The sequence below is a fragment of the Streptomyces sp. 8K308 genome (assembly GCF_004348315.1).
Taxonomy (GTDB): domain Bacteria; phylum Actinomycetota; class Actinomycetes; order Streptomycetales; family Streptomycetaceae; genus Streptomyces.
This window is the reverse complement of record NZ_SMKC01000004.1, coordinates 1-55,250: the sequence shown is the minus strand read 5'-3', so window position 1 is coordinate 55,250 and position 55,250 is coordinate 1. Positions and strand designations below refer to the sequence as shown.

The window sequence follows — 55,250 nt, the reverse complement described above, 5'->3', positions numbered from 1 at the left end:
TGGAGCGCCGCGCCCACGAACTGCTGTCGAGCCTGGCCATCCGGGTCCCCATCCTGCGCACCCCTGTCGCCTCCCTCTCCCAGGGGCAGCGGCAGGCGGTGGCTATCTGCCGGGCGCTGCTCGGCGAGCCCGAGGTCGTCGTGTTCGACGAGCCGACCGCGGCGCTCGGCGTCGAGCAGACCACCCACGCGCTCGACCTCATCGACCAGATGCGCGAGCGCGGCCTCGGGGTGCTGATCATCAGCCACAACCTCGCCGACGTCAAAGCCGTCGCCGACCAGGTCGCGGTGCTGCGCCTGGGCCGCAACAACGGCTTCTTCGACGTGAACACCACCTCGCAGGAGCAGATCATCTCCTCCATCACCGGAGCCACCGACAACGCGCCGACGCGGCCGGGGCGGGCATGGCCGTGAACCGGGAGAACGCCCCGCCCCAGCACGACCCCCGCCGGATCGTCCGCGGTCCGGGTCTCCGGGGGTACGTCGACGAGTTCCGGTGCCGGGCGCGCGGCGGTGAACTCGGCTCGCTCCCGGTGGTCGCCGGGCTCATCGTCATCTGGGTGGTCTTCGAGAGCCTGGACTCCGCCTTCCTCTCGCCCCGCAACCTCTCCAACCTCGGCGTGGACACGGTCGGCATCGGCATGATCACCGTCGGCATCGTCTTCGTCCTGCTGGTCGGCGACATCGACCTGTCGGTCGGCTCGGTCAGCGGCCTGGCCGCCGCGGTGTTCGCCGTGCTGAACGTGAACCACGGCCTGGCCGAGTGGCTCGCGCTCCTGCTCGCGGTGCTCTGCGGCGTGGGCGCCGGTGCGGTGCACGGCGTCTTCGTCGCCCGGATGGGCGCACCCGCGTTCGTGGTCACGCTGGCCGGGCTGCTGGGCTGGAACGGCCTGATGCTCCTCGTCCTGGGCACCAGCGGCACGATCAACCTCAACGACGAGGGCCTGGTCGCCACCCTCACCAGCTACTACTTCACGCATGCCGTGGCCGCCTACGGGATCGCCGCGCTCGGCGTGTCCGGGTACTTCCTGCTCTCCTGGCTGGAGCGCCGCCGCCGCACCAGCGCTGGCGTGCCGGCCCGGCCGCGCGGCGAGATCGTGGCGCGCACGGGCCTCCTGGCGGCGGTGGCGTTCACGACCGCCGCCGTGCTCAGCGCGTTCCAGGGGCTGCCGCTCGCCGTGCTGATCTTCCTGGCTGTCCTCCTCGGCCTGGACTTCCTGCTGCGCAGGACCGCCTACGGCCGCCGGGTCTTCGCCCTCGGCGGCGGCGTCGAGGCGGCCCGACGGGCGGGCGTCAACGTGGTCCGGCTGCGGATCACGGTGTTCGCCCTGTCCGGGACCATGGCGGCGGTCGGCGGGATCTTCCTGGCCTCGCGGATCACCTCGGCCAGCCACGCGTCCGGCTCCGGCGACCTGCTGATGAACGTCATCGCGGCGGCCGTCATCGGCGGCACCAGCCTGTTCGGCGGACGGGGCTCCATCTGGTCCGCGCTGCTCGGCGTCCTGGTCATCCAGTCGATCGCGTCCGGCATGGCCCTGCTGGGCATCCAGGTCGCCGTCCAGTTCATGATCACCGGCGGCGTGCTCCTGGCCGCCGTGGCCATCGACGCCCTCTCCCGCCGCCTCCAGAAGGCACACGGCCGGGCGTGAACGGAAGCCGCAGCCCGGCGAACCAACGCCGGCTGGATAGGGTCCGGCGCATGGGAAAAGCGAACGGCTTCGCGTACGACGTGCGGGCGGACGGCAGCGTGCGGGTCACGCACCGGGGGCGGGTGGCCGCGGTGCTGCGGGATGAGCGGGCGCGGGAGTTCCTGGCGGCGATCGCGGCGCCGGGCGGGGACCCGCAGCTGGTGATGGCCCGCTGGACGGGAAACTACCGACGGGGCAACGAGCGGGTGGCCCGCCAGCACCCACGCAACCGTTAGCCTGGCCGGCGGCTGAGCCGACGCTCCCACCGGCCAGGACCCCCCACGCACTCGCCGCGCGGCCCCACCGGCCGCCACGCCTCCGCGGGCCGAGCGCCCGCCCAGCGCCCGCTCATGGCTTGACCGACTGCAGCGCCTCCGTGTCGTCCGCCGTGGTCTCGGCGCCTTGTTCCGCGCCGGTGTAGCTGGCCCACAGGCGGGCGTAGCGCCCGCCGGCGGCGAGGAGATCCGCGTGCGGACCGTCCTCCACGATCCGGCCGTGGTCGAGGACGACGACGCGGTCGGCGCGAGCGGCGGTGCTGAGGCGGTGGGCCACCACCAGGGTGGTGCGGCTGCCGGCCAGGCGATCGGTGGCCTGGTTGACCAGGGACTCGGTGGCGAGGTCGAGCGCCGCGGTGGCCTCGTCGAGCAGCAGGATGTCGGGCCGCACCAGTTCGGCGCGGGCCAGGGCGATCAGCTGGCGCTGGCCGGCCGAGAGGTTGCGGCCGCGCTCGGCGACCCGGTGCCGGTAGCCGCCGGGGAGCGCGGCGATCATGGCGTGCGCCCCGACCGCCCTGGCCGCCGCCTCCACCTCGGCGTCGGTCGCCGCTGGCCGGCCGTAGGCGATGGCGTCCCGCACGGTGCCGGGGAACAGGTAGGGCTCCTGCGGCACCACGCCGAGCCTGTGCCGGTAGCCGGCGAGGTCGAGTTCGCGCAGGTCGGTGCCGTCCACCCGCACCGCGCCCGCCGTCGGGTCGTGGTAGCGCGCCACCAGCTTGACCAGGGTGGACTTGCCGGCGCCGGTCTCGCCGACGAAGGCGACGGTCTGCCCGGCCGGCACCCGCAGGGTGACGCCGGCCAGCGCCTCGTCGTCGGCGCCCCGGTAGGCGAACCGGACGTCGTCGAACTCCAGCTCGCCACGCAGCGACTCGACGCCGGTCGGCCGCTCGGGGGCCGGCGTCGAGGTGCGCTCGCGCAGGAGCTCCTGGATGCGGCCGAGCGAGACGACGGCCTGCTGGTAGCCGTCGAAGACCTGGGAGAGCTGCTGGACGGGGGCGAAGAACAGCTCGATGTAGAGGAGGTAGGCGACCAGGGCCCCGGCGGTCAGGGTGCCGTCCCCGACCCGGCCGGCGCCGACCACCAGCACCCCGGCGGTGGCCAGGCTGGCGAGCAGCTGCACGAAGGGGAAGTAGACGGAGATCAGCCACTGGCCGTGCACCCTGGCCTGCCGGTAGCCGTCGGAGCGGTCGGTGAAGCGCTCGTAGCCGTCCCGCTCGCGCCTGAAGGCCTGGACGATCCGCAGCCCGGCCACGGACTCCTGGAGGTCGGCGTTGACGCCGCTGACCCGCTCGCGCGCCAGCTCGTAGGCGCGCGAGCTGTGCCGGCGGAACACCACGGTGCCGGCGGCCAGCGGCACCAGGGTGGCCAGCACGATGAGGGCCAGCTGGACGTCGATGGCGATCAGCACGCCCATGATGCCGAAGAAGGTGAGCACGGCGACCAGCGCCTGGGTGAGCCCCGTCTGGAGGAAGGTCGTCAGGGCGTCGACATCCGTCGTCATCCTGGTCATCACCCGGCCGGCCTGCTCGCGCTCGTAGTAGTCGAGGCCGAGCCGCTGGAGCTGGGCGAAGATCTTGACGCGCAGCGAGTAGAGGGCACGCTCGCCGGTGCGGCCGACCGCGCGGATCGCGCCGTACTGGGCGGCCCACTGGCCGAGCACCACGGCGAGCGCGATGCCGGACGCGGCCCACACGGCGCCGAGCGCGGCCCGCTCCACGCCCTGGTCGATGCCGTGCCTGATCAGCACCGGAACCGCCAGGGAGGCGGCGGCGTCGGCGACCACGAGCAGCAGGGCGACCAGCAGCGGGCGGCCGAGGCCGGCGAGCAGCCGGCGCAGCCCGTACTCGGTCTCGGGGCGCGCGGCCCGCGCCTCGTCGATGTCGGGCGTGTCGGTGGCGGGCGGCAGGGCGGCGACCCGGGCCCGCAGCTCCGGGCTGCCGGCCTCCTCGTCCTGGACCTCGGTCACGTCCGGCCAGGGGTCGCCGGCCGGCTCGGCCTCGACCCCGGCAGGGTCGCGCTCGACGCCGCCGAGCTCGCCGGGGTCGGCGAGCAGGGCGCGGTAGAGCTCGCAGCGCTCGACGAGCTCCTCGTGGCTTCCGGTGTCGACGAGCCGGCCGCCGTCCAGCACGGCGATCCGGTCGGCGAGCTGGAGCGTGGACTGGCGGTGGGCGATCAGCAGGGTGGTGCGGTCCGCCATCACGGACTTCAGCGCGCTGTGGATCTCGTGCTCGACGCGGGCGTCCACGGCCGAGGTGGCGTCGTCCAGGATCAGGAGCCTGGGGTCGGTGAGGATGGCGCGGGCCAGCGCGATCCGCTGCCGCTGGCCGCCGGAGAGGGTCAGGCCCTGCTCGCCGATGACGGTGTCGTAGCCGTCGGGGAGCGCCAGGATGAAGTCCTCGGCCTGGGCGGCCCTGGCGGCGGCCCTGATCTGCCGCTCGTCGGCCTCCGGGTGCCCGTAGGCGAGGTTGGCGCGGATGGTGTCGGAGAAGAGGAAGCTGTCCTCGGGGACCAGGCCGATGGCGGTGCGCAGCGAGTCGTAGGTGAGGTGCCTGACGTCCTCGCCGCCGATCCTGACGGCGCCCTCGTCGGGGTCGTAGAAGCGCGGCAGCAGCAGGGAGACGGTGGACTTGCCGCTGCCAGAGGGGCCGACGACGGCGAGCGTCTCGCCCGGCTCGATGCGCAGGCTGAGGTCGCGCAGCACGGGCCGCTCCGGACCGTAGCCGAAGGAGACGCGGTCGAACTCGACGGTGGCCGGGGCGTCGGCCGGCAGCGTGTGCGCGTCCGGGGCCTCGGTGATCTCGGGCCGGGTGTCGATGAGTTCGATGACCCGCTCGACACCGGCCCGCGCCTGCTGGCCCATGGTCAGGATGAGGGTGAACATCCGGACCGGGCCGACGAGTTGCGCGAGGTAGGTGGAGAAGGCGACGAAGGTGCCAAGCGAGATCTGGCCCCGGGTCGCCATCCAGCCGCCGAGCGCCAGCATGGCGACCTGCCCGAGCGCGGGCACGGCCTGGAGCGCCGGGGTGTAGCGGGCGTTGAGCCGGACGGTGCGCATCCGGGCGCCGAAGAGCCGGCGGCTGACGTCGCGCAGCTTGCCGGTCTCCTGGTCCTCCTGCCCGAAGCCCTTGACGACGCGGACGCCGGTGACGGCGCCGTCGACCACGCCGGCCACCTCGGCGGCGCGCTGCTGCGCGTACCAGGTGGCGGGGAAGAGCCGGTCGCGGCTGCGGACGGTGATGAACCAGAGGGCGGGGCCGACGGCGAGTGCGACCAGGGTCAGCGGCGGCGAGAGGGTGACCATCACGAGCAGCGAGACCGCGAAGAGCATCAGGTTGCCGATGGTCATCGGCAGCATGAAGAGCAGGCCCTGGATGAGCTGGAGGTCGCTGGTGGCGCGGCCGACGACCTGCCCGGTGGACAGCTGGTCCTGGCGGCGGCCGTCGAGGCGGGTGATGGTGCGGAAGATCTCGGTCCGCAGGTCGTGCTGGACGTCGATGCCGAGCCGGCCGCCGTAGTAGCGGCGGATGAAGGTGAGCGCGTAGACGAGGACGGCGGCGGCGATCAGCAGTCCGATCTGCCCGCCGAGCCCGCCCTGGCCGCCGACCACGACGTCGTCGATGACGTTCTTGATGATCAGCGGCATCAGCGCCATCACGGCCATGCCGACCAGCGAGGCGCCCACGGAGAGCAGCAGGTTGCGGCGGTAACGCCAGCAGTAGGCGGTCAGCCGCCGTATCCATCCACCACCACGACCACCACCACGACCACCACCACTGGGCACGCCGTCTCTCCCTCGCTGTCGTATCCCAGGGAAGCCAAACGCCGGGACCTGCGGATTTCATCCCACAGCAACACTATGAACCGCTGATCGTCGGAACGGTAATCCGGTTGCGCGGGGCCGGGCGGCGTGCGTAGCGTCGCGGCCATGGGAGCGACCTTCATCCGCGGTCTGTGCGCCGTTGCGCAGACCGGCGACGAACGCCCGCCTGCGCACCGGCGCCCGGCCCTGGTCCTGGGGGACCTGTCCGGCGCCTGAGCGTCCCGCAGTAGCCAGCTCTCCCGTGCCCGATCAGGGCCGTCCGTGTGTCTCTGACCACCGGACAGGCCGTCGGCACCCTCTCGCGTCTCCCTACCGCCGCCCCGGCCTGTCCTCGCACACACGAGGACGTGAGCCTTCATGGCACGCGAGCGCATCCACCACCCCCGCGCCAGGCGGAGGGCCTTCTCACAGAACTTCCTCCACGAGCCCGGCGTGCTCGGCATGATCGTGCGGACCGCGCGGCTGCGGCCCGACGAGACGGTGCTCGAGCCGGGCGCCGGCGAGGGCACGCTGACCCGGGTGCTCGCCGGCTCGGCCGGCCGGGTCGTCGCCTACGAGATCGACCCGGCGCTCTCCCGCCGGCTCCCGGCCCGCCTCGCCCCGGCGCGGAACGTGCGCGTCGTGGCCGGCGACTTCCTGCGCGCCGCCCCGCCGCGCACCCCGTTCGCGGTGGTCGGCAACATCCCTTACTCGCGCACCACGGACATCGTGCGCTGGTGCCTCGGCGCACGGGCGCTGACCTCGGCGACGCTCGTCACCCAGCTGGAGTTCGCGCGGCGCCGCACCGGCGACTTCGGCACGTGGCCGCTGCTGACGGTCACCAGCTGGCCCGAGCACGGCTGGGAGCTCGGGCCACGGATCCGCCGCGAGCACTTCACGCCGGTGCCGCGCACCGACTCCGCGGTGCTGCGGATCACCCGCAGGACCGAGCCGCTGCTGCCCGGGCACCGGCTGCCGGCGTACCGGGCGCTGGTCGCCGAGGGCTTCACCGGCGTCGGCGGCTCGCTGCGGGCCACCCTCTCCCGGCGGCGCCGGGCGGCCCGGGTCCGTGACGCGCTGCGCGCGGCCGGGATCCCGGCCGACGCGGCGGTGGGGGTGGTCAGCCCGCCGCAGTGGCTGATGCTGTTCCAGCGGCTCGCGCCGTAGCCGCGCGGACCGCGACGGCCTGCTCCGCCGTGGCCCCGGCCCCGACGCCGGGTCCACGGCACCGCCCCGCCCGACGTCGGCTCCGCTCGGGGCGATGAGTTTCGCCCCCGCCGGTGGTCCAACCGGCGTACCGACCACGGAGTGGAGGAGGAGCCGGATGAGCCAGCTGCTGAGAGTCCAGAACTTCAACGTCTCGAGCGACGGGATCGGCGCCGGCGAGCACCAGAGCCTGGAGCGTCCGTTCGGCCGGGTAGACCGCCCCGAGCGCCTGTTCTCCTGGGGCGGGGCCACGGCGAGTTGGCCCACCCGCACGGACCCCGGGGGGAGCCGCGGTCTCGACGACTACTTCACGCGGGACTTCGCCAACAACATCGGCGCCGAGATCATGGGCCGCAACAAGTTCGGACCGCAGCGCGGCCCCTGGCAGGACCACGAGTGGCGGGGATGGTGGGGTGACGAGCCGCCGTTCCACACGCCGGTGTTCGTCATGACCCACCACCCGCGTCCCTCGTTCACGCTCTCCGACACCACGTTCCACTTCGTCTTTGGCGACCCGGCCGCGGTCCTCGACCGGGCCCGGGAGGCGGCGCGCGGCAAGGACGTCCGGCTCGGCGGCGGGGTCAGCACCATCCGGGAGTTCCTCGACGCCGACCTCGTCGACGCCATGCACGTGGCGGTCTCGCCGGTGAAGCTCGGGTCAGGGCTGCGCCTCTGGGAGTCACCGGACGAGCTGCTCGACCGGTTCCACCTCGACGTCGTGCCCAGCCCGAGCGGCGTGACGCACCACCTGTTCTGGCGCAGGTGACGCGGTGCGCGCTCAGGCCGCCGCCGTGCTCCGTTCCTCCGGTGCGCAGGCGGCGGCCACCTCGTCGAGCGAGAGGCCGAGCGCGCCGGCCAGGGCCGCGATCGTGAAGAAGGCCGGGGTCGGCGCCCGCCCCGTCTCGATCTTGCGCAGCGTCTCAGCGGAGATCCCGGCCGCCGCCGCGACCTCGGACATGCTGCGTTCGCCGCGCGCCTCACGCAGCAGGGCGCCGAGGAAGCGACCCCGCGCGCGCTCCTCGGGGGTGAGTGGAGTGCGTACCATGCCCGTGATACTAATACCGGTATAAGAATTGGCGCGGGAGGAGCATCGGCATGGTGGAGATCAAGACGGACGCGGCGCTGGAGACGATGCGCGAGTCGGGGCGGGTGACGGCCCGCGCGCTGGCCGCCGTGCGGGAGGCGGCGCGCCCCGGCGTGTCGCTGCGGGATCTCGACGAGATCGCACACGCGGTCATCCGCGACGCCGGGGCCAAGCCGGCCTTCCTCGACTACCACCCAGGCTTCGCGCCGACGCCCTACCCGGGCGTCATCTGCGCCTCCGTCAACGACGCGATCGTGCACGGCATCCCCACCGACTACCGGCTGCGCGACGGCGACCTGCTGAGCGTGGACTGCGGTGCGTACCTGGACGGTTGGGCGAGCGACTCGGCCATCAGCTTCACCATCGGGGAGGCCGACGCGGAGGACCAGCGGCTGCTCGACACCACCCGGGAGGCCCTGAACGCCGGCATCGCGGCGGCCGTCGTCGGCGCCAGGATCGGCGACATCGCCCACGCCATCGGCCGGGTCGCCAGGACCGCCGGCTACGGCATCCCCGACGGCTTCGGCGGCCACGGCATCGGCCGCCGGATGCACGAGGCGCCCGACGTCCCCAACGAGGGCCGGCCGGGCCGGGGTTACCCGCTGAAGCACGGCCTGGTGCTGGCCATCGAGCCGATGCTGCTGGCCGGCGGCCGGGACGACTACCACCCGGCGGCCGACGGCTGGACCCTCCGCACCAACGACGGCAGCCGGGCGGCCCACTTCGAGCACACGGTGGCCATCACGAACGAGGGACCGCGGATCCTGACGCTGCCCTGAATCGAGTATACGGGGCGTATACTCTCTCCATGCCCGACGTCATGATCCGCGTCCCTGACCACGTCCGCGACCGGCTGGCGGTACTCGCCGAAGCTCGCGGCACATCGATCCGCTCGCTCGTCCAGGAGTTCGCCGAGTCGACGCTCACCCCCCAGGAACGCGAGGACCGCGCCGAGAAGGCACGCGCCTACATCGCGGAGCACTTCGGCGTCCACCTCACCGCCGAAGACGACGAACGCATGCGGCGCAAGATCCAGGACGCCTTCGCAGGCGGCTCCGAGGTCACCGCGTGATCCAACACCATCTGGTCATCGATCAACCGACCCTGCTGGCGCTCGGCTCGGGCAACCGCAACGCCTCGGCCCTGATCCATCGCGCCTACCGCGATCCGAGCACCAAGCTGTGGGTCCCGGTGCTGTGCGTGCTGGAGGCGGACCGTGAGCGTCACGGCGTCGCGGCCCACGTCGGGGCGCTGGAAGTGCTGAACGCCGTCGATCTGACGTTCTCCGACATACTGGCCGTCTCCCAACTCTGCGCGTCCCCCGGCCTCACCCCGGGCATCGCCCATGCGGTCCAGGTCGCCGCGCCCTCCTTCGAACACCCGGAGGGCGCCATCGTCGCCACGCTCGCCCCTGACGCTTACCAGGGCACTGGCACACGGGTGATGGATCTGAACAAGTAGCGCTCGTTCCGGTCGAGGGCGTCCCGTCCTGTCACGCTACGGGACGCCCCTTCAGGCGTGACACGTGTCGAGGTCAAACCGTCTCCGTCTGTGAGGAACCTGAGAGCAGGGCTCGTGCTCGGGCACTCACATGGTGCGGTAGGCGTCGGTGATCCTCTGGACGGTGGTGTTTCCGGCGCGGTCGGCGACCTCGGCGCGGAAGGAGACGCTGCCGCCAGCGGCGGGGTTGGTCACGGTGATCTGTCCGTCCCTCACCAGCACCTCCCGCCAGCTCTCGCCACCGTCGTAGGAGACCTCGATCGCCAGCGACCCCAGGTTGTCCCCGGCGGCCGAGCCATGGACGGTCACTGGCACCCGCATGCGCCGCCCCGCAGGCGCCGTGCTGTCCAGAGTCAGGCACGGCGTGAATCGGACGATGGAGAACGGCAGTTGCTCGGGCTCTTCACTCGCCACGAGCGCCGAGTCGAAGGCGAACGTGGCGGAGACCTCGGTGCTCACCGGCCAGTCGCCGGTGACCGTGGTGGCCAGCTCGTAACGCGCCTCCTCCGGCGGCACTTCGAACTCGGACCAGCTCAGCGGCGCCTCCTCGGTGGCGATGACCACGCCGTCGCGGGAGAGGGTGGTCGTGCCCTCGGCGAAGGGGTTCAGGTTCCTGTTCCCGGCGCCGTCCGCGAGGAGGTCACCCAGACTGGCGGTCAACACGTTGCCGGTGCGGGAGAACTCGTCCGCCGGGCCGATGCCCGGGCCGAACACGCCGGAGTTGATGGTGAACCGGTGCGTCGCCCCCGGCTCGTATATCTGAGGGCGCGCGAACAGCTGGTACCCCTCCCCCTGGTCGTCCTCGCCGCGGACCACCCGGAGGCTGTGCTGCCATGGGACGCCGCCCGTGACATACACGGTCGCGTTCCGCGGGAGCTCGCGCGGCTCGCCGGTCAGATCGAAGGACATCGATGTTTCGACGCTCAGCGTGCCCAACAGGCCCGGGGCCGGGGTACCGTGGCCGATCCTCAGCTCGGAGACCTCGGCTCGCTCGACCTGATCGGTCAGGCCGGTGAAGAACGAGCCGGTGCGCCGGTGCGCCGCCCGGTACTCCGTGTCCGCGCCGTCCGACCAGGCCGCGCCGATCTCCGACGTCAACTGCCGGCCGGTCAGCTCCGGGCCCTGCCCCAGGGTCCGCAGGGCCGTCACTTCAGGGCGGGTGGTGAACCACCCCAGGTTGAAGTCGCCGTCTTCGCTGAGAATCGCCGCCTGGAGCATCGTCGCCTCGGCGTCCGGGTCGAAGACCCCCATGTCCAGGTCCGCCGCCTCCCGGACGTCGAAGGTCACCGTGGTGTCCTCGCGCAGCGCGAGCAGCGACTGGGTGAAGACGGTAACATCGCTCGGCTTCTCGCCGGATCCGCCGTGGTCGGCCACCACGAGGTAGTCGCCCGGCGGTACCCGAACCGCGCCGTCGGCGGTCTCGCCGGCGAGCGGATGGGTCTCGCCGGTTTCGAGGTTGAGAGCCACGGCCCACCAGTCAGTGAGGGGGGCACCGTCCGCGTCCAGTGCCTCGCCCCGGATCTCGTACAGCTCGGGCTCGCGGTCCACGGCACCGGCCGTGCGCACGGTCTGCCCGGCACCCGTTGCGGTGACGAACGCGCTGTAGGCGCCGTGGAGTTCGCCGCCGAGCGAGGTGTCGGCGGCGACGGCCACGGTGGCGGTGCCGCCGGCAGGTACCTGGACCCGCGTCGTATCGAGGGTGAACATGCTCCCGGGGGCCGGGGCACCGTCCGGCCCGATTCCGGCGACGGCGAGGTCGAGGGTGACGTCCGTGTCGCCGAGGTTGGCGTAGGTCAGCTCCTCGGTGACGGGCCCGTCGTCCTCGTGTGGCCAGGCCGCCGTGCCGAAGTCGAGCGCGCCGGATTCCGCCACGACGGTCTGCTCGATGGCCCGGGCCACGTCCAGCCGACCGCTGCCCTGCTGGAACGCCCCATACCCGTCGAGGGGTTGAGCGGCCGAGACGAGCGCGGCCCGCAGTCGCGCACCGGTCCAGTCGGGATGACGCTGGGCCAGCAGCGCCGCCGCGCCCGCCACGTGCGGCGCGGCCATCGAGGTGCCCGAGAGCGCGACATAGCCGTCGCCGACGGGCACGCCCTCCTCAGCCAGGACACTGCCAGGGGCCGCTGCCGCGCCGATGTCCACGCCCGGGGCGGTGAGATCGGGCTTGAGGGCCCCGCCGCCGGCGCGCGGACCGGTCGAGGAGGAGTCGGCCAGGGCGTCGGAGTCGTCCACCGCCCCGACGGTGAGGGCGGCGTCCGCACTGCCGGGGCTGCTCACGGTGCCGGCCTGCGGGCCGTCGTTGCCCGCGGCCACCACGAACAGCACGCCAGACTCCGCGGAGAGCCGGTTGACGGCCTCTTCCAGGGGATCGAGGCCCTCGGTGTCCGCGCCGCCCAGGCTCATGTTGACGATGTCGGCGCCCTGTCCGACCGCCCACTCCATGCCCGCGATGATCCCGGAGTCAAGTCCCGAGCCGCTGTCGTCCAGCACCTTGCCGTTGAGCAGCGTGGCCCCGGGCGCCACACCCGTGTGGGTGCCGCCGGAGTGCGCGCCGGTGCCGGCCGCGATCGACGCCACATGGGTGCCGTGGCCGTAGCGGTCCTCAGGTCCTGGCGCCTCCGAGAAGTTCGCCTCGGCGGCCACCTTGGCGCCGGCGAGGTCTGGGTGGGTGGCGTCGATGCCCGTGTCGAGGACGGCGATGGTCACGCCCGCGCCGTCGAGGCCCGTCGCCCATGCCTCGGGCGCGCCCACTTGGGGCACGCTCGTGTCCAGAGCAGCCCGCCGGAGGCTGTCCAGCGCGAGGGAGGCCACCCCCGAGGCGAGGGTGCGCGGTCCGGTCAGCGCCTGCCACGCGGCGGCGGCGTTCTCCGGGGCGAAGGTCACGGCCTCGCCGTTCACGCTGGGCAGTTCGGCCCGAACCTCGGGGCCGCCGGCCGCGAACAGCCGGGCGGGGCGCTCGCCGTCGTAGCGCACGATGGCTGGCACGCCCTCGCCGGCGAGCCGGCGGTACTCGGGCCGGCTCAGCTCCCTGACATCGAACAGCCGCTCGTCCACGGTGCCCTGGCGGATCAGGGCCAGGGCGTCGGCCGGCACGACGAACAAGCCGCCGTTCTCCTCGCGCACCGACACGGGTATGTCCGCCCGTCCCTCGGCCGGGACCAGTCGCGCGAGGTCACCGTCCGCGTCGAGCAGCACGCGGTCTCCGGTGACCAGGGTGACCCACGAGGCAGTGTGGTCCGCGGCCGGCGATGCCCCGGACCCGGCCGCCTCCGCGCCCCCCGCGGACGCGAGGGCCGCGGCCAAGGCCACGGCCAGCACGGCCCCGGCGGCCTTGCGTTTTCTCTGACGCACTCGATCTCCTTCGAAGTGGGATGGGCATGACGCTCATGCGCCGGCGATGTGTGACACTCCGGCTCAGAGCGCCTGAATCCACACCTCCCGGTCGTCCTCCAGGTAGTGCGCCAGCTCCATGCAGTCCTCGCTCACGGCCTCGTTGGGCGAATCGACGATGTGGACCGTCCAGCCCTCCAGCTGGTTCTCCGCCAGGAGCCGGGAGAGCAGGCCCTCGATCTCGGCACGCGGCAGGCACTCGCCCGAGGGGAGCCGACTCTCCAGGTCCAGCCGGAACTGTCCGAAGTCCAGCTGTTCCGGCGTCGGCCCGGCCCACGGGTCGCTCTCGTGGTCGACGCACACCTCCGGGCCACTGCCCGGCCACACATGAACGGAGTCGCCGCTCCCGTTCCAGCCCACGCAGGCGGTGAGTTCAGCGGGGACCGGCTCGTCCAGCATCCCCTCCCACGCCTCGGCGCACTGTTCGAGCGGGTCGTCGGTCACCGGGTTGAAACCGACGACGGCGTCGCCCCTGCCGTGGGCGGCCATGCAGCTGACGGTGGTCGAGTCGAAGGAGTGTCCCTCACCGTCTCCGACGATCCAGGTCGTTCCGGCAGCGGTCGCCCCGCCGATGGCCAGCGCGGCCACCACGGGAATGACGAACCTTCGCCGGAAACGGGCCCGGGGACGGAAGGGCGGCGGGTCGGGCAGGGTCCGGTGAGCGACCGGGTCCGCGCTACGAAACATCTGCTCCAGCTCCTCGTCAGACATCGGCATGGGTGTTCGCCTCGTTCCTCTGGGTGTCCAGGGCGGCACGCAGCCGCTCCCGGGCGCGGGACAGTCGGGTGGTCACGGCCGCGGCCGAGACGCCAAGGATCACGGCGATGTCGCGGTGGGGCAGGTCGTCCCAGTACGCGAGCCGCAGGACTTCCTGGTCGACGGCCGACAGGGCGGTCAACGCGAGCCCGACGCCGTGCTGGTCGTCGACGGCCGGGGGCGGGGGATGCTCCGCCACGCGGAGCATCAGCCGCGCCCAGCGCCGCTGACTCCGAGCCTGGTTCGCGAGAACGTTGCGGGCGATGCCGAACAACCACAACGCCGCCTCGTGATCGTCTTCGGGCAGGTGCCGACGTTTCCGCCACGCCACCGTGTACACCTCGGACACCACGTCCTGCGCGGCCGTCTCGCTGAGCCGACGGAGGACGTAGGCGAACACCCGGCGGTAGGTCGCCCGGTAGAGCCGGTCGAACTCATCGGCCCGAGTTTCCAATTCCATGCCCAGTAATGTCCGGCAGAGCGCGAAACCTTACAGCCTTGCCCAGTCAACCGAGCGCGTGTCGGAGGGCACGTCGAGTCGGGACTGTGCGACGGGCGCCTGACGAGCCGGCGTTCGGGCGCCGAGCCCAGGCGGCGGCCGGCCGGTCCACTCCGAGCACACGGTGGCCACCACGAACGAAGGACCGTAGATCCTGACACTGCCCTGAGCCCTCCAGTTCGCCGGCGCTCCCCCGCACCGCGCGATGACCGCTCGGGACACCGATCGGGCCGTCAGGCGTGCCGGTGGTACGCCTTGTTGACGATGCGCCAGCGGCCGTCGACGTGGACCAGCAGGAAGACGTCGGTGAAGGTGTCCGCGCCGTGGCGGAGGGTCATGGTCGCGGTCGCGACGGTGCCGTGGACGTCGACGGCGTCGACGCGGCGGGAGCGGGCCGGTTCGTCCGGGGCCGGCCGGCCGTCGAAGAGGGCGCAGTAGTCTTCCAGCGGCCATGAGACGAACGCGCCGTCCCTGACCCCCTCGACGTGGGCGGTGGGCAGGAAGGCCGCGCGGAAGTGGGTGGGGTCGCCGGTGGCGTGGCCGCGGATGTAGGCGCGCAGGGGTTCGAGCACGGCGTCGTCCACGGCGGGGACCGTGGCGGCGACGGCGATGTCGGCCTCCGGGTCCGCGCCGGTGTCGGCGAGCTCGGCCGCGCCGCGCAGGGGGCTTTCTGACGCGGCGGCCAGCAGCGCCATGTCCTTGGCGAGCGCGCCGATCGTGAACTCGGCCGTGGTCGGCTCACCGAGGAGGAACGTCCACTTGCGCGCGACGAGCCCGCCGAGCGGGCCGAGTTCGAGGACGTCGAGCACCTGTTCACGCGCCAGGCCGAGCGCGTCCGCCTGCCGCAGCGCCTCGCGGAGCGCGAGGACGGCCCCGGCGAGACCACTGTTGGCGACCAGCTTGAGCGCGGCGGCGGTGGCGGCGTCGTCGATCCGGTGCACGGTGCCGAGCGCTTCCAGGACCGGCCGGGCCAGGTCGAACGCGCTTTGGTCGGCGGCGGCGAGGATCCGCAGGGCGCCGGCCGCGACGGCCGGCACGGAGCCGAGCACCGGCGCGTGGACGTAGCTCTTGCCGAGCCGCCTGGCCAGCTCCGCCGCCTCATCGGGGGCGATGGTGCCGGTGTTCAGCACGATCGCGTCCGGACGCAGGGAACCGTGGACCCGGTCGACGACCTGCCGGCAGGCCGGGCCGTCGAACAGCGCAAGCAGGACGATGTCGGCCTTGGCCACGGCGTCGTTCGGGTCGCCGGTCGTCCGGACGGCGCCCGCCGCGCCGCGTCCGGAGCGGGTCCAACCGACGACCTCCGAGGCGCGGTCGTGGTCGGCGAGTCGGGTGGCGATCGCGGTGCCCATGCGGCCCAGGCCGAGGACGGCGATCGTGTGCGGTTCGGTCATGCGTCCCAGCCTGCGGACCGCGCCAGGCCTGCGACAAGCGCGGATCTCGCAGGTCAGCCATGCGTGCCACGCATACCCACCGCGTACGATGGCCCGCATGGAACTGACCGCGTGGCGGACGTTCGTGGTGGTGTGCCGGCTCGGCTCGCTGTCGGCGGCCGCCGCCGAGCTCGGTTACACCCAGTCCGCCGTCTCCCGGCAGGTCGCCGGTCTCGAGCGCCAGCTCGGGGTGGCGCTGGTGGAACGGCAGGTGCGCGGCGTGCGCCCGACGGCCGCCGGGGAGGTGTTCCGTCGCCACGCCCTGGTCGCGCTCAACGAGGCCGACCGCGCCGTGCGCGCCGTGCGGGAGGTTCGCGACGGGGCGCCGAGTCGGCCGCTGACCGTCGGCGCGACGCCGTCGCTGGCCGCCGGCCTTGTGCCCGCGGCGATCCGCCGCCTGCTTGACGTGGCAGGACCGCTGCCGTGGAGCCTGTCGCCCGGACTCAGCGCGCGGCTGCACGACCGGGTGATCGCCGGCGATCTCGACGTCGCCGTCGTCACCGACGCGCCGCCCGGGCTGCCAGACGACCCGCGCGTCGAGCGCCGGTTCCTGGGGATGGACGAGATGGTCGTCGTGCTGCCCCTCGGCCACCCACAGGCGGGGCACGGCCCGGTGGACATCCGGGCGCTGGCCGACCAGACGTGGGTCGAGGACAACGACGGCTCCGCGGCGCTGCTGCGCCAGCACGCCGCCCGCGCCGGCGTCACCGCCCGCATCGACCTCGCCGCGGCCGATCTGCCGGGCAAGACGGCCCTGGTCGCGACCGGTCACGCCATCGCCCTGGTCCCCGGGGCGTTGACGGGCGCGCTGCGGGCCGACGTCACCACGGTTCCCCTCGTCGATCCCCCGACCCGCGGCATCCACGCGATCACCCCGCGGCGTGCCCCCCACCCGTCCGCCACGGCGCTGCTCGACCAGCTCGCGACGGCCTTCGCCCGCCGCTGACCAGCCGCCAGGCCCGCCCTCGTCGCCGCTGTCCTTGTCCCGCGCCGCAGCTCACGCCGACTCCCGCCCCCGCCTCAACCGCCAGGCGCCCTCCAGCAGTTGGACGCCGCCGACCACCATCAGGACCACGCCGAGCGGGTGCGCGTCGAACCAGCCGAGCTCCAGGTCGCCGCCGAAGAGCCGGAGCAGGCCGCCGCCCACGACCAGCGCCCCACCCTCGGCCAGCCGTACCTTGCCAGGAGCCATCGTCCCGCGTCCCCTCTCGAACGTCCGCCACGAACGCTCCCGACGCTAGGCCCTGGCCACCCGCCCCCACCTCGACCGACGGGAGGATCGTCCGCGCCCGGCATACATCGGATGACCTACCCCACACGACGAGATCACAGCTCGGCGACACCGCCACCGTAAGTTCACCCGCCAGGCGATACTTGCCGTATGCCGACCTCCGCCGTCCCCTCCCGAGCCGAACTGATCGACCACCTCATACAGACCAGGATCGCGGGCGAGGTCGCCACCCCCCGGGAGAACAACCTGGCGCACTACCGGGAGCTGGCCAACGGCAACCGCTACTTCTGGCTCGGCCTCGAACTCGGTGACCGCTGGACCGACGAGCAGGACGTGCTCGCGGTGATGGCCGAGCGGTGCGGCGTCGACGAGGACCCGGAGCACCGGCAGGGCCAGGACACCATCGACCCCGAGCTGACCGTCGACGCCCTTGACCGGGCCGCGACACTGCTGCGCAAGGCGGTCGCCGACCGGCAGCGGGTGCTGGTGGCCACCGGCCACCCCGGCGGGCTGCTCGACGTGCACGCCCGCACCGCCGCCGCCCTCCTGGCCGCCGGCTGCGAGCTGGTGCGGGTGCCGCTCGGCCTCACCGCAGACGAGGGCCGCATCGCCCAGTTCGCCGGCGTCGCCGTCTACGAGCGCGGCGCCTCGCTCTGGCACACCCACTCACCGCGCCCGATGGCCGAGATCCTGGACGCCCTCCCGCAGGAGGGCGAGGCCCTGCCCAACCTGGTGATCGCCGACCACGGCTGGGCCGGCTGCGCCGCCGAGCGCGGCATCGACACCATCGGCTACGCCGACAGCAACGACCCGGCGCTCTTCCTCGGCGAGGCGGAGGGCACGCTCACGGTGTGCGTGCCGCTCGACGACTACGTCACCAGCCCGCGCTTCTACGAGCCGCTCACCGCCTACCTGTTGGACGCGGCCGGCCTCTCCCCCGCGTAGCGCGTGCCCTTGACGCCTGCTTTACCAAACCCTGGTCACCCTTGTGCCGTTGGTGGTTCATTCACAGGGAGGGATCAGGGTTGGTCGTCTCCATGACCGTGTGGGTGCTCACGGTCGTCGGGCTGTGTGTGCTCATCGCGGCCGACTTCTTCATAGGTGGCCGCAAGCCGCACGAGGTCTCGGTCAGGGAAGCGGGTGTCTGGACGATCGTCTGGGTCGTGCTCGCCGTGCTCTTCGGCCTCGGCCTGCTGGTCTGGGGGGGACGGAGGGGCGTCCGGCGAGTTCTTCGCGGGCTACATCACCGAGAAGTCGCTCAGCGTCGACAACCTCTTCGTGTTCGTGCTGATCATGGCGAAGTTCGCGGTTCCGTCGATCTACCAGCAGCGCGTGCTGATGATCGGCGTGCTGATCGCGCTGGTGATGCGCGCCGTCTTCATCGCCGCCGGCGCCGCCGCGATCGACAGGTTCGCCTGGGTCTTCTTCGTCTTCGGCGCCTTCCTCGTCTGGACCGCCTGGAAGTTCATCCAGGAGGCCCGGGCCGACGAGACGGACGAGGACTGGGAGGAGGGGCGCCTGTTGAAGGCCATTCAGCGGCGCGTGCCCTCCACGGACAGGTGGCACGGCACGAGGCTGGTCATCCACGAGAACGGCAGGCGGCTGGTCACCCCCATGCTGATCGTCATGCTGGCGATCGGCCTCACGGACATCCTCTTCGCGGTGGACTCGATCCCGGCGATCTTCGGCCTGACCCAGGACCCGTACATCGTCTTCACGGCGAACGCCTTCGCCTTGATGGGACTGCGCCAGCTGTACTTTCTCATCGTCGGGCTGCTGAAGAAGCTGGTCCACCTGTCCTACGGCCTGTCGGTCATCCTCGCGTTCATCGGCGTGAAGCTGGTCCTGCACGGCATCCACGAGACGACGAGCCTGCACGTGCCGGAGGTCTCCACCCCCGTCTCGCTGGGCGTCATCTGCGGCGTGCTCCTCGTCACGACGATCACCAGCCTGGCGGCGATGCGGAAGGCCGCGGAGCAGGCCGACGGCGCCGCGCCCGATCCGGCCGAAAGGGCGGACGCCCGGGGCTGAGGCCTCGCCCGCCGACCGGCGTCCGCCGCGCCGGTCGGCGTGGTGGCACAGTGGAAGGTCCGCGACCGATCCCTGGAGACAGACCGATTCCATGCGTTTGCTGCTGATACGCCACGGCCAGACCCCGTCCAACCTCAAGCACCTCCTGGACACGGCCGTGCCCGGGCCGGCGCTGACCCCCCTGGGGCAGCAGCAGGCGGCGGCCCTGCCCGAGGCGCTCGCCGCGGAGGAGATCGGCGCGCTCTACGCGTCCACCCTGATCCGCACGCAGCTCACCGCGGCCCCGCTGGCCGCCGCGACGGGCCTGGAGGTCCTGGTGCGGGACGGCATCCGGGAGCTGTCCGCCGGCGATCTGGAGATGCGGGGCGACGACCCGGCCGTCGAGACGTACCTGACCACGGTCTTCGCCTGGTCGGCGGGCGAGACGGAGCTCCGGATGCCGGGCGGGGAGCGCGGGGCGGAGGCGCTTGGGCGCTTCGACGCCGTCGTCGCGGAGGCCGCGGCCTCCGGGGCCGGGACGGTGGCCATGGTGAGCCACGGCGCCGCCATCCGCATGTGGGTGGCCGCGCGGGCGGCGAACGTCGACGTCGCCTTCGCCTCCACTCACGAGCTGCGGAACACCGGGATCGTGGTCCTCTCCGGCTCGCCCGACGAGGGCTGGCTGACCCTCACGTGGGAGGGCCGGGCCGTCGGCGCCGAGGACAGCGGCCCGGTCGACAGCGGGCCCGCGGGGGCCAGCGTCGAGGACGTCTGACAGCCGGTCGCCACGCTCAGCGGCCAGGACGGTCGTTGCCTGGGTGCGACGCACCCAGGCGGCCGGAGCCGGCCCGCGCCTACGCTGAGCTCGTGAGCGACAACGCACTCGGCGACTTCCTGCGCGCCCGGCGCGCCCGCCTCGGCCCCGAGGATCTCGGCCTGGCCAGCTACGGCCGGCGCCGCGTGCCGGGGCTGCGGCGCGAGGAGGTGGCGGTGCTGGCCGGCGTCAACGGCGACTACTACGCCCGCCTCGAACAGGGACGCGAGCGGCACCCCTCCCCGCAGGTGCTGAACGCCCTGGGCGACGCCCTCCGGCTGGACGGCGAGTCCAGGGACCACCTCTTCCGGCTGGCCGGCGCCGCCCGGGACGCCCGCGGCTCGGCCGCCGTCCGGCGGGTCTCGCCCGAGCTGCGGGCGCTGCTCGACGGCTACGCGCACACCCCGGCCCTCGTCCTCGACGCGGCGCTCGACGTCCTGGCCGCCAACGCGCTGGCCGCCGCGCTGTTCTCGCCCTTCAGGCGGCTGGACAACCTGGCGCTGATGGCCTTCCTCGACCCGGTGGCCCGCTCGTTCTACCGCCACTGGCCCGAGGTGGCGGAGACGACCGTCGCCAGCCTCCGCCACGGGACGGGCCCCGACCCCGAGCACTCACGGCTGCGCGAGGTCGTGGACGCGTTGCTCGCGGCCGGCGACGAGTTCGCCACGCTGTGGCACGCGCACGCCGTGCGTCTCAAGGGCCAGGGCCCCAAGGAGCTCGACCACCCCGAGGTGGGCGCCCTGTCCCTCACCTACCAGACCTTCGACGTGCGCGCCGCCCCCGGCCAGCAGCTCGTCGTCTACCACGCGGCCCCGCACACGCCGAGCGCCCAGGCCCTTTCCCTCCTCGGCAGCCTCCACGCGCCGCCGTTCACCTGCTGATCCCGGGTCGGTGCCGCCGAACGCGACGGTTCCTCAGTTGTCCGGGCCGTTGAGGATCCAGGACAGGTTGAACCGTCGCCAGAGGAGGGCGCGGTAGGAGTTCCCGCCGTTGCCGTCGTTGAAGAAGTCGGTCTCGATCAGGGCGCCGATCCGGTTGTCCGCGGTCTTGGTCATGCTGGTGTAGCCGCCCTCCCTGCCGACCCCGGAGACGCGGGCGTCGTTCAGACGGCGGCTGTAGGCGTAGGTGCGCGCGTCCGCGTCGTAGCTGATGCGCACCCGGAGTGTCCGGTCGCGGCTGCTGGTCGAGGCGCAGTTCAGGAAGATGGTGCGGGCCGGCGTGCCGAGGTTGTAGGAGAGGACCGAGCCCTGGCAGCCGGGGTCGGGCAGCCCGGTGTCCGCGGCGAACGAGCCGAACCGGCTCAGGGTGCCGCGGGCGACCATGCGGTGGTCGCCCCTCAGGGGGCGGTCGTTGCGGTAGAGGTTGCCGTCCGGGGTCTGCGCGATGGTGCCCTCGTTGTACTGCTGGGACAGCGACTGGTAGGACCAGGTCCGGTTGCCGGCGGAGCCGCGGCCGATGATGTTCCGGCCCTGCGCCGGTATGACCAGCTCTCCGGAGCGCATGCGGATGCCGTTGCCGGGGCCGACCGCGTCCCAGGCCCAGCCGCTCGGGGTGAGTTGCGAGGTCACCCGCCGGGGCGTCGACCAGGTGTTGCCGTCGTCGGTGCTCCTGGTCAGATAGAGGTGGCGGCGGCCCGCCTCGGTCGAGTCGACCTTCCTGGTGCGGGAGCCGTCCGGCAGGAGGTCGCCGCCCTTGAAGCTGCGGTCGCTCGCGTTCCAGGACATGAACAGGTAGATGGTCGTGCCGTCCACGACCGGCGTGGGGTTGCCCCAGGTGCCGGTGCCGGTGCCGGTGCCGGCGATCTCCCGCAGGGGCCCCCAGTCACCGGGGTTCGCCCCGTGGCTGGTGGTGGTCCTGGTGCGCTTGTAGACGAGGTTGATGTCGCCGTGGTCACGGTTGTCGTGCCGGCGCCCTTCCGCGAACGCCAGGATCCGGCCGGTGCTCGTGGTGACCACGGCGGGGATCCGGAACGAGTGGAAGCCGACTCCGGAGGAGAGCCGGTCGGGTGACGACATGTTGGCGCTGCGGAAGAGGGGGAACGCGCGGTGGTACGGCGCGGCGTTCCTGGCGGGGTCGTCCACCGCCGCCGCCGCGGTCGTCGGCCGGCCCAGGGTGACGACCGCGCCGGCCAGTGCGGCGCCGAGACCGGCGACGATCGCGGTTCTGCGGTTCAAGGCTGTCGAGCTCACTGTGACTCCCCCGTCATGGCATATGCCTGATCGTTGTCTCGCGGCAAACGTAGGTGCCGAGACACAGGGGGTCCACATGGTGATTCTCACTGCGACACGGGCGGGGGCTCGTCCTTGACGCCGCGTCAGGCCAGAGGGGCCGCCTCGTGCGTGAGCCGTACCCCGGCCGGCATGCCGATCGCCTGAACGCCGGCCAGGCGGGACTCACCCGCCGCGCCCGCCGTTCGGGCGGGAGGGGTCCCGGCCGAGCGAGCCGCGCCGAGCCGGTCCACGGGTCGCCCACTGCCGCCGATCACGATCATCCGGGACTGACTCGCCCGGGCAGGGCCTAGGCCCGCCCGGCCCGGGGGACGCGCATGAGGCCCTCCTGCATCACCGTGACGGCCAGCCGTCCGTCGCGGGTGAAGATCCGGCCGTGGGCCAGGCCCCGGCCGCCCTGGGACGACGGGGAGTCGGTGTCGTAGAGGAGCCACTCGTCGGCCCGGAACGGCCGGTGGAACCACATGGCGTGGTCCAGGCTGGCGCCGACGATGTCACCCACCGTCCAACCGCCCCTACCGTGTGCGAGCAACACCGAGTCGAGGAGCGTCATGTCGGAGACGTAGGTGCCGAGGCACAGGTGCGAGACGGGCGTGTCCCGGTCGCCGTCCAGCTTGCCGTTGACCCGGAACCACACCTGCGAGCGTGGCTCCCGCGGCCGCCCGGCGGTGGCGAACGGCGGCTCGTCGACATACCGCAGGTCGATGGCGCGCCTGGCCTCGAGCAGCAGGTCGACCACGGCGGGGTCGAGGAACCGGTGGGCGTGGCGCGGCAGCAGCTCGTCGGCGGTGGGCAGCGTCTCGGGGTCGGGGGCCTCCGGCATCGGCTCCTGGTGGTCCAGGCCCTCCTCCGCCTCCTGGAAGGAGGCCGAGAGGTGGAAGATCGGCTGGCCGTGCTGGACGGCGACCACCCGGCGGGTGGTGAAAGAACGGCCGTCCCTGATCCGGTCGACCGTGTAGACGATGGGCGCCCCCGGGTCGCCTGGGCGCAGGAAGTAGGAGTGCAGCGAGTGCGGCAGCCGCTCCTCCGGCGCGGTCCCGCAGGCGGCGACCAGGGCCTGCGCGGCGACCTGGCCGCCGAAGACCCTGGGGACCACCCAGTCGTGGCTGGCGCCCCGGAATATGTCCTGCTCGATGGGCTCCAGATCGAGCAGACCCAGAAGGTACTGGAGAGTAGCATCCATGGACCGATTCTCCCGCGTGGCCCGGAACGCGCAGCACGAAGGCCCGGATCCGAGGAATCCGGGCCTTCGTCTTCAGTAGCGGGGACAGGATTTGAACCTGCGACCTCTGGGTTATGAGCCCAGCGAGCTACCGAGCTGCTCCACCCCGCGTCGTGTTCTCCACCTTAGTCGGCGGCCGACGCATCCCGCAAATCGCCGGCCCCACACTCGGGGCAACGGCCGTAGTACGTGACGGTCACGTCCGAGACGGTGAAGCCAAAGCGCTCGTCCTCGGGCAGGGCCCGCATCGGGTCGCCGGCGAGCCGCACGTCCCGCATCGCGCCGCAGCCCGAGCAGACGAGGTGCTGGTGCGGCTGGTGGGCGTTGGGGTCGTACCGCTTGGCGCGCCCGTCCGTGGTGACCTCGATCACCTCGCCGAGCGCTACCAGCTCGCCGAGGGTGTTGTAGACGGAGGCGCGGGAGATCTCCGGGAGGCGCTCGACGGCCCTGGCGTGCACCTCGTCGGCCGTGAAGTGCACGTGCTCGCCGTCCAGCACCTCGGCGATGACCCGGCGCTGCGCGGTGAGCCGCCATCCGCGCTCGCGGAGTCGTTGCAGGAGATCACTCATGCCTTCCACCCTAGCTGGGCACCCGGCACCTCGGACATGGTTCGGTTTCGGGCACAATCTTGACTTGGACAAAGTCCAATATAGGATCGGTTCTGTCAACGGCCAAGGGGGCCGCGCGGCAGATCGACAACCCGGCAGTACTCCACAAGCATCCGAAGGGCGTGCCAGGCAGATGACCGACCAGATCGCATCCGGACCGCTGACCACTGAGGCCGGTGCCCCGGTGGCGGACAACCAGAACAGCCAGTCCGCCGGTGTCGGCGGCCCTGGCCTCATCCAGGACCAACTCCTGATCGAGAAGCTCGCGCACTTCAACCGCGAGCGGATCCCGGAGCGCGTCGTGCACGCCCGCGGCGCCGGCGCCTACGGCACCTTCACGGTGACGGCCGACGTGACGCCGTACACCAGGGCCGGGTTCCTCTCCGAGGTCGGCAAGCAGACCGAGGTCTTCCTGCGCCTCTCCACCGTCGCCGGCAGCCTGGGCTCGGCCGACGCCGTGCGCGACCCGCGCGGCTTCGCGCTGAAGTTCTACACCGAGGAGGGCAACTACGACCTCGTCGGCAACAACACCCCGGTGTTCTTCATCAGGGACGCCATCAAGTTCCCCGACTTCATCCACACGCAGAAGCGTGACCCGTACACGGGCTCCCAGGAGGCGGACAACGTCTGGGACTTCTGGGGTCTGAGCCCCGAGTCCACCCACCAGGTGACCTGGCTGTTCGGCGACCGCGGCATCCCCGCCAGCTACCGCCACATGGACGGGTTCGGCTCCCACACCTTCCAGTGGAGCAACGAGGCGGGCGAGGTCTTCTGGGTCAAGTACCACTTCAAGACCGACCAGGGCATCAGGAACCTGACGGCCGAGGAGGCCGCCGCGCTCGCCGGCCGGGACCCGGACAGCCACCAGCGCGACCTGCGCGTCGCCATCGAGAACGGCGACTTCCCCAGCTGGACCGTCCAGGTGCAGATCATGCCGGCCGCGGACGCCGCCACCTACCGGTTCAACCCGTTCGACCTGACCAAGGTCTGGCCGCACGCCGACTACCCGCCGATCGAGATCGGCAGGCTGGAGCTCAACCGCAACCCGGAGAACGTCTTCGCCGAGGTCGAGCAGTCGATCTTCTCCCCGCACCACTTCGTGCCGGGCATCGGCCCCTCGCCCGACAAGATGCTCCAGGGCCGGCTCTTCGCGTACGGCGACGCGCACCGCTACCGGGTCGGCATCAACGCCGACCACCTGCCGGTCAACCGCCCGCACGCCACCGAGGCCCGCAGTCACGGCCGGGACGGCTTCGCCTACGACGGCCGGCACGGCGGCGCCAAGAACTACGAGCCCAACAGCTTCGGCGGCCCGGCCCAGACCGGCCGCCCGCTGTGGGAGCCGGTGCCCGTCACCGGCGCCACCGGCGACCACCCGACCCCCGTCCACGCCGAGGACGACGACTTCGTACAGGCCGGCAACCTCTACCGGCTGATGTCGGAGGAGGAGCGGGAGCGGCTGGTCGCCAACCTGGCGGGCTTCATCGCCCAGGTCTCCCGCGACGACATCGCCGAGCGGGCGATCGAGAACTTCCGCAAGGCGGACGAGGACTACGGCAAGCGGCTCCAGGCCGCGGTCCAGGCCCTCCGCGGCCGGTGACGGTGCCCTTGCCGTACCACGCCTGGGTCGGTCGGTGCGCGCGTGCGCGCACCGACCGACCCAGGCCGCGACGCGCCTACCGGCGGTTCGGCCACCACGTGCCTCCGGCGGTTCGGCCACGACGGCGGTCGCCCCGGTCGTACGGACCGACGGCCGCCCGTCGTGCCCGCGCGCGCGGTTCCGGCGGCCTCCTCGCGCGCCAGACCCCGAGCCTCCGCAGCAGTTCGCCGTGGCGCAGCCCGCGCACGCGAACCCGCGTCAGCGCCCCAGGCGACGCAGCAGCTCGTCGTGGAGCAGGCCGTTGGACGCCGCCGCGTTGCCGCTGTGCGGCCCCGCGCGCCCGTCGAGGCCGGTGAACCGGCCGCCTGCCTCGGTCACCACGATCGCCGGCGCCGCCATGTCCCACAGCGAGAGCTCGGGCTCGGCGCACATGTCGACGGCGCCCTCGGCCACCATCATGTAGGACCAGAAGTCGCCGAAGGCCCGGGTGCGCCAGCAGTCCCGGCCCAGCTGGAGGAAGGCGTCGAGCCGGCCGAGCTCCTCCCAGCCGCCGAGTGAGGAGTAGGAGAACGAGGCGTCGGCCAGCTCCGACACGGCCGACACCCGCAGCCGGGTCGCCGCCGCCAGGCTGCGCCCGGTGTACGCGCCGGCCCCCTCGGCCGCCCACCAGCGACGGCCGAGCGCCGGCGCCGACACCACGCCGACCACCGGCCGGTCCCCACCCTCGCCCCGCTCCAGCAGGGCGATCAGCGTGGCCCACACGGGGACGCCCCGCACGTAGTTCTTGGTGCCGTCGATCGGATCGACGATCCAGCGGCGCGGGCCCTGCCCCTCACTGCCGAACTCCTCGCCAAGCACCGCGTCTCGCGGCCTGGCCCGCTGGAGTGCCGACCTGATCAGCTCCTCGGCGGCCGTGTCGGCCTCGCTGACCGGCGTCATGTCCGGCTTGGTGTCGACCTTCAGGTCGAGCGCCTTGAACCGCTCCATCGTCGCGGCGTCGGCGGCGTCGGCCAGCACGTGGGCGAGACGCAGATCATCGTGGTAGTCGGCCATGCCCCCAGTATCCGGCACCGGCTCTCCGGCCGTCGCGAGGCACCTTGACAGCCCTTGACCTCGCGTCAATCCTGTGCCGCACCGGGGCGTCGGGGCCCCGGCAGGCGAGGAGGCGACGATGCCCACCGCGCGTGAGTCACTGCTCGAGGCGGCCGGCGCAGCCCTGGAGCGGCGCCCCTGGCGGCGCGTCCGGATGGTGGAGGTGGCCGCGGCGGCCGGCGTCTCGCGGCAGACCCTCTACAACGAGTTCGGGGACAAGGAGGGGCTCGGCGCCGCCCTCGCCGCCCACCGCACGACCCTGCTCATCGACGGCTTCGCCGCCCAACTCGCCCGACGCCGTTCGCTGGGCGGCGCCGCCGACTGGATCCTGGCCACCGCCCGCGCCGACCGCGTGGTGCGCGCCGCCCTCACCGGCTGCCACTGCGCTGGCGCGCCGCCGATCGGCGTACCGCCGGCGCGACTGATCAGCGAGTTACGGGACCGCGCCGCCCGCGCCCTGCCGCACACCTCCGCCATCGACTGCGAATCCGCCATCCGACTCGCCGTCTCCCACCTGATCGCGCCCTGACGGTGGGCGACTCGACGGCGCGGGCCCGACCAGACCGCCGAGCACGACGCGCCAGCTCAGTCCGCCCGCTCCCGGGAGGCGAGCAGCCGTCGCAGCGAGGCGAGCCTGGCCGGCTCCGCGTGGCCCTCGGCCACCCACGTGTCGAGCGCGCAGTCCGGCTCGTCGTGGGAGCAGGCGCGCGGGCAGTCGGCCGTGCCGGGCTCCAGGTCGGGGAAGGCGTGGATCACCCGGGACGGCTGCACGTGGTGCAGCCCGAACGAGCGCACCCCCGGCGTGTCGATGACCCAGCCCGGCGCGCCGGGCAGCGGCAGCGCGAGCGCCGAGACGGTGGTGTGCCGGCCGCGCCCGGTGACCACGTTGACCTCGCCCGTGGCCCGCCGCCGCCCCGGCACCAGCGTGTTGACCAGCGTCGTCTTGCCCACCCCGCTGTGCCCGACGAAGGCCGTGACCCGGTCGACGAGCAGCTCGCGCACCCGCGCCACGGCCGCCGGGTCGCCGCCGAACTCCTCGGCGGTGGTGACCACATGGCGGATGCCGAGCGGCGCGTATGTCTCCAACAGCGGCTCGGCCGGCGCCAGATCGGCCTTGGTCAGGATCAGCAGCGGGTCGAGCCCCGCGTCGTAGGCCGCCACCAGGCAGCGGTCGATCAGCCGGGGCCGCGGCTCGGGGTCGGCCAGCGCCGTGACGATCGCCAGCTGGTCGGCGTTGGCGACCACCACCCGCTCGAACGGGTCGTCGTCGTCCGCCGTCCGCCGCAGCGTCGAGCTGCGGTCCTCGATCCTGACGATCCTGGCCAGGGTGTCCTTGTCCCCTGACAGGTCGCCCACGACGGCCACCCGGTCGCCCACCACCACGCTCTTGCGGCCCAGCTCCCTGGCCTTCATCGCCGTGACCACACGGTCCTCGACGAGGCAGGTGAACCGGCCGCGGTCCACCGTGACCACGAAGCCCTCGGCGGCGTCCTCGTGCTTGGGACGCCGGTGCGTGCGCGGCCGGCTGCCCCGCCGGCTGGGGCGGACACGGACGTCGTCCTCGTCGGTGTGCTTGCCGTACCGGCGCATGGCGGGCCGCGGCCTCTCAGGCTCTCTCGCCCGGTGCCGCCAACATGCCGTGCCACAGGTCGGGGAAGTCCGGCATGGTCTTGCCCGTGGTGGCGACGTTCTCCACCTCCACGCCCTTGACCAGCAGGCCGAGCACCGCGCCGGCCGTGGCGAGCCGGTGGTCCTCGTAGGTGTGGAAGACGCCGCCGTGCAGCGGCCTGGGGCGGATCCGCAGCCCGTCGGCGGTCTCGGTGACGTCGCCGCCCAGCGAGTTGATCTCCTTGGTGAGCGCGGCGAGCCGGTCAGTCTCGTGCAGCCGCAGGTGCGCGACGCCGCGCAGCACCGACTCGCCCTCGGCCAGCGCCGCCACCGCCGCGATGCCCGGGGTCAGCTCGCCGACCTCGCTCAGGTCGGCGTCGATGCCCCGCACCCGGCCGGTGCCGGTGAGGGTCAGGCCACGGTCGTCGAGCACGCAGGAGCCGCCCATCTCCGTGAAGATGCGGCGCAGCGCGTCGCCCGGCTGCGTGGTGGCGCGCGGCCAGTCGGGGATGGTGACGCGGCCGCCGGTGACCAGGGCGGCGGCCAGGAACGGCTGGGCGTTGGACAGGTCGGGCTCGATCACCAGGTCGCCGCCGAGCAGCGCGCCTGGCCTGACCCGCCACACGTTGGGCTCGCCGCCCGAGTCGGGCGAGTCGACCTGGGCGCCGGCCTTCCGCAGCATGTCGACGGACATCCGGATGTGCGGCATGGACGGCAGCGTGGCGCCGACGTGCCGCACCTCCACGCCCTGGTTGAAGCGCGGCGCGGAGAGCAGCAGCGCGCTGATGAACTGCGAGGAGGACGACGCGTCCACCTCCACGTACCCGCCCTCGACCGAGCCGGCGCCGTGCAGGGTCAGCGGCAGCGCGCCACGCCCGCCGTCCTCGATCCGCACGCCGAGGGCGCGCAGGGCGGCGATGAGACCGTGCAGCGGGCGCTCGTGGGACCGCTTGTCGCCGTCGAACCTGACCGAGCCGTCAGCCAGGGAGGCGAGGGGCGGCAGGAAGCGCATCACCGTGCCGGCGTTGCCGACGTCGACGGTGGCGGGGGCCTGCGGCGCGGCCGGGATGATCCGCCAGGACTCGCCGCGGCCGAGCGGCAGCCCGGAGACCGGGGAGTCCGAGGAGACGGTCTCCTCGATGCCGATGCCGAGGGCGCGCAGCCCGTCCGCCATCAGCAGGGTGTCACGGGAACGCAGCGGGCGGCGCAGCCAGCCGGGGTCGGCCGCCAGGGCGGCGAGGATCAACGCCCGGTTGGTGACCGACTTGGATCCGGGGACGGTCACGGTGGCGTCGACGGCGCCATCGGCGAGCGGCGCGGGCCAGAGGGCGAGGCTTTCGCTGTGGTCGGTCATGCCCCTCACTTTAGTGCGCGAGGCCCGCTGTCAGAGGTCGAGGAGCCAGCGTCCGCCGCCGGTGAGCGAGGTGAGGGACACGGCGTGGAAGAGGATCAGCCACATCAGCGGGGGGACGCTGGTGAGCCGGGCGAGCTGGTCGGCGTCGGAGTCCCGGGCGGCGCCGCGCCGGCGCTTGGCCTGGAGCTCGAACACCGGGCGTACGCCCCCAAGGAGCAGGAACCACACCACGACATAGGCGAAGGCGGCCTGCACGTCGGGCTCGGTGAGCCAGGAGACCAGCAGGAAGGCGGCCGAGGTGAGGACCACGGTGAGCGCGCCGTAGGCGTTGCGGACCATGACGAGCAGCGCGAGCAGCAGGGCGGTCGCGCCCCAGAGCAGCAGGGTGATGCGGCCCGCGGAGAGCAGCGCGGCGCCGGCGAGGCCGAGCAGCGAGGGGGCGGTGTAGCCGGCGGCCGCGGTGAGGATCATGCCGATGCCGGTGGGCTTGCCGCGCGAGACGGTCAGGCCCGAGGTGTCGGAGTGCAGGCGTATGCCCTCCAGCTTGCGGCCGGTCAGCAGGGCCACCAGGCCGTGGCCGCCCTCGTGGGCGATGGTGATGGTGTTGCGGGCCACCCGCCACACGCCGTACGGCGCGACCGCCGCGAGGGCGACGACGGCCGCGCCGACTATCAGCCAGAGCTCGGGCTCGGGCTGGGTGCCGGTCACGCGGTCCCACAGTTCGTTGATGTCAGCGATGTCCATGATCCCCCGCGGGTCGGGCTGCTCGGCCGGCCTCCGATCCTATGGGGGTGCGGAGGGCGCTCAGGGGGTGGACCGCTGGGCCGGCACCCGGGGCTGGTCAGGAGACGGGCTCTGGGACGGGACGACCATCGGGCTGTCGCCCGACGAGTCCTGCTCCTCATCGGCGACCGCCGGCTCCGTCTCGTCGACCACCTGCTCGTCCTCGCCCTGGTCGTCGGAACGGCCCAGGGTGCTCGGGACGCGACCGCTCGCCTGCCCCCGGTCCTCGTCCTGGTTCCGGCCAACGGCGCCGTCCAACGGGGTCGTCGGTGTCGCCGGTGTCGCCGGTGTCGCGTCGGTCGTGGGCGTCGCGGGCGTCGCCGCGGTCTCCGGCAGGGTCCCGTCCCGGCCCGCGACGCCGGCCCCGTCCGAGCCCCCGGCAGCCGCCTCGCCGCTCGCCTCGGAGGGGCCCGCCTCGGCGGAGGGGTCCGCGGCAGCCGTGTCGCAGTCCGGTGGGGGACACTCCCGGGCGTCCGACGGCGCGCTCTCCGGCGCCTGCCGCTGCGCCGGCAGCGCGGGGGTCGACGCGTTCCCCGACGGCTCGGGAAGGTGCAGGGCGTCCGCCGGCTCCCCGCCCGGCTCCGGCCCTCCTGGATCCACCACCGCCGTCGCGGCCGGCGGCCCCTGCTGGCCTGGCCCCGGCAGGGGCGCCGGCATCGGGACCACCGCCATCGCCCCGGTGGCCAGCGCGAACGACGCGGTGACCGCCGCCTTGCCGAACACCCCGCCAGCACCGACCGCACCCACGGCGCCGACCGCGCCGGCCGGGCTCAACTCGGCGGCGATGCCCACCGACCCGCCGGCGATCCTGGAGGTCGTGAAGAAGGCGATCAGCCCCGCGGGCACGAGGCCGCGCAGCGTCGCGTTGAGGTCCACCAGTTCCAAGTAGGCCGACCTGCACCGCGTGCAGCCGTCCAGGTGCCGGCGCAGTGCACGGAAGCCCCGGCGCCGCGAACTCCCCCGCGCGTAGGCGCCGAGCCGGCCCGCGTACTCCCGGCACTCCTCCTGCCTGGTCAACGACGAGGACACGTGGGCCTGGAGGTAGGCGGTGCGCAGCCCCTCCCGGGCGCGGAACGCCAGCACGGCCGTCGCGTTGGGGGTCAGCCCGAGCAGCGGCGCGACCCGGCTGACCGGCTCGTTCTCCACCGTGGTGTGCCACAGCACGGCCCGCCAGCGCTCGGGCAGACTGCGGAAGGCGCGGGCGGCCATCGACCGGTCGGCCCTGGAGAGCGCGAGCGCGTCGGACGGCGCGCCGACGGACCGGCCGGCCGGCGCCAACTGTTCCGTTTCCGCCACCGGTTGCTCCATGCGGCCCTCCGCACCCCACTGCGCGGCCACCCGCCGCAGCGTGGTCAGCAGGTACCCCCGCACCGACGCGTCGGGCCCGGCGCCGGCGCGCACCAGGCGCAGCGTCCGCGCGAACACCTCGGCCGTCAGGTCCTCGACCAGGTGCGAGTCCCGGCAGCACAGTCGGGCGTAGCGCCTGACTCCCCCGACGTGCCGCTGGTAGAGCTCGCCGAAGGCCGCCTCGTCCCCCCGCCTGACCCGCGCCAACAGCGCCTCGTCCGAAAGCGGCTTCTCCGTCGGATCGGTCATCAGGCCCCCCGCTGACATATGTGCGATCGGATTCCCCGGTGGCGCATGCCAACACCCAAGATCGTGGGCTCCGTTTGGTCAAGGCATCGTGCCGAGCCGTCCTACCCGCCGCCTTCACCCCAATGCCCCACATCTCCGCGACACGCGCATCGTTGCTGGAATGTGACACCAACTAGCCGAGGACCCAAACCGATGACGACGCATGAGCAGTGTGACGCCCCCTGGCACCCCGCCCAGGAGACAGGTCTCCTGGTACCGCCCGAACTCCGGTCCCGCTCAGAGAACTGGGGGATCTCCGACGACACCACGCCGCTCGCCGGCATCTTCGGGCCTCCGATTCACCACCCGCCGCCCGCCGCCTCCCTGCCGCGCCACCGCGGCCGCCGCCGGCGCGTGCAGTGGTCGAGCCAACCGGCGAAGGTGCGGTGGGTGCGCTGGTCGAGCCTGCTGCTCGCCGCGGCGGCCGCCGTCCTGGTGGCGATGCTGAGCGTGCTCGGCGGGCTGATCTCCTACGAGCCGCTGCGCCAGGTCGCCAGCCCGGGCTCGTCCGCCGCGCTCACCGCCTGCTGGCCGCTGCTGATCTACGGCCCCTGGCTGGTCGCCTCGCTCTCCATCCTGCGCGCCGCCCTGCACCAGCGGCACGCTCGGCACTCCTGGGCGGTCGTCGTCCTCTTCTCCGGGCTCGCGGTCGCGCTCTGCGTAGCACAGGCGCCACCCACCATGACCGACGTGGCCGTGGCAGGTCTGCCCCCCATTTCGGCGCTCGTGGCCTTCCACCAGATCGTTCGGCAGATCACTCTGATCAGTCCGCCGCGCCACGCGCTGCCCCGCCAGCGGATGGTTCGCAGCGAGAACCCGGCCGGCATGGTGTGACGTACTTCACTCCCATCTCACCCGTCGCGATGGCCTGGGCCAGGGCATGCGAAAGGCCCGACCGCGCATCCGCGAGCCGGGCCGTGCTGAGACTTGGGGTGAGCGACGGGACTCGAACCCGCGGCCACCTGGACCACAACCAGGTGCTCTACCAACTGAGCTACGCCCACCATGTGCCGCCGCAGCGACCGGTTCAAAAGCATACAGGGTCGCCGGGGGTGGTTTCGCCGGTCAGCGGGTCAGGAGACCACGTGCTGGGCGGCGATCCTGCGGGCCGCCTCGGAGTCTGGCCCGGGCTGCGGCACGAAGATGGCCTCCCGGTAGTAGCGCAGCTCCGCGATGGACTCCCTGATGTCGGCGAGGGCGCGGTGGCTGCCGGCCTTCTCGGGGCTGTTGAAGTACGCCCTCGGGTACCAGCGGCGGGCCAGCTCCTTGACGGAGGACACGTCGATCACGCGGTAGTGCAGGTGGGACTCGAGCCGCGGCATGTCACGGGCGAGGAAGCCGCGGTCGGTGCCGATCGAGTTGCCGCAGAGGGGCGTCTTGCCGGCCTCGGGGGCGTGCTCGCGCACGTAGTCGAGGACCTGCCGCTCGGCGTCCGCCAGCGTGGTGCCCGCGTCCAGCTCGTCGAGCAGCCCCGACGCGGTGTGCATGGTGCGCACCACCTCCGGCATCGAGGCCAGCGCCTCGGCCGGGGGGCGGATCACGATGTCCACCCCCTCGCCGAGCACGTTGAGCTCCGAGTCGGTCACCAGCGCGGCGACCTCGATGAGCGCGTCGTCGGCCAGCGAGAGCCCGGTCATCTCGCAGTCGATCCACACCAAGCGATCGTTCATGCGAACAACCTTACGTCGCTCTGTGCGACCGGCTCACTGCAACGCCCTCCCGCGCCCGCCTGGCCTTACGGCGCCGGGCGCCCGCGCTGGCCCGGCAGGCGGGGCGAGAAGCCGTCCCCCACGGGCTTGGCGCGGCCTGCCGTACTGTCCTGCTGGCGCGCCCGGTACGCGGCCCGGTAGGCGGCCGGGGAGGCCCCCAGCTGCCGCCTGAAGTGACCGCGCAGCGCCACCGGGGACCGGAATCCGCAGCGGCCCGCGACCTCGTCCACCGAGTAGTCGGACACCTCGAGCAGCCGCTGCGCCTGCAGCACCCGCTGGGTGATCAGCCACTGCAGGGGAGCGCTCCCAGTGAGGGCACGGAAACGCCGGTCGAAGGTGCGACGGCTCATGTAGGCGCGGGCCGCGAGCGTCTCCACGTCGAACTGCTCGTGCAGGTGCTCGAGAGCCCAGGCCACCACCTCGGCCAGCGGGTCGGCTCCGATGTCCTCTGGTAAAGACCTGTCGAGATGCCGGTGCTGCCCGGTCTCCACGCCGTTCCCCCGCCGGGGCGGCAGCACCAGGCGGCGGGCCAGGGCGGCGGCGGCCTCGGGGCCGTGGTCCTGGCGCACGATGTGCAGGCACAGGTCGATGCCGGCGGCCGTGCCGGCCGACGTCAGGATGTCCCCGTCGTCCACGAAGAGCTCCCTGGGGTCCACGTGGACCGACGGGTAGCGCTTGGCGAGCGTGGGGGCGTACATCCAGTGGGTGGTCGCCGGCCTGCCGTCGAGCAGGCCGGCCGCCCCGAGCGCGAAGGCGCCCGTGCACAGCCCGACGATCCTGGCTCCCTCGCTGTGCGCGCGGCGCAGGGCCGCGAGCGCCGCGGCCGGTGGCGGCCCGGTGATGGACCGCCAGGCCGGCACGATCACCGTGCCGGCCCGCGCCACGGCGCCCAGCCCGTAGGGGGCGCGCAGCTCGAGGCCGCCGGTGGTGCGCAGCGGCCCCTCCTCGCCGGCGCAGGCGAGCAACCGGTATCGCGGCACCCCGGCATCCTGGCGGTCGACGCCGAAGACGGACAGCGGGATGGAGCTTTCGAACATGGGACTGCCGCTGAACAGCAGCACCGCGACGACTTCGCGGCGGCGTCGGGCAGCGAGCTTGACGGCGGGCTCGGGGCCGTGCGTTGGGTCCTGGCTCATGCTCCTCAGTTCCCTCGGTCGTCGCATCCTCTCGGTCCTGCACGTTTCCCCCGACGTGATTGCCAAGATCGAATCTACTGTGTCAGGCGAGGTCGGCGGGACAAGTTCATCACTCGGCGCTAAATCGACATGACAACGTGGCGCGAAGCATTCGATCAGGAAGCGTTACACGTAGGAGCAGTTGGGGGAAGTGCGCCTTTCCTCGGTGACATGTCACGGGTGGGGCGGACGGCCCGGCACGGCTCTCCTCGAAGGTATACCCATGGGGTTGGCGTGACAGGTGGGCAACGCGGTTCATCCAAGGGGAAGTTGGCTGAAAATAAAAGTCGTCAGCAAGACAGTCGCACCAGCCGCACGCCGGGCGCCACCTACCGCGCAACCTTGCCCCTGGGGCGCGCGCCGGGCGCATCGTTGCAGGTAGGGCGGACATGTCAAGAAGAGAAGGCGCCGGGGCGGGCGACCGGTCACGCTCCGGCAGCGGAGGTACCGCAATGTGTCCGAAAGCATTGCGTCCCAGGCCGCCGGTAGGGCATGCTGCTCGGTCACGGTTCCGTGCCTGGTTTCAGGGGTTGTACGCACCGTCCCTGGGCACTAGGTAGCTAACGCCGTACTCTGGAGGAGGAACCCGTGACATCACGACCAACGTTCCTCCGCCTCCATCGCCGGTATGACCCCGAGGCTTCCTCACTGACCCACCGCTGAGGCTCCGATGGCTGGATACGAGTTTCCCGAACCAGCGGATCGCAGACGCGTCGTCGATCCCTCGTCCACCACGCCTGATCCGGTGGAGGAGTCGCACACATCGCACGACCCCGCGTTCCAGCATGGTGTGGTGGTCGGCTTCGACGGCTCGACGTCGAGCGAGCGTGCCCTCGCGTACGCGGTGGGCATGGCCAACAGGTCCAACTGCGGGCTGATCATCGTCCACGTCGCCAACCGGCTGCCGACCACGGTCTGGGCGGGCTGCGAGCCGCCGGCCCTGGTAGACGTCCCCGACCACCGCACCGAGGTGCTCGGCCTCGAGCTGGCCTGCTCGGACTACCTGTCCGACGTGCCGTGGGTGCTGCTCGAGCGCGGCGGGGACATCTGCCACGAGCTCGAGGAGGTCGGCCAGGAGTACGCGGCCGACGCGATCGTGGTGGGCACGACGCACGGCCTGCTCGGCCGCATCTTCGGCTCGGTCTCCAGCCGCCTCGCCCGCCGGGCCAGGCGCCCCGTGATCGTCATCCCCTGAGGGTGCCCTCCGGGGGCTTGGCCGCAGATCCCCTGCCGATTCCCCTGCGGGGGGCTTGACCACGTTCCCCCCGCCAGCCCCGCTGCGCTGGCCAGCACTCGCGTGTCGGCGGACCTGGCCCCAGGCGGTCCCGCCACCGAGATCTTGGCCGCTCACGGCCCAGGTCGGCCGTCACCACCCGGTGGCCGCGCCGGTGCCGGCTTTCGCCGGCGGGCGCGCGGAGACCCGCGCCCGCCGGCCGCGCACCGCACCCCGGCATCCACTGGCGCTACGCGCCAGGAGGCGACCGCTCACCGAGCATTCACCAAATTCGTCGCCTCGGGATGGTGGATTGTGCGTTTGTGACGGGCATAAAAGGGACAGCGGTCAGACAGAACTCGGGCCGCCGGCCGGGAGGTGACGGACCTGGCGGCGGCTTCTCCCCGCCGGCGTAATGGGCGACGCCGGCGCAAATGGCGGCCCCCGGTGGTGCGTATGGTGGCACGCACCGCTCCGGGGGCCGCCCTGCGCCCGCCTCGCGCCCTACTCCACGGTCACGGACTTCGCCAGGTTCCGCGGCTTGTCGATGTCCCGGCCGAGCGCGAGCGCCGTGTGGTAGGCGAGCAGCTGCAGCGGGATGCCCATCAGCACCGGGTCGAGCTCCGGCTCGTTGCGCGGCACCACGATCGTGTCGTCGGCCTTGGGCTGCTCCTCGTGCGCCACCGCGAGGATCCGCCCGCTGCGGGCCTTGATCTCCTCGAGCGTGGCCCGGTTCTTCTCCAGCAGCTCGTCGTTCGGGATGATCGCCACCGTGGGCACGGCCGGCTCGATCAACGCCAGCGGCCCGTGCTTGAGCTCGGAGGCCGGGTAGGCCTCGGCGTGGATGTACGAGACCTCCTTGAGCTTGAGCGAGGCCTCCTTGGCCACCGGGAAGCCCCGCACCCGGCCCACGAACATCATGCTCCTGGCCTCGGCGAACTCGGCCGCCAGCTTGGCGATCCGCTCCTCGTCAGCCAGGATCTGCTCGATCTGCTCGGGCAGTTTGCGCAGCCCCTCGATGATCCGCCGGCCGTCCGCCACCGACAGGTCCCTGATCCTGCCCAGGTGCAGGGCGAGCAGCGCGAAGGCGACGGCGGTGTTGGTGAAGCACTTGGTGGACACCACGCACACCTCGGGCCCGGCGTGCACGTAGACGCCGCCGTCGGTCTCGCGCGCGATGGCGCTGCCGACCACGTTGACCACGCCGAGCACCATGGCGCCCTTGCGCTTGAGCTCCTGGACGGCGGCCAGCGTGTCGTAGGTCTCGCCTGACTGGCTGGTCGCGATGTAGAGGGTGTCCGGGTCGACGACGGCGTTGCGGTAGCGGAACTCGCTGGCCGGCTCGGCGTCGGCGGGGATCCTGGCCAGCTCCTCGATCAGCTGGGCGCCGATCAGGCCGGCGTGGTAGGCGGAGCCGCAGCCCAGGATCTTCACCCGGCGCACCCCGCGGGCGGCGCGCGCGTCCAGGTTGAGGCCGCCGAGCCGCACGGTGGCGAACCGGTCGTCGATCCGGCCGCGCAGGACCCGGTCGACGGCGTCGGGCTGCTCGGCGATCTCCTTGTGCATGTAGGTGTCGTGGCCGCCCATGTCCCAGCTCTCGGCCTCCCACTCCACGGTGGTCGGCGCGGCGGCGGTGCGGCTGCCGTCGGTGGTGTAGGTGCGGTAGTCGTCGGCCTTGATGGTGGCCATCTCGCCGTCGTCCAGGGTGATGACCTGGCGGGTGTGGCTGATGAGCGCGGCGACGTCGGAGGCGACGAACATCTCCTTCTCGCCGATGCCGAGCACCACGGGCGAGCCGTTGCGCGCCACCACGATCCGGTCGGGGAAGTCGGCGTGCAGCACGGCGATGCCGTAGGTGCCCTCGACGTAGCGCAGCGCCTCGCGGACCTTCTCCTCCAGGGTCTCGGCCTGGGCGCGGCCGACGAGGTGGGCCAGCACCTCGGTGTCGGTCTCGGAGGCCAGCTCGACGCCGTCCGCGGTCAGCTTGGCGCGCAGCTCGGCGCAGTTGTCGATGATGCCGTTGTGGACGACGGCGACGCGGCCGGAGGCGTCCAGGTGCGGGTGGGCGTTGGTGTCGTTGGGGGCGCCGTGGGTGGCCCAGCGGGTGTGCGCGATGCCGGCGGTGCCGGAGAACCTGGCCGGCACCTTGGCCTCCAGGTCGCGGACCCGCCCGGCGTTCTTGACGGTCTTGAGCCCGCCCGCCTTGCCGCTGCTCTGGATGGCGATGCCGGCCGAGTCGTAGCCGCGGTACTCCAGGCGCTGCAGGCCCTCCAGCAGGAGGGGCGCGACATCACGCTTTCCGATGTATCCCACGATTCCGCACATAGAGGGTCCTCCTGCGACTTCCTGTAGTTCCCGCGATTCTGAGCCGGCCCGCCGACGCGCCGCTATCCGTAGACGATCCGCCGCAGCTGCCGCAGCGAGAGCGCCGGCGGCGCCACGGCGCGGCGCGGCAGCTCCTCCGCGATCCGTTCGAAGATCGCGTCGTTGCCGAGTCCGCGGCCGCGCAGCTCCCGGTGCCGCCTCCGGACGTATTCCTCGGCCGTCTCGTCGAAGTACGCCAACACGTCGAGAACCACCCGGGCAGCCTCACCGCGGGCGAGCGGCGTGGTGCGCACCAGGTGGTCCACGAGGTCGTCATGGGACGGTCGGCGTTCGAGCACCCCTTGATACTGCGGATCAGGGGACCTGCCCGCAACATCTGTGCCCGATTTCGGGCACAGGCGTGTCGTTCGTCATGCTCGTCGCGTCCTCACCGGGAGAAGGCGGTGTCACGCCCCACCCACTCCCAGACCGTGAGGTCGGTCCGCACCCGGTCGAGGTGGTCGAGGATGGTGTCGATGGCGTCGGAGCCGAGCGCGAGCCGGAGCGGCGTCTCGTCGGCGTCCAGCGCGGCGAGGATCGCGGCCGCCGCCCTGGCCGGGTCGCCCGGCTGGGTGCCGTGGCCGCCCTCGACCATGCTCCTGGTCGGGCCCACGGTGTCCGCGTAGTCGTCGATCTCCGCGCTCACGCCCCGGTTGCCGAACAACTCGGTGCGGAACGCGCCCGGCTCCACGATCAGCACCTTCACGCCGAGCGGGCCCACCTCCTCCGCCAGCGCCTCGGACATGCCCTCGAGCGCGAACTTGGTGCCGCAGTAGGCGCCGAACCCGGCCATCGAGGCCTGCCCGCCGACACTGCTGAGCTGCACGATCGCGCCGGAACGCCGGGCGCGCATGCCGGGCAGCACGGCCCGGGTCAGCGCCGCGGGACCGAACACGTGCAGGTCGAAGAGAGCGCGCAGCTCCGCGTCCGAGGTCTCCTCGACCGCCCCGACGTGGGTCCGGCCCGCGTTGTTGACCAGCACGTCGATCCGCCCATGCCGGCCGGTCACGTCGCGCACCGTCGCCTCGATGCCGGCCGCGTCCGTGACGTCGAGACGCAGCGCCTCGACCTGGTCCGGATGCGCGGCCACCACGTCCGCCAGCGCCTCGACGCGGCGCGCGGTCGCCACCACCACGTCCCCTGCCGCGACCGCGGCCTCGGTGATCGCCCGCCCGAAACCGCTGTTCGCGCCGGTCACCAGCCATACCCTGCTCATTCGTGTCTCCTCACGCGGGGTCCTGATGCGCCCAGCCTCCGGGGTATCCCGCCCGCCCGTCCAAGACCGCCCGTGATAACCATGGGTTATGGACGTGCACGCGCGAGAGCTCCGCTACTTCGTGGCCGTCGCCGAGGAGCTCCACTTCACCCTGGCCGCGGAACGGCTCTATGTCTCGCAGCCGGCGCTCAGCAAGCAGATCAGGGCGCTGGAGCGCCAGCTCGGCGCTCCACTGTTCGAACGCGACCGGCGTGAGGTGCGGCTCACCGCGGTCGGCACCGCGCTGCTGCCGCACGCCCGTCGCACGCTGGCGGCGTGGGACGAGGCGGCGAGCGCCGTCGAGCGGGCCAAGGCCGTGCAGCGCGCCACCCTCAGCGTCGGCTGGAGCACCAGCCCGGGGCGCGGCGGCCTGCTGCCGGCCATCCGCTCCCGCTTCACCGCGGCCCACCCGGACGCCGAGCTGCGGCTGCGCCAGGTCGGCTGGGACGACCCCTCGGCCGGCCTCGCCGACGGCACCTCGGACGTCGCGTTCCTCTGGCTCCCCCTCGTCGACGCCGACCGCTACCGCTGGCTGGTCGTCGCCGAGGAGCCGCGCGTCGTCGCCCTCCCCGAGAACCACCCGCTGGCGGCCCGGTCCACCATCCCCTTCGCCGACCTGCTCGACGAGCCCTTCCTGGCCCTGCCGCACAGCACCGGCCCGCTCCGGGACCACTTCCTCGCTGTGGACGCCCGCGCCGGCCGCCCACCCCGCATCGGCGACGAGGTCGGCAGCACGGACGAAACCTACGAGGCCCTCGTCGACGGCCGCGGCATCTGCCTCCTCGCCGCCGGCAACGCCCCGCTCCTCACCCGCGGCGGCGTCACCACCCGCCCCGTCACCGGACTCTCCCCGTCCCGACTGGCCGTGGCCTGGCACGCCGACGACCAGCGGCCACTCGTCCGCGCCTATGTCGACGCCTGCCGCGCGGTCACGAAGGGCGCCGGCGGATGATGGCGGATGATGACGGCATAAGACGAAGAGCCGTGCTGCTCCCCCTCACCCTCGCGATACCGCTGACCGCCTGCGGCGCGGGCGCGAGCCCCGACCGCGCCGAACTCGAGGCGCGCGCCGCGGCCCTGGAGTCGGCCGTCGAGCTGGTCTACGTCACCGAGGTCTCCGGCTTCGAGCTGGCGCCGCAGTCGGTGGCCCCCGCGGGCGCCGACGGCTTCCAGAGCACCTATGTCGCCTCCGCCGACGGCGCGACCATCCACCTGGTCGTGGACCGCGGCACGGTGGACCCGGCCACCTGCGGCTGCGAGCCGGACGGGGAGCACGTCTGGTACCGCGCGGGCGACACGCACGCCTACCTGCGCGAGGAGGACGGGCACACCGTCACGGTCGAGGGCCCCTCCGACACCGTCACCCGCGAGACCCTGCGCGCCGCGCTCGACGAGGCCCACCCGGCCGACGACGAGGAGCTCGCCGCGACCCTGCCGGAGGCCCAGGGCGACGCCGGCGTCCCCGCGGAGCGCGGCGACCTGCCGGCCCACGGCGACGGCGCACCCGTCGACCCCGAGGGCGCGAGCGGCTGACCGGTCGGGTGCCGGGCCTAAGTACGCTGCCGGAATGCTGCATCTGCGGATCATCACCCCGGCGGCCCGCACCGATGAGGTCGTCGCGGAGCTGACGTCGACCGTCGGTACGGCGCACCTCGCCGTGCTACCCGGCGCGGCGCGGGATCCGGTGGGCGACCTCGTGCTGTGCGACGTTGCGCGGGAGGCCGCCGACGAGTTGCTGCGGCGGCTGCGCGCCCTCGGCCTCGCCGAGGAGGGCTCGGTCGCGGTCGAGGACATCGACCTGTCGCTCTCCCAGCGTTCGGAGCGGGCCCGGGATGAGGCCCCCGGGGCCGGCGTGGACGCCGTGCTGTGGGAGTCGTTGATCGACTCCACGCAGGAGGAGTCGCGACTGACGTTCACCTACCTGGTCTTCCTGACCGTGGCCACGATGCTGGCCGCCTGCGGGGTGCTGCTCGACAGCGAGATCCTGATCGTCGGCGCGATGGTGGTCGGTCCCGAGTTCGGCCCTCTGGCGGGGGTCTGCACCAGCCTGGCCGCGCGGGCGCCCCGGCTCGGCCTGCGGTCGCTGGTGGCGCTGCTCGTCGGCTTCCCGCTGGCGATGCTGCTGACGGCGTGCTTCGCACTGCTGATGGACGCCTTCGGCCTCTTCTCCCAGGAGCGGTTCGAACAGCCGCATCCGATGGTCGAGTTCGTCTGGCAGCCGGACACGATGTCGTTCGTGGTGGCCCTGTTGGCCGGCGTCGCCGGCATGGTCTCCCTCACCTCGGCGAAGTCGGCCGCGCTGGTGGGCGTGACGATCTCCGTCACCACCGTCCCGGCGGCCGGCCACGCCGCCCTCGCGCTGAGCTACGGTCACGTGACGGAAGCACTCGGCTCCATGCTGCAGTTGGGCGTGAACCTCGGGGGAATCCTGGTCGCCGGAACCCTCACACTGCTGGTACAGAAGGTCTCCTGGGCCTGGGTCCGAGCGGAGTTCACCGCGCGGCGCCGCGGCCGCCAGGGTTGAGAGCAAGGTGCGGAGGATCGCATGGCCCCGATACGGAAGGTGCTGCGGCTGACGGCGGCCGGCCTGGTGCTCGGCACCGGGCTGCTCGGCGGCGCGGCCGCCGGCGCCTGGCTCACCGGCGGCGACGGCGCGACCGGCACCGCCTTCGACGACGCCCGCGAGCTCTGGCGCGACCTCCCCGTGGACGAGCTCTTCCCACCCGAGATCGACGGAGAGGGTGCCGGCCCGGGCCGCGCCGACCGCCGCTGGATACGCGTGGCCGTCGCCCCCGACGGCGCCTGCGCCGAAGCCCTCGACCCGCTGCTCGCCGAGGCGTTGGCCGACGCCGGCTGCCACCGACTGGTGCGCGCCACCTACACTGACGAGACCGAGACCACCGTCACCACCGTGGGCCTGCTCTTCACCGAGGCCGACGCGGCCGAGACGACCACGCTCAGCGGCCGCTTCGCCGACCAGGAACTCGCGGGCCGCGCCGACCTGTTGCCCAAGCCCTACGCGGCCCCCGGCACCGTCGCCGAGGACTTCGGCGACGCCCAGCGCGCCTCCTGGTCGCTGCGCGTCCTCACCGAACTCCCCGTCGTCCTCTACACCGTGACGGGCTTCGCCGACGGCCGCGAGGTCGCCGAGCCCGAGCCGGCCGCCGAGGCCACCGCCGAGGACGCGGACTCCACCGTCGCCCTCGCCGGTCTCGGCCACGACGCCCAGGGCATCGCCGACCAGATCGAGACCGGCCTCGGACAGGCGGCCGAGGCCAGGACCCAGGAGGCGCGATGACGTTCTTCCCTCGCCGGCTGCCGGCGCTCGCCCTCGCGCTCGGCGCCCTGACCGCCACCCAACTGCTGCCCGGCGCCGCGCCCACCGCCCACGCCGACTCCATCCGCGACCAGCAGCAGTGGGCCCTCGACGCCATCAACGCCACCGAGGCCTGGGAGTACACCCGCGGCGACGGGATCACCGTCGCCGTCCTCGACACCGGCGTCGACGCCAGCCACCCGGACCTTGCCGGCGCCGTGCGCGACGGACGCGACCTCGTCGGCATGGGCGCCGAGCCGGGCGACCCCACCTGGGCCGCCCACGGCACGGCCATGGCCGGCATCATCGCCGGCCGCGGCCATGGCGCGGCCCGGGGGAGCGGGGTCATCGGCGTCGCCCCGCAGGCCGAGATCCTGCCCGTGCGGGTGCTGCTCGAGGACGACGACCCGGCCCGCGACGAGGCCAGGGAGGCGCGCGCCGGCGCGGTCGCCGAGGGCATCCGCTGGGCCGCCGACCAGGGCGCCGACGTCATCAACCTCTCGCTCGGCGACGACAGCGAGTCCGCCCACCCCGACCCCGAGGAGGACGCCGCCGTCCGCTACGCGCTGGCCAGCGGCGCCGTGGTCATCGCCTCGGCCGGCAACGGCGGCGAGCGCGGCGACCCGGTCTCCTACCCGGCCGGCTACCCGGGCGTCATCGCCGTCGCCGCCGTCGACCGCACCGGAGGACCCGCCGAGTTCTCCACCCGCCGCTGGTACGCCACGCTCAGCGCCCCCGGCAAGGGCGTCATAGTGGCCGACCCGGACGGCCGCTACTACGCCGGCTGGGGCACTTCGGCCGCCGCCGCCTTCGTCTCCGGCACGGCGGCGCTGATGCTGGCCGCCAACCCGGACCTCACCCCGTCCCAGGTGCGGCGCGTGCTCACGGAGACCGCCCAACAGCCACCCGAGGGCGGGCGGAACGACGCGGTCGGCGCCGGCGTCGTCGACGCGGCCGCGGCCATCGAGGCGGCGGCCGAGCTCACCGGGCGCCAACTCGTGCCCGCCACAGGACCCTACGAGGAGGAGTACTTCGGTCCCGGGCCGCGCGAGGTCGAGGAGGGCTCGGGCGGCGCCGCGTGGCTCGCCCCCACCGCAGGCGCACTCGGCGTGATCCTGCTGGGCGTGGCGGGAGCGCTCGGCGGCGTAGCCGGCCGGGTGCGGGCGCTGCTCGGCGACCGGCTCAGGCGATCGGGCCCAGCCTTCGGCTCGCGCTCCAGCTGGCCTCCGGATCCGTCGTGACCGCGGCGACCGCCGCCTGCGCGGCATCCTCGACCAGGCGCACGCCGTCCTCGAAGCCGGCGTGCCCGTCCGAGACCACCGCCACCAGATAGGACCGGCCGTCGACGGTCACGCGGCCGATGCTGTTGACGTCCCACAGCTCCGTACGGGAGCGCGGCAGCCAGCCGTTCTTGAGCTCGAAGCCGCCGTCGGCGGCGGCCGATATGCCCCACCGCTGCTCGGGCGCCACCGCGCCCATCAGCTCCCGCAGATAGCCGCGCGACTCGGCGGTGAGCGGGGAGTTCGCGCCGTACACGGCGCGCAGCAGCGCCAGTTGGTCGGCGCTCGTGGTCTGGGTCAGCCCCCAGTGCCCCTGGGTGCCGCCCTCGGTCTCGGTGAGCCCGAGGCGGGCGTTGGCCGCGTCCAGGCCGCGCCGGCCGCCGATGGCGCGCCACAGCTCGTCGGCCGCTTCGTTGTCGCTGTGCTGGATCATCACGGCGGCCTGGGCGCGCTCTGCGGCCGTCAGCTCGCGCCCCTCGTCCTGGGCCATGAGCAGCAGCGCGGCCAGGATGTCCACCTTCACGATGCTCGCCGTGTCGAACCGCCCGGTGCCGAAGGTGGCGGTGAGCCCGGTGTCCTCGGCGAGCACCGTGACGGATATCCGGACGCGCTCGTCCCGCAGCAGCGGGGCGAGCGACTCGGCGAGCGCGGCGTCCGGGCTGCCCGGCGCCAGCGCGTTGGGCGCCGCGCCCGAGGCGGTCCGGCCCGTGGGCGGCGCAGGGTCCGCCGAGTCCCGCGCGCCCTCGGCCGGCCGGTCGGCGGCGCCCAGTACCGCGTCGGCGGCGTCCACGGCGGAGTCGCCGGCCGCCGTGACGGCGAGCAGCGAGGTGGCGAGCGCGGCGTTCACGACCAGGGCAGGCCGGATCCGCCGTGCCAACGGACCGGGGATCAGGCTCATGACTCCGCACCGTATCCCGCACAGGTGGCCGAGTCACCGCCTCCCGCATGAAGAACGCGTAACGGCGCGTGACGAGGATCACGCGGCGTCGGCCGGCGAGCCCCGATATCACCCGCCGCCGCCATACGTGGCCGGCACCCGACCGTGTCGCGCGAACATGCCCCGGAGGAGGGACACCCGGTCGGCCCTTCCGTTCGCCGCCGGCGCGGGGACCCGGCGGGACGGCGCGCCGTGCGCTTCGCCTACGCTCGTCGCCGTGGCCCTGAAGAACATCCCGCAGCCCGCGTTCGCCCACGACGACGGCACGGCCGACCCCACGGTGCGGGAGGCACTCGACGCCTGGGCGCGCGATCCGGGCACCGAGCCGAGCCTGGTGGCCGCGCTCGGCGGGGCCCGGCTGCTGGTCCCGGTCGTCGCCGTCCTCGGCGAGGCCGAGACAGGACCCGACGGGCTGCGCCGCGAGAAGAGCAGCGAGATGGCCGTCCTCACCCTCGAACTGCCCGGCGGCCGCCGCGCGTTGCCGGTCTTCACCGCCACCGGGACCCTGGCCCGCTGGCGTCCGGACGCCCGCCCGGTCGCCGTGACCACCGCGCAGGCGCTGCGCGCCGCCGTCCAGGAGAACGCCGGCGCCCTCGTCGTCGACGTGGCGGGGCCGGTCAGCTACGAGCTCTCGGGACCCGCGCTGCGCGCCGTCGCCGCCGGCGGCGATCCCGCGAGCGCACCCGCCGTGGTGGACGCCGTCCGCGCGGCGCTCGCCGCCGAGCCGGCCGTGCGCGTCGCCCGCCTGGTGCCGGGCGGCCGGGACGCCGACGCGACCCTGGCGCTGCTGCTCGATCCGGCCGCCCCCACCACCGACACCGTGCGCCGGCTGGCCGGCGCGCTGGCCGCCGACGCCACGCTCCGCGCCCACCTGGTGCGCGGCCTGCAACTCGCCGTGCTGCCCCCCGACGCGAAGCTGCCAGGCGAGCCCACCTACCGCCGCTGAGCCCGCGGGCGGGCCGGGCGCGACCGGCCACCCACATGGCCGCATGCGCATGCGGGCCGTGGGCGGGTGCCGGAGACTGCCAGCACGACCGACGTCTGGCACAGGAGGGCGCCATGGCCGCCGAGACCGAGCCCGGCACGACCGACTCCGCTGACACCCGCCCCGCCGAGGGCCCCGGCTCGATAGACCCGCGGCCCCTCGCGGCCGAGTTCGTGGGCACCCTGCTCCTGGTCTTCTTCGCCGTGGGGTCAGCGGTGCTCGCCGGGGAGTTCATCGGAACCCTGGGCATCTCGCTGGCCTTCGCCTTCGTGCTGCTCGGCCTCGTCTACATGTTCGGGCACGTCTCGGGGGCGCACGTCAACCCAGCGGTGACGCTCGGCGTGCTGCTCGCCGGACGGATGGACCCGCGAACCGCCATCGCCTACTGGGTCGCCCAGATCGCCGGGGCGATCGTCGGCGCCGCGCTGCTCTTCCTGGTGGCCAAGCAGGTGCCGGGGCTCGGCACCCACGGCGCCTTCGGCAGCAACGGCTTCGACAGCCGCTCGGCGGTGGGCATCTCGCTCGGCGGCGCGTTCGTCATCGAGGCGCTGCTGACGTTCCTGCTGGTCTTCGTCTACCTCGCGGCGACCCCGGGGCCCGGCCCCGCGCTCCGCGCCCTCGACGGGGTGCCCATCGGCCTGGCACTCGGCGCGGTGAGCCTGGTCGGCATCCCGCTCACCGGCGCCGGCGTCAACCCGGCGCGCAGCCTCGCTACCGCGATTTTCGCCACCGGCTCTGCGCTCTCGCAGCTGTGGCTGTTCATCGTGGCCCCGCTGGTCGGCGCGGCCGTAGCCGTTCTTGTGCACCAGCTGGTGCACAAGAACGGCTACGGCGGCTGGTTCAGCGACGCGAACGCGAGGCGGGCGAGCCGATGACCGGCCCGGTGAACTTCTCACCGGGGCCCTGGCCCGGCTCGTCCGGCACCGCGGACGCCTCGCGGAACGCCAGCTGCAGCGACTTCAGGCCGTCCCGCAGAGGCGCCGCGTGGTAGGAGCCCACCTCGGTGGCGCTGGCCGTGACCAGACCGGCGAGCGCGGTGATCAGCTTGCGCGCCTCGTCCAGGTCCTTGTGCTCCTCGCCGCCCTCGGCGAGGCCCAGGTTGACCGCGGCCGAGCTCATCAGGTGCACCGCCACGGTGGTGATCACCTCGACCGCCGGCACGTCGGCGATGTCGCGGGTCAGGCCCTCGACGTCGGGCGCTGCGGGGGCGTGGGGCTCGCCGGGAAGGTCGGTCGGTGCGGTCTCGCTCATGCCGTCCAGGGTAGGCCCGTGCGGACCGAGCTTCGCGCGGCCCCCGGTCGGCCGGATACCGTCGAAGAACGGCGGCATCCCGCCGGGAAGCGACTGTCCCCCGGGTGGTGTAGCCTGGTATGCGACCGGCCGGACATGTATGTGTGCCCGGCCCGCAAGTGGAGGCTCCGTACTCCCACCTGGCTGGCCCGTTGGGCCGGCAGGTCAATGGTCAGGCTGCGCCCCGCGGTGATTCTGCGGCGGTGCTCCCGGTCTACTAAGGAGCCCCGCCTGTGTGCCGTTCGGGGCGTTTTTCGCGTCGTCGAACGGCTGTCCACCAGGAACGATCCCGGCACGGCTGTCCGCCAGGCAACCGTGCGGCGCAACCGAGGAGGCCCCATCAGCGCCGAGCCCCGTATCAACGACCGGATTCGCGTACCCGAGGTGCGACTCGTCGGTCCCAGTGGCGAGCAGGTCGGCATCGTGCCGCTTGCCAAGGCCCTGGAGCTTGCCCAGGAGTACGACCTGGACCTGGTCGAGGTGGCGGCCAACGCCCGCCCGCCGGTCTGCAAGCTCATGGACTACGGAAAGTTCAAGTACGAGTCGGCCATGAAGGCCCGTGAGGCGCGCAAGAACCAGGCGCACACGGTGATCAAGGAGATGAAGCTCCGGCCGAAGATCGATCCGCACGACTACGACACCAAGAAGGGTCACGTCGTCCGGTTCCTCAAGCAGGGGGACAAGGTCAAGATCACGATCATGTTCCGCGGTCGTGAGCAGTCCCGCCCCGAGCTGGGCTACCGGCTGCTGCAGCGGCTCGCTGAGGACGTCCAGGATCTGGGCTTTGTTGAGTCAAACCCTAAGCAGGACGGGCGCAACATGATCATGGTTCTCGGTCCGCACAAGAAGAAGACCGAGGCGATGGCCGAGGCGCGGGAGGCCCAGGCCGCCCGCAAGGCCGAGCGCCAGCAGGGCAAGGCGTCGGCCTGACGAGGGCCGGCGCCCCCTGCCGGGTGTCAAGGATCAGGAAGAGGACGAGGAGAGAACGGCGACATGCCGAAGAACAAGACGCACAGCGGTGCCAGTAAGCGATTCAAGATCACTGGTTCCGGCAAGGTGATGCGCCCTCGCGCCGGTCGCCGTCACTACCTGGAGCACAAGCCGTCGACGCTGACCCGTCGCCTCGCCGGTGTGACGGAGGCGGCTCCGGCCGACGCCAAGAGGATCAAGAAGCTTCTCGGCAAGTGACCCGGCGGTCCGCCGGCCGACCGGCCGCGGACACCCGGGCGTTCGACCGGGACCCATCCGTTCCGGGCCGCGTGACCATCCCGCGGCCCCCCTACAAGGAGTACACACGTGGCACGCGTCAAGCGGGCAGTCAACGCCCACAAGAAGCGCCGGGCTGTTCTCGAGCAGGCCAGCGGCTACCGCGGTCAGCGCTCGCGCCTCTACCGCAAGGCGAAGGAGCAGGTCACCCACTCCCTCGTCTACAACTACAACGACCGTAAGAAGCGCAAGGGCGACTTCCGGCAGCTGTGGATCCAGCGGATCAACGCTGCCGCCCGTGCCAACGGCGTCACCTACAACCGGTTCATCCAGGGCCTGAAGGCCGCCGAGATCGAGGTGGACCGCAAGATGCTCGCCGAGCTCGCGGTCAACGACCCGAACGCGTTCGCGGTCCTGGTCGAGACGGCCCAGAAGGCGCTGCCCAGTGACGTCAACGCCCCCAGGGCCGCCGCCTGAGCGAGCCGAAGCTCCTCGCCGGCAGACCGAGTCCGGACCCGCAGGCCGCATGCCTGCGGGTCCGTGCTTTCAGCGGTCCCGGTGCGGCCACGCGTACCACCGCTCGAGCCGAAGAGATAGCGAGTCCCACACCATGCCCCCCGCCGCCGAGCTGACCTCCCCACGCTCCCCGCGCGTCGTCGCCGCCCGGCGGCTGGCCCGCCGCAGCTTCCGGGGCAAGGAGCGCAGGTTCCTCGCCGAGGGGCCGCAGGCGGTGCGGGAGGCCGCCGACCACCGGGCGGGCGGCGAGCGCACCCTGCTCGAGCTGTTCGCCACCCCGGAGGCCGCCGAGCGGCACGGCGACATCGTCGAGGCCGCCCTGGCCACGGGCGTCCCGGTGCACCGGGCGACCGAGGAGATCGTCGCTAGCATCTCGCAGACCGTCACCCCCCAGGGCATGGTGGGCGTCTGCCGCTTCCTCGACCGCCCGGTCGAGGAGATCCTGGCCGCCCGGCCCAGGCTGGTCGCCGTCCTCGCCCACGTCCGCGACCCGGGCAACGCCGGCACCGTGCTGCGCTGCGCCGACGCGGCCGGCGCCGACGCCGTGATCCTCACCGACGCCTCCGTCGACCTCTACAACCCCAAGGCGGTGCGGGCCTCGGTCGGCAGCCTGTTCCACCTGCCGGTGGCCGTCGGCGTCCCCGTGGAGCGCGCCGTCGCCGGCCTGGCCGCCGCGGGTACCAGGGTGCTGGCGGCCGACGGCGGCGGCGACCGCGACCTGGACGCCGAGCTCGACGCCGACGCCATGGGCGGGCCGACCGCCTGGATCTTCGGCAACGAGGCCTGGGGCCTGCCCGCCGAGACCCGGGCGCTGGCCGACGCCGTCGTGCGGGTGCCCATCCACGGCCGCGCCGAGAGCCTGAACCTGGCCACCGCCGCGGCCGTCTGCCTGTACGCCTCGGCGCGCGCCCAGCGCGCGCCAGGCGGGTGCCGGGCGGCGTCGTAGCGGGCGCGGCGGACGATCGGCCGGCAGGGCGCCCGCACGATCACCGCCCGCCGCCGCGGGGGAGGGATGGGCCCGAAGGTCCTAGTACGCTGACCGCACTGCGAGAGGGGCGGACGGGGATGGACACCGAAGCCGGTGCCGGGGAGCTCGACCTGCGGCCCGACGACCTGCCCGACGGGCTCGTCGTCGCCGACGACGCCGGCCTGGTCATCTGCTTCAACGCCGAGGCGGCCCGCCTGACCGGCCGCCCGGCCGCCGAGGCGCTCGGCCGCCCCGTCGAGGAGGCGCTGCCCCTCGAGGCCACGGACGGCCGCGACTGGTGGCGGCTGACCGACCCCTACCACGGCCTCGCCGACCGCCCTGGGCAGCCGGAGCGCACCCTGCTGCTGCCCAGCGGCCAGGAGGTGCTGGTCACCGCCCGCTACGCGCGGTCCCGCCCGGCAGGGCCGCTGCGCCGCCTCGTCCTCACTCTGCGCGGCGCCCACACCGGCGGGCGCGCCGAGCGCGGCAACGCGGAGCTGATCGCCACCGTCGCCCACGAGCTGCGCTCCCCGCTCACCTCGGTCAAGGGCTTCACCGCCACCATGCTCGACAAGTGGGAGCGGTTCACCGACGAGCAGAAGAAGCTGATGCTGCAGACCGTCGACTGCGACGCGGACCGCGTCACCCGGCTGATCACCGAGCTGCTCGACGTCTCCCGGATCGACTCCGGCCGCCTGGAGATCCGCCGCCAGCCCGTCAAGCTCGACGAGGCGGTCCGCCGCCACGTCGACACCCTGGTCAACGGCGGCGTCCAGGCCGACCGCTTCGACCTGAGGATCGCCGGCTCGCTGCCCGGCCTGTGGGCGGACCCCGACAAGATCGACCAGGTGCTCGGCAACCTGCTCGAAAACGCCGTGCGGCACGGTGCGGGAACCGTCACCATCGAGGTGGACAGGGTGCCGTCCGGCGCCCTCCCCCAGCCGACGCCGGAAGGCGGCCCGAGTCAGGAAGGGACATCGGTCACCGTGAGCGACGAGGGCCCAGGCATCCCGGAGGACGCCGTGCACCGGGTCTTCACGCGCTTCTGGCGCGGCAGCGACCGGGGTGGCACCGGGCTCGGCCTCTACATCGTCAAGGGCATCGTCGAGGCCCACGGCGGCACCGTCTCGGTCGGCCGCTCGTCCAGGGGCGGCGCCAGGTTCCGATTTACCCTGCCCGCGGGTACCCCGGCGTTCCTCTCGTGACCGCAGGCGATCGTCACCGGTCGCACCGGATCACCGCCGGCCGTCACCGCGGGCGCACACCCCCCTTCGCACCGCATGCCCACGCCCACCGCGTGCCCCCGTAGACTCGGCGCGGGGCGCGCAGCGGGGCGCCACGCCAAACGGAAGCAACGGAAGAGATGTCGGCACCCAACAAGTCGTACGACCCTGTCGAGGTCGAGGCACTGAAACCGGAAGAGATCGACCGAGCGCGCGACGAGGCGCTCGCGGCCATCGCGGCCGCCGACAGCCTCGACGCGCTGCGCGAGGTCAAGGTGGCCCACGCCGGAGACCGGTCGCCCCTCGCCCTGGCCAACCGCGAGATCGGCGCGCTCCCGCCGCACGCCAAGGCCGAGGCCGGCCGGCGCGTCGGCCAGGCGAGGAAGGCCGTCGGCGGCGCCCTCGCCGCCCGCCAGGAGGAGCTGGAGGCCGAGCGGGACGAGCGCGTGCTGGTCGAAGAGGCGGTGGACGTCACCCTCCCCTACGACCGGCGCCCGGCCGGCGCCCGACACCCGCTGACCACGCTCTCCGAGCGCATCGAGGACATCTTCACGGCCATGGGCTACGAGGTCGCGGAGGGCCCCGAGGTCGAGGCCGAGTGGTTCAACTTCGACGCGCTCAACATCGGCCCCGACCACCCCGCGCGCACCACCCACGACACCTTCTTCCTCGCCGGCGGGGAGGGCGGGGCCGGCGGCTCCGAGGCCGACCTGGTGCTGCGCACCCACACCTCGCCGGTGCAGATCCGCTCGATGCTGGACCGCGAGCCGCCCATCTACGTGATCTGCCCGGGCCGCGTCTACCGCACCGACGAGCTGGACGCCACCCACACCCCCGTCTTCAACCAGGTCGAGCTGCTGGCCATCGACGAGGGTCTGACCATGGCCGACCTCAAGGGCACCCTCGACCACATGGTCCAGTCGCTCTTCGGCGAGGGGATGCGCACCCGGCTGCGGCCCAACTACTTCCCGTTCACCGAGCCGTCCGCCGAGATGGACATGGTGTGCTTCCGCTGCCGCGGCGAGTCTGTCGGCAACCCGGACCGGCCCTGCCGCACCTGCTCGAGCGAGGGCTGGATCGAGCTCGGCGGCTGCGGCGTGGTCAACCCGCGCGTGCTCGTGGCCTGCGGTATCGACCCCGAGCGGTACAGCGGCTTCGCCTTCGGCTTCGGCATCGAGCGCCTGCTGATGTTCCGCCACAGCATCGTAGACATGCGAGACATGATCGAGGGTGACGTGCGGTTCACCCGGCCGTTCGGGATGGAGATCTGATGCGCGCCCCGCTTTCCTGGCTGCGGGAATACGTGGACCTGCCGGCGGGGATCACCGGCCGCGAGGTCGCGGCCCGGCTGATCTCGGCCGGCCTCGAGGTCGAGACCGTTGAGCGGCTCGGCGCCGACCTCACCGGACCCCTGGTCGTCGGCCAGGTGCTGGCCATCGAGGAGCTCACCGAGTTCAAGAAGCCGATCCGCTACTGCCAGGTGGACGTCGGCACCGCCAACGGCACCGGCCAGCCGCAGAACATCATCTGCGGCGCCCGCAACTTCCGCGTCGGCGACAAGGTCGTGGTCGTGCTGCCAGGCGCCACGCTGCCCGGCGGCTTCGAGATCACCGCCCGCAAGACCTACGGCAGGGTCTCCGAGGGCATGATCTGCTCCGCCCGCGAGCTCGGCATCGGCGACGACCACGACGGCATCATCGTCCTGCCCCCCGAGCACGAGGCCGGCACCGACGCCATCGAGCTGCTCGAGATCGTCGACGAGGTGCTGGACATCGCCGTCACCACCGACCGCGGCTACTGCCTGTCGATGCGCGGTATCGCCCGCGAGACCGCCACCGCCTTCGGACTGCCGCTGCGCGACCCGGCGCTGCTCGACGTGCCGGTGCCCAACGCCGAGGGCTTCCCGGTCCGTGTCGCCGACCCCGGCTGCGACCGATTCATCGCCCGCACCGTCACCGGGGTGCGGCCCGAGGCCCGGTCGCCCATCTGGCTCCAGCGGCGGCTGCAGAAGGCCGGCATGCGGCCCATCTCGCTCGCCGTGGACATCACCAACTACGTGATGCTGGAGATCGGCCAGCCGCTGCACGCCTACGACCACGCCCGGGTCAGCGGCCCGATCGGCGTGCGCCGCGCCCAGCCGGGCGAGAAACTCACCACGCTGGACGGCGCGCGCCGTGCGCTCGACACCGAGGACCTGGTGATCTTCGACGCCAACGGGCCCATCGGCCTGGCCGGCGTCATGGGCGGCCAGGACACGGAGATCGCCGACGCGCCGAGCGACGAGCCGGAGCCGCTGATCGGCGAGGGCCGCGGCACCACCGAGATCGTGCTGGAGGCCGCGCACTTCGACTCGGTCGCCATCGCCCGCACCGCCCGCCGGCACAAGCTCTCCAGCGAGGCGTCCCGCCGCTTCGAGCGCGGCGTCGACCCGAGGGCCGCCGGCGCGGCCGCGCAGCGCGCCGTCGACCTGCTTGTGCTGCTCGGCGGCGGCACCGCGCAGCCCGGCGTCACCGAGGTCGCCACCGAGGCGCCCCCGGTGACCATCACCATCCGCGCCGACCACCCCGACCGGGTCGCCGGCATGACCTACGGCCGCGAGACCGTGGTGCGCCGGCTCCAGGAGATCGGCTGCACGGTCACCGGCACCGACCTGCTGACCGTCAGCCCGCCGAGCTGGCGCCCCGACCTCACCGACCCCAACGACCTGGCCGAGGAGGTCATCCGCCTCGAGGGCTATGCGGCCCTGCCGTCCACGCTGCCGCGCCCCAAGCCGGGCCGCGGCCTGACCGAGCGGCAGCGGCTGCACCGGCGGGTCGGCCGGGCGCTGGCCGGCGCCGGCTACGTCGAGGCGCCCAGCTACCCGTTCCTCGGGCAGGCCCAGCTCGACGCGCTCGGCCTCCCGGAGGACGACGACCGCCGGCGCACCGTCCGCCTCGTCAACCCGCTCTCCGACGAGGAGCCGGCGCTGCGCACCACGCTGCTGCCCGGGCTGCTCGAGGCGCTGCGGCGCAACGTCGGCCGAGGCACCGGCGACCTGGCCCTGTTCGAGACCGGCCTGGTCTTCCGGCCCACCGGCGAGGAGCCGGCGCCTGTCCGGCTGCCGGTCACCGGGCGGCCGTCCGACGAGGAGATCGCCCTGCTGAACGCGGCGCTGCCGCAGCAGCCGCGGCGCGTCGCCGTGGTGCTCGCCGGCTCCCGCGAGCCCGCCGGCTGGTGGGGCGCGGGCCGCCCGGCCGGCTGGGCGGACGCCGTCGAGGCCGCCCGCACCGTGGCCGCCGAGGCCGGCGCCGAGCTCGCCGTGGCCAACGACCAGCACGCCCCATGGCACCCCGGGCGGTGCGCGGCGCTGTACGCGGTGGTGGACGGCGAGCGCACGCTCGTCGGCCACGCGGGTGAGCTGCACCCCCGGGTGATCAAGGCGCTCGGCCTGCCGGAGCGCACCTGCGCGATGGAGGCCGACCTGGACGCGCTCCAGCGGGCGGGCGCCGGCGCGCTGGCGGCCCCCGCCGTGTCCTCGTTCCCGGTGGCCACCCAGGACGTGGCGCTGGTCGTCGACGCCTCGGTCCCGGCGGCCGAGGTGGCGGCGGCGCTGCGGGAGGGGGCGGGGGAACTGCTGGAGTCGCTGCGGTTGTTCGACGTCTTCACCGGCGAGCAGGTGGGCGCGGGCCGCAAGTCGCTCGCCTACGCGCTGCGGTTCCGGGCGCCGGACCGGACGCTGACGGCCGAGGAGACGACGGCGGCCCGCGAGGCGGCGGTAGCCGCCGCGACGGCCCGCACGGGCGCGACCCAGCGGTAGCGGCTAGGCCGGGGCCACCGCCGCGCGGCCGGCCCGCAGGGGCACTGACGGCGGCTTCGCCGCGGTGTCGCTGTGCGCTTGGCGCGGGCCACGGCGCGGGCGCGCGGCCCGCAGGCCCGGGTCACCGGCGCGCTCCGCGCGCCCGGTGCCTTGCCCTGCGGCGGTGTTGCCCTGCGGCGGTGTTGGCCTGCGGCGGTGTTGGCC

General features: G+C 73.3%; 54 protein-coding genes, 2 tRNA genes and 1 pseudogene (1 of these 57 running past the window's edge). 31 read left to right on the top strand and 26 right to left on the bottom strand.

Annotation, left to right across the window (positions count from 1 at the left end; translation table 11 throughout):
- The 3 genes in view from E1265_RS01460 to E1265_RS01450 are tightly spaced (at most 50 nt apart) and all read left to right on the top strand, a layout consistent with a single transcriptional unit that may run on beyond the window.
- Positions 1-413: the 3' portion of an ATP-binding cassette domain-containing protein gene (locus tag E1265_RS01460; RefSeq protein WP_132928349.1), read on the top strand. 367 nt of this gene lie to the left of the window's left edge; only the last 413 of its 780 coding nucleotides appear in the window; its start codon lies off the left edge, out of view; its stop codon occupies positions 411-413.
- On the top strand, positions 404-1,648 hold the full coding sequence (locus tag E1265_RS01455) for a sugar ABC transporter permease (protein WP_132928348.1): 1,245 nt from the start codon (positions 404-406) through the stop codon (positions 1,646-1,648). Before E1265_RS01460 ends, E1265_RS01455 begins: the two co-directional genes overlap by 10 nt.
- A 50-nt stretch (positions 1,649-1,698) precedes the next feature.
- On the top strand, positions 1,699-1,923 hold the full coding sequence (locus E1265_RS01450) for a hypothetical protein (protein WP_132928347.1): 225 nt from the start codon (positions 1,699-1,701) through the stop codon (positions 1,921-1,923).
- A 112-nt stretch (positions 1,924-2,035) separates the two neighbouring features.
- Here the strand turns inward: E1265_RS01450 and E1265_RS01445 are convergent, their stop codons facing one another.
- Entirely contained in the window at positions 2,036-5,743 is a 3,708-nt protein-coding gene (locus E1265_RS01445) for an ABC transporter ATP-binding protein (RefSeq protein ID WP_132928346.1), read from the bottom strand.
- Positions 5,686-5,889 (bottom strand): hypothetical protein, encoded by a 204-nt coding sequence (locus E1265_RS01440; protein WP_132928345.1) that lies wholly within the window; start codon positions 5,887-5,889, stop codon positions 5,686-5,688. The genes E1265_RS01445 and E1265_RS01440 overlap by 58 nt, the downstream gene beginning before the upstream one ends.
- Before the next feature lie 250 nt (positions 5,890-6,139).
- Here E1265_RS01440 and erm point away from each other — a divergent pair, with 250 nt between their 5' ends.
- Positions 6,140-6,928, top strand: coding sequence for an ErmE/ErmH/ErmO/ErmR family 23S rRNA (adenine(2058)-N(6))-methyltransferase (gene erm / locus E1265_RS01435; RefSeq protein WP_132928344.1), 789 nt, complete (start codon positions 6,140-6,142; stop codon positions 6,926-6,928).
- A gap of 157 nt (positions 6,929-7,085) precedes the next feature.
- Entirely contained in the window at positions 7,086-7,733 is a 648-nt protein-coding gene (locus tag E1265_RS01430) for a dihydrofolate reductase family protein (protein WP_132928343.1), read from the top strand.
- Between the two features lie 12 nt (positions 7,734-7,745).
- Here the strand turns inward: E1265_RS01430 and E1265_RS01425 are convergent, their stop codons facing one another.
- Positions 7,746-8,012, bottom strand: a complete 267-nt coding sequence (locus E1265_RS01425) for a helix-turn-helix transcriptional regulator (RefSeq protein ID WP_132928342.1) — start codon at positions 8,010-8,012, stop codon at positions 7,746-7,748.
- Positions 8,013-8,062: 50 nt separating this feature from the next.
- On the opposite strand from E1265_RS01425, the gene map reads away from it, so the two are divergent.
- The 3 genes from map to E1265_RS01410 are packed head-to-tail and all read left to right on the top strand — an operon-like array spanning position 8,063 to position 9,512.
- The gene (gene map / locus E1265_RS01420; protein WP_132928341.1) at positions 8,063-8,830 is read left to right on the top strand and encodes a type I methionyl aminopeptidase; all 768 of its coding nucleotides are present in this window, start codon (positions 8,063-8,065) and stop codon (positions 8,828-8,830) included.
- Between the two features lie 29 nt (positions 8,831-8,859).
- A complete protein-coding gene (locus E1265_RS01415) occupies positions 8,860-9,123 on the top strand; it encodes a hypothetical protein (protein ID WP_132928340.1) in 264 nt (87 codons plus the stop codon).
- Positions 9,120-9,512 carry a hypothetical protein gene (locus E1265_RS01410; protein ID WP_132928339.1) on the top strand — a complete coding sequence of 131 codons (393 nt, stop codon included), beginning with the start codon at positions 9,120-9,122 and terminating at the stop codon, positions 9,510-9,512. Before E1265_RS01415 ends, E1265_RS01410 begins: the two co-directional genes overlap by 4 nt.
- Positions 9,513-9,638: 126 nt before the next feature.
- On the opposite strand, the gene E1265_RS01405 is transcribed toward E1265_RS01410, so the two are convergent.
- The 4 genes from E1265_RS01405 to E1265_RS01390 form a co-directional block, all read right to left on the bottom strand.
- Positions 9,639-12,902 carry a S8 family serine peptidase gene (locus E1265_RS01405; RefSeq protein WP_132928338.1) on the bottom strand — a complete coding sequence of 1,088 codons (3,264 nt, stop codon included), beginning with the start codon at positions 12,900-12,902 and terminating at the stop codon, positions 9,639-9,641.
- 63 nt (positions 12,903-12,965) lie between these two features.
- Positions 12,966-13,658: a hypothetical protein gene (locus tag E1265_RS01400; protein ID WP_132928337.1), complete on the bottom strand. Its 693-nt coding sequence runs from the start codon at positions 13,656-13,658 to the stop codon at positions 12,966-12,968.
- Positions 13,645-14,157 carry a sigma-70 family RNA polymerase sigma factor gene (locus E1265_RS01395; RefSeq protein ID WP_132928336.1) on the bottom strand — a complete coding sequence of 171 codons (513 nt, stop codon included), beginning with the start codon at positions 14,155-14,157 and terminating at the stop codon, positions 13,645-13,647. Before E1265_RS01395 ends, E1265_RS01400 begins: the two co-directional genes overlap by 14 nt.
- A gap of 272 nt (positions 14,158-14,429) precedes the next feature.
- The gene (locus E1265_RS01390; RefSeq protein WP_279571383.1) at positions 14,430-15,599 is read right to left on the bottom strand and encodes a nuclear transport factor 2 family protein; all 1,170 of its coding nucleotides are present in this window, start codon (positions 15,597-15,599) and stop codon (positions 14,430-14,432) included.
- An 88-nt stretch (positions 15,600-15,687) separates the two neighbouring features.
- Between E1265_RS01390 and E1265_RS01385 the strand changes: the two genes are divergently transcribed.
- Positions 15,688-16,575: a LysR family transcriptional regulator gene (locus tag E1265_RS01385; RefSeq protein ID WP_132928334.1), complete on the top strand. Its 888-nt coding sequence runs from the start codon at positions 15,688-15,690 to the stop codon at positions 16,573-16,575.
- Positions 16,576-16,626: 51 nt separating this feature from the next.
- Here E1265_RS01385 and E1265_RS01380 read toward each other — a convergent pair whose 3' ends face one another.
- Positions 16,627-16,821: a DUF5708 family protein gene (locus tag E1265_RS01380; protein ID WP_132928333.1), complete on the bottom strand. Its 195-nt coding sequence runs from the start codon at positions 16,819-16,821 to the stop codon at positions 16,627-16,629.
- A gap of 189 nt (positions 16,822-17,010) precedes the next feature.
- Here E1265_RS01380 and E1265_RS01375 point away from each other — a divergent pair, with 189 nt between their 5' ends.
- The 4 genes and pseudogenes from E1265_RS01375 to E1265_RS01360 all read left to right on the top strand — a co-directional run bounded on the left by E1265_RS01375 (position 17,011) and on the right by E1265_RS01360 (position 20,565).
- A complete protein-coding gene (locus tag E1265_RS01375) occupies positions 17,011-17,805 on the top strand; it encodes a phosphatase (protein ID WP_132928332.1) in 795 nt (264 codons plus the stop codon).
- Between the two features lie 80 nt (positions 17,806-17,885).
- Positions 17,886-18,891: pseudogene (locus tag E1265_RS01370) on the top strand (TerC family protein).
- A gap of 91 nt (positions 18,892-18,982) precedes the next feature.
- Positions 18,983-19,645, top strand: coding sequence for a histidine phosphatase family protein (locus tag E1265_RS01365; protein WP_132928331.1), 663 nt, complete (start codon positions 18,983-18,985; stop codon positions 19,643-19,645).
- Positions 19,646-19,737: 92 nt separating this feature from the next.
- Positions 19,738-20,565: a helix-turn-helix transcriptional regulator gene (locus tag E1265_RS01360; RefSeq protein ID WP_132928330.1), complete on the top strand. Its 828-nt coding sequence runs from the start codon at positions 19,738-19,740 to the stop codon at positions 20,563-20,565.
- A 33-nt stretch (positions 20,566-20,598) separates the two neighbouring features.
- Here the strand turns inward: E1265_RS01360 and E1265_RS01355 are convergent, their stop codons facing one another.
- The 4 genes from E1265_RS01355 to E1265_RS01340 form a co-directional block, all read right to left on the bottom strand.
- Entirely contained in the window at positions 20,599-21,858 is a 1,260-nt protein-coding gene (locus E1265_RS01355; RefSeq protein ID WP_132928329.1) for an exo-alpha-sialidase, read from the bottom strand.
- A 343-nt stretch (positions 21,859-22,201) separates the two neighbouring features.
- Positions 22,202-23,095: an acyl-CoA thioesterase II gene (locus E1265_RS01350; RefSeq protein ID WP_132928328.1), complete on the bottom strand. Its 894-nt coding sequence runs from the start codon at positions 23,093-23,095 to the stop codon at positions 22,202-22,204.
- 76 nt (positions 23,096-23,171) lie between these two features.
- Positions 23,172-23,245: transfer RNA gene (locus E1265_RS01345), tRNA-Met, on the bottom strand.
- Between the two features lie 14 nt (positions 23,246-23,259).
- A complete protein-coding gene (locus tag E1265_RS01340; RefSeq protein ID WP_132928327.1) occupies positions 23,260-23,703 on the bottom strand; it encodes a Fur family transcriptional regulator in 444 nt (147 codons plus the stop codon).
- Positions 23,704-23,887: 184 nt separating this feature from the next.
- Between E1265_RS01340 and E1265_RS01335 the strand changes: the two genes are divergently transcribed.
- Complete coding sequence (locus E1265_RS01335; protein WP_132928368.1) at positions 23,888-25,342, top strand: catalase; 1,455 nt, start codon at positions 23,888-23,890, stop codon at positions 25,340-25,342.
- A gap of 258 nt (positions 25,343-25,600) precedes the next feature.
- Here the strand turns inward: E1265_RS01335 and hisN are convergent, their stop codons facing one another.
- On the bottom strand, positions 25,601-26,395 hold the full coding sequence (gene hisN / locus E1265_RS01330; protein ID WP_132928326.1) for a histidinol-phosphatase: 795 nt from the start codon (positions 26,393-26,395) through the stop codon (positions 25,601-25,603).
- 118 nt (positions 26,396-26,513) lie between these two features.
- Here hisN and E1265_RS01325 point away from each other — a divergent pair, with 118 nt between their 5' ends.
- Positions 26,514-26,963, top strand: a complete 450-nt coding sequence (locus E1265_RS01325) for a helix-turn-helix domain-containing protein (protein ID WP_132928325.1) — start codon at positions 26,514-26,516, stop codon at positions 26,961-26,963.
- A 56-nt stretch (positions 26,964-27,019) separates the two neighbouring features.
- Here E1265_RS01325 and rsgA read toward each other — a convergent pair whose 3' ends face one another.
- Genes rsgA through E1265_RS38495 form a run of 4 tightly spaced genes read right to left on the bottom strand, consistent with a single transcriptional unit; the run spans position 27,020 to position 31,775 of the window.
- Positions 27,020-28,024: a ribosome small subunit-dependent GTPase A gene (gene rsgA / locus E1265_RS01320; RefSeq protein ID WP_132928324.1), complete on the bottom strand. Its 1,005-nt coding sequence runs from the start codon at positions 28,022-28,024 to the stop codon at positions 27,020-27,022.
- Between the two features lie 16 nt (positions 28,025-28,040).
- Positions 28,041-29,396, bottom strand: a complete 1,356-nt coding sequence (aroA, locus tag E1265_RS01315) for a 3-phosphoshikimate 1-carboxyvinyltransferase (RefSeq protein ID WP_132928323.1) — start codon at positions 29,394-29,396, stop codon at positions 28,041-28,043.
- Positions 29,397-29,426: 30 nt separating this feature from the next.
- A complete protein-coding gene (locus E1265_RS01310) occupies positions 29,427-30,140 on the bottom strand; it encodes a M50 family metallopeptidase (RefSeq protein WP_132928322.1) in 714 nt (237 codons plus the stop codon).
- A gap of 60 nt (positions 30,141-30,200) precedes the next feature.
- On the bottom strand, positions 30,201-31,775 hold the full coding sequence (locus tag E1265_RS38495) for a sigma-70 family RNA polymerase sigma factor (protein ID WP_243740454.1): 1,575 nt from the start codon (positions 31,773-31,775) through the stop codon (positions 30,201-30,203).
- A gap of 192 nt (positions 31,776-31,967) precedes the next feature.
- Between E1265_RS38495 and E1265_RS01300 the strand changes: the two genes are divergently transcribed.
- Entirely contained in the window at positions 31,968-32,648 is a 681-nt protein-coding gene (locus tag E1265_RS01300; protein WP_243740453.1) for a DUF2637 domain-containing protein, read from the top strand.
- Positions 32,649-32,742: 94 nt separating this feature from the next.
- Here E1265_RS01300 and E1265_RS01295 read toward each other — a convergent pair.
- From E1265_RS01295 to E1265_RS01285, 3 genes are all read right to left on the bottom strand, one after another.
- Positions 32,743-32,818: transfer RNA gene (locus tag E1265_RS01295), tRNA-His, on the bottom strand.
- A gap of 69 nt (positions 32,819-32,887) precedes the next feature.
- Positions 32,888-33,484 carry an oligoribonuclease gene (gene orn / locus E1265_RS01290; protein WP_132928320.1) on the bottom strand — a complete coding sequence of 199 codons (597 nt, stop codon included), beginning with the start codon at positions 33,482-33,484 and terminating at the stop codon, positions 32,888-32,890.
- 65 nt (positions 33,485-33,549) lie between these two features.
- Complete coding sequence (locus E1265_RS01285; RefSeq protein WP_132928319.1) at positions 33,550-34,659, bottom strand: helix-turn-helix domain-containing protein; 1,110 nt, start codon at positions 34,657-34,659, stop codon at positions 33,550-33,552.
- A gap of 709 nt (positions 34,660-35,368) precedes the next feature.
- Between E1265_RS01285 and E1265_RS01280 the strand changes: the two genes are divergently transcribed.
- Positions 35,369-35,893: a universal stress protein gene (locus E1265_RS01280; protein ID WP_132928318.1), complete on the top strand. Its 525-nt coding sequence runs from the start codon at positions 35,369-35,371 to the stop codon at positions 35,891-35,893.
- A 522-nt stretch (positions 35,894-36,415) separates the two neighbouring features.
- Here E1265_RS01280 and glmS read toward each other — a convergent pair.
- From glmS to E1265_RS01265, 3 genes are all read right to left on the bottom strand, one after another.
- On the bottom strand, positions 36,416-38,236 hold the full coding sequence (gene glmS, locus E1265_RS01275) for a glutamine--fructose-6-phosphate transaminase (isomerizing) (protein ID WP_132928317.1): 1,821 nt from the start codon (positions 38,234-38,236) through the stop codon (positions 36,416-36,418).
- Positions 38,237-38,298: 62 nt separating this feature from the next.
- The gene (locus E1265_RS01270) at positions 38,299-38,574 is read right to left on the bottom strand and encodes a hypothetical protein (RefSeq protein WP_132928316.1); all 276 of its coding nucleotides are present in this window, start codon (positions 38,572-38,574) and stop codon (positions 38,299-38,301) included.
- An 89-nt stretch (positions 38,575-38,663) separates the two neighbouring features.
- A complete protein-coding gene (locus E1265_RS01265; RefSeq protein ID WP_132928315.1) occupies positions 38,664-39,491 on the bottom strand; it encodes an oxidoreductase in 828 nt (275 codons plus the stop codon).
- 88 nt (positions 39,492-39,579) lie between these two features.
- On the opposite strand from E1265_RS01265, the gene E1265_RS01260 reads away from it, so the two are divergent.
- From E1265_RS01260 to mycP, 5 genes are read left to right on the top strand one after another with little or no spacing between them, the layout of a single operon-like run.
- A complete protein-coding gene (locus E1265_RS01260; protein WP_132928314.1) occupies positions 39,580-40,482 on the top strand; it encodes a LysR substrate-binding domain-containing protein in 903 nt (300 codons plus the stop codon).
- On the top strand, positions 40,479-41,063 hold the full coding sequence (locus tag E1265_RS01255) for a hypothetical protein (RefSeq protein WP_243740452.1): 585 nt from the start codon (positions 40,479-40,481) through the stop codon (positions 41,061-41,063). The genes E1265_RS01260 and E1265_RS01255 overlap by 4 nt, the downstream gene beginning before the upstream one ends.
- Positions 41,064-41,097: 34 nt before the next feature.
- Positions 41,098-42,054, top strand: coding sequence for a DUF389 domain-containing protein (locus E1265_RS01250; RefSeq protein ID WP_132928313.1), 957 nt, complete (start codon positions 41,098-41,100; stop codon positions 42,052-42,054).
- A gap of 21 nt (positions 42,055-42,075) precedes the next feature.
- Positions 42,076-42,828 carry a hypothetical protein gene (locus tag E1265_RS36740; protein ID WP_165953614.1) on the top strand — a complete coding sequence of 251 codons (753 nt, stop codon included), beginning with the start codon at positions 42,076-42,078 and terminating at the stop codon, positions 42,826-42,828.
- Positions 42,825-44,087 (top strand): type VII secretion-associated serine protease mycosin, encoded by a 1,263-nt coding sequence (gene mycP / locus E1265_RS01245; protein ID WP_132928312.1) that lies wholly within the window; start codon positions 42,825-42,827, stop codon positions 44,085-44,087. Before E1265_RS36740 ends, mycP begins: the two co-directional genes overlap by 4 nt.
- Here the strand turns inward: mycP and E1265_RS01240 are convergent.
- Positions 44,029-45,024, bottom strand: coding sequence for a serine hydrolase (locus E1265_RS01240; protein ID WP_132928311.1), 996 nt, complete (start codon positions 45,022-45,024; stop codon positions 44,029-44,031). The two genes, mycP and E1265_RS01240, sit on opposite strands and share 59 nt — an antisense overlap.
- A gap of 256 nt (positions 45,025-45,280) precedes the next feature.
- Between E1265_RS01240 and E1265_RS01235 the strand changes: the two genes are divergently transcribed.
- Entirely contained in the window at positions 45,281-46,009 is a 729-nt protein-coding gene (locus E1265_RS01235) for an SseB family protein (protein WP_207930912.1), read from the top strand.
- Between the two features lie 182 nt (positions 46,010-46,191).
- Positions 46,192-46,923, top strand: a complete 732-nt coding sequence (locus E1265_RS01230; RefSeq protein ID WP_207930914.1) for an aquaporin — start codon at positions 46,192-46,194, stop codon at positions 46,921-46,923.
- Here E1265_RS01230 and E1265_RS01225 read toward each other — a convergent pair.
- A complete protein-coding gene (locus E1265_RS01225) occupies positions 46,889-47,299 on the bottom strand; it encodes a DUF1844 domain-containing protein (protein WP_132928308.1) in 411 nt (136 codons plus the stop codon). The two genes, E1265_RS01230 and E1265_RS01225, sit on opposite strands and share 35 nt — an antisense overlap.
- Before the next feature lie 354 nt (positions 47,300-47,653).
- On the opposite strand from E1265_RS01225, the gene infC reads away from it, so the two are divergent.
- The 7 genes from infC to pheT all read left to right on the top strand — a co-directional run bounded on the left by infC (position 47,654) and on the right by pheT (position 55,046).
- Entirely contained in the window at positions 47,654-48,268 is a 615-nt protein-coding gene (gene infC / locus E1265_RS01220; RefSeq protein WP_107485146.1) for a translation initiation factor IF-3, read from the top strand.
- Between the two features lie 63 nt (positions 48,269-48,331).
- Positions 48,332-48,526: a 50S ribosomal protein L35 gene (gene rpmI / locus E1265_RS01215; protein WP_132928307.1), complete on the top strand. Its 195-nt coding sequence runs from the start codon at positions 48,332-48,334 to the stop codon at positions 48,524-48,526.
- Between the two features lie 108 nt (positions 48,527-48,634).
- Positions 48,635-49,021 carry a 50S ribosomal protein L20 gene (gene rplT / locus E1265_RS01210; protein ID WP_132928306.1) on the top strand — a complete coding sequence of 129 codons (387 nt, stop codon included), beginning with the start codon at positions 48,635-48,637 and terminating at the stop codon, positions 49,019-49,021.
- A 133-nt stretch (positions 49,022-49,154) separates the two neighbouring features.
- Positions 49,155-50,006 carry an RNA methyltransferase gene (locus E1265_RS01205; RefSeq protein ID WP_132928305.1) on the top strand — a complete coding sequence of 284 codons (852 nt, stop codon included), beginning with the start codon at positions 49,155-49,157 and terminating at the stop codon, positions 50,004-50,006.
- A 119-nt stretch (positions 50,007-50,125) separates the two neighbouring features.
- Positions 50,126-51,232 (top strand): ATP-binding protein, encoded by a 1,107-nt coding sequence (locus tag E1265_RS01200; RefSeq protein WP_132928304.1) that lies wholly within the window; start codon positions 50,126-50,128, stop codon positions 51,230-51,232.
- A 158-nt stretch (positions 51,233-51,390) separates the two neighbouring features.
- On the top strand, positions 51,391-52,521 hold the full coding sequence (gene pheS / locus E1265_RS01195; protein WP_132928303.1) for a phenylalanine--tRNA ligase subunit alpha: 1,131 nt from the start codon (positions 51,391-51,393) through the stop codon (positions 52,519-52,521).
- Complete coding sequence (gene pheT / locus E1265_RS01190; RefSeq protein WP_132928302.1) at positions 52,521-55,046, top strand: phenylalanine--tRNA ligase subunit beta; 2,526 nt, start codon at positions 52,521-52,523, stop codon at positions 55,044-55,046. The genes pheS and pheT overlap by 1 nt, the downstream gene beginning before the upstream one ends.
- A gap of 3 nt (positions 55,047-55,049) precedes the next feature.
- Here pheT and E1265_RS37760 read toward each other — a convergent pair.
- A partial coding sequence (locus tag E1265_RS37760; RefSeq protein ID WP_207930911.1) for a hypothetical protein occupies positions 55,050-55,250 on the bottom strand: 201 nt, incomplete at its 5' end.

Excerpts from the sequence above, each read along its gene's own strand:
- E1265_RS01455 (WP_132928348.1), top strand. The coding sequence starts at position 404 with ATGGCCGTGAACCGGGAGAACGCCCCGCCCCAGCACGACCCCCGCCGG.
- E1265_RS01450 (WP_132928347.1), top strand. The coding sequence starts at position 1,699 with ATGGGAAAAGCGAACGGCTTCGCGTACGACGTGCGGGCGGACGGCAGC.
- E1265_RS01440 (WP_132928345.1), bottom strand. The coding sequence starts at position 5,889 with ATGGCCGCGACGCTACGCACGCCGCCCGGCCCCGCGCAACCGGATTAC.
- erm (WP_132928344.1), top strand. The coding sequence starts at position 6,140 with ATGGCACGCGAGCGCATCCACCACCCCCGCGCCAGGCGGAGGGCCTTC.
- E1265_RS01430 (WP_132928343.1), top strand. The coding sequence starts at position 7,086 with ATGAGCCAGCTGCTGAGAGTCCAGAACTTCAACGTCTCGAGCGACGGG.
- E1265_RS01425 (WP_132928342.1), bottom strand. The coding sequence starts at position 8,012 with ATGGTACGCACTCCACTCACCCCCGAGGAGCGCGCGCGGGGTCGCTTC.
- map (WP_132928341.1), top strand. The coding sequence starts at position 8,063 with ATGGTGGAGATCAAGACGGACGCGGCGCTGGAGACGATGCGCGAGTCG.
- E1265_RS01415 (WP_132928340.1), top strand. The coding sequence starts at position 8,860 with ATGCCCGACGTCATGATCCGCGTCCCTGACCACGTCCGCGACCGGCTG.
- E1265_RS01400 (WP_132928337.1), bottom strand. The coding sequence starts at position 13,658 with ATGCCGATGTCTGACGAGGAGCTGGAGCAGATGTTTCGTAGCGCGGAC.
- E1265_RS01395 (WP_132928336.1), bottom strand. The coding sequence starts at position 14,157 with ATGGAATTGGAAACTCGGGCCGATGAGTTCGACCGGCTCTACCGGGCG.
- E1265_RS01385 (WP_132928334.1), top strand. The coding sequence starts at position 15,688 with ATGGAACTGACCGCGTGGCGGACGTTCGTGGTGGTGTGCCGGCTCGGC.
- E1265_RS01380 (WP_132928333.1), bottom strand. The coding sequence starts at position 16,821 with ATGGCTCCTGGCAAGGTACGGCTGGCCGAGGGTGGGGCGCTGGTCGTG.
- E1265_RS01375 (WP_132928332.1), top strand. The coding sequence starts at position 17,011 with ATGCCGACCTCCGCCGTCCCCTCCCGAGCCGAACTGATCGACCACCTC.
- E1265_RS01365 (WP_132928331.1), top strand. The coding sequence starts at position 18,983 with ATGCGTTTGCTGCTGATACGCCACGGCCAGACCCCGTCCAACCTCAAG.
- E1265_RS01350 (WP_132928328.1), bottom strand. The coding sequence starts at position 23,095 with ATGGATGCTACTCTCCAGTACCTTCTGGGTCTGCTCGATCTGGAGCCC.
- E1265_RS01340 (WP_132928327.1), bottom strand. The coding sequence starts at position 23,703 with ATGAGTGATCTCCTGCAACGACTCCGCGAGCGCGGATGGCGGCTCACC.
- hisN (WP_132928326.1), bottom strand. The coding sequence starts at position 26,395 with ATGGCCGACTACCACGATGATCTGCGTCTCGCCCACGTGCTGGCCGAC.
- E1265_RS01325 (WP_132928325.1), top strand. The coding sequence starts at position 26,514 with ATGCCCACCGCGCGTGAGTCACTGCTCGAGGCGGCCGGCGCAGCCCTG.
- rsgA (WP_132928324.1), bottom strand. The coding sequence starts at position 28,024 with ATGCGCCGGTACGGCAAGCACACCGACGAGGACGACGTCCGTGTCCGC.
- aroA (WP_132928323.1), bottom strand. The coding sequence starts at position 29,396 with ATGACCGACCACAGCGAAAGCCTCGCCCTCTGGCCCGCGCCGCTCGCC.
- E1265_RS01310 (WP_132928322.1), bottom strand. The coding sequence starts at position 30,140 with ATGGACATCGCTGACATCAACGAACTGTGGGACCGCGTGACCGGCACC.
- E1265_RS38495 (WP_243740454.1), bottom strand. The coding sequence starts at position 31,775 with ATGACCGATCCGACGGAGAAGCCGCTTTCGGACGAGGCGCTGTTGGCG.
- E1265_RS01300 (WP_243740453.1), top strand. The coding sequence starts at position 31,968 with ATGACGACGCATGAGCAGTGTGACGCCCCCTGGCACCCCGCCCAGGAG.
- orn (WP_132928320.1), bottom strand. The coding sequence starts at position 33,484 with ATGAACGATCGCTTGGTGTGGATCGACTGCGAGATGACCGGGCTCTCG.
- E1265_RS01285 (WP_132928319.1), bottom strand. The coding sequence starts at position 34,659 with ATGAGCCAGGACCCAACGCACGGCCCCGAGCCCGCCGTCAAGCTCGCT.
- E1265_RS01280 (WP_132928318.1), top strand. The coding sequence starts at position 35,369 with ATGGCTGGATACGAGTTTCCCGAACCAGCGGATCGCAGACGCGTCGTC.
- glmS (WP_132928317.1), bottom strand. The coding sequence starts at position 38,236 with ATGTGCGGAATCGTGGGATACATCGGAAAGCGTGATGTCGCGCCCCTC.
- E1265_RS01265 (WP_132928315.1), bottom strand. The coding sequence starts at position 39,491 with ATGAGCAGGGTATGGCTGGTGACCGGCGCGAACAGCGGTTTCGGGCGG.
- E1265_RS01260 (WP_132928314.1), top strand. The coding sequence starts at position 39,580 with ATGGACGTGCACGCGCGAGAGCTCCGCTACTTCGTGGCCGTCGCCGAG.
- E1265_RS01255 (WP_243740452.1), top strand. The coding sequence starts at position 40,479 with ATGATGGCGGATGATGACGGCATAAGACGAAGAGCCGTGCTGCTCCCC.
- E1265_RS01250 (WP_132928313.1), top strand. The coding sequence starts at position 41,098 with ATGCTGCATCTGCGGATCATCACCCCGGCGGCCCGCACCGATGAGGTC.
- E1265_RS36740 (WP_165953614.1), top strand. The coding sequence starts at position 42,076 with ATGGCCCCGATACGGAAGGTGCTGCGGCTGACGGCGGCCGGCCTGGTG.
- mycP (WP_132928312.1), top strand. The coding sequence starts at position 42,825 with ATGACGTTCTTCCCTCGCCGGCTGCCGGCGCTCGCCCTCGCGCTCGGC.
- E1265_RS01240 (WP_132928311.1), bottom strand. The coding sequence starts at position 45,024 with ATGAGCCTGATCCCCGGTCCGTTGGCACGGCGGATCCGGCCTGCCCTG.
- E1265_RS01225 (WP_132928308.1), bottom strand. The coding sequence starts at position 47,299 with ATGAGCGAGACCGCACCGACCGACCTTCCCGGCGAGCCCCACGCCCCC.
- rpmI (WP_132928307.1), top strand. The coding sequence starts at position 48,332 with ATGCCGAAGAACAAGACGCACAGCGGTGCCAGTAAGCGATTCAAGATC.
- E1265_RS01205 (WP_132928305.1), top strand. The coding sequence starts at position 49,155 with ATGCCCCCCGCCGCCGAGCTGACCTCCCCACGCTCCCCGCGCGTCGTC.
- E1265_RS01200 (WP_132928304.1), top strand. The coding sequence starts at position 50,126 with ATGGACACCGAAGCCGGTGCCGGGGAGCTCGACCTGCGGCCCGACGAC.
- pheS (WP_132928303.1), top strand. The coding sequence starts at position 51,391 with ATGTCGGCACCCAACAAGTCGTACGACCCTGTCGAGGTCGAGGCACTG.
- pheT (WP_132928302.1), top strand. The coding sequence starts at position 52,521 with ATGCGCGCCCCGCTTTCCTGGCTGCGGGAATACGTGGACCTGCCGGCG.